At 39.7% G+C, this 52821-nt stretch carries 41 protein-coding genes and 1 tRNA gene (1 of these 42 only partly in view); 41 read left to right on the top strand and 1 reads right to left on the bottom strand.

Going from position 1 to position 52821, the window contains the following annotated elements; all coding sequences use genetic code 11:
* From T541_RS21570 to T541_RS21795, 36 genes are all read left to right on the top strand, one after another.
* Positions 1 to 186 (top strand): hypothetical protein (locus tag T541_RS21570; protein ID WP_026651315.1); only part of this gene is annotated, 186 nt, incomplete at its 5' end.
* 66 nt (positions 187 to 252) lie between these two features.
* Positions 253 to 621: a hypothetical protein gene (locus tag T541_RS0103115; RefSeq protein WP_026651314.1), complete on the top strand. Its 369-nt coding sequence runs from the start codon at positions 253 to 255 to the stop codon at positions 619 to 621.
* Between the two features lie 23 nt (positions 622 to 644).
* Complete coding sequence (locus T541_RS0103110) at positions 645 to 953, top strand: hypothetical protein (protein WP_026651313.1); 309 nt, start codon at positions 645 to 647, stop codon at positions 951 to 953.
* A gap of 38 nt (positions 954 to 991) precedes the next feature.
* The gene (locus T541_RS0103105; protein WP_026651312.1) at positions 992 to 6586 is read left to right on the top strand and encodes a DUF6531 domain-containing protein; all 5595 of its coding nucleotides are present in this window, start codon (positions 992 to 994) and stop codon (positions 6584 to 6586) included.
* A gap of 117 nt (positions 6587 to 6703) precedes the next feature.
* On the top strand, positions 6704 to 7741 hold the full coding sequence (locus tag T541_RS0103100; protein ID WP_026651311.1) for a hypothetical protein: 1038 nt from the start codon (positions 6704 to 6706) through the stop codon (positions 7739 to 7741).
* 82 nt (positions 7742 to 7823) lie between these two features.
* Positions 7824 to 8855, top strand: coding sequence for a hypothetical protein (locus tag T541_RS0103095; protein WP_026651310.1), 1032 nt, complete (start codon positions 7824 to 7826; stop codon positions 8853 to 8855).
* 331 nt (positions 8856 to 9186) lie between these two features.
* Positions 9187 to 9972: a hypothetical protein gene (locus tag T541_RS0103090; protein ID WP_026651309.1), complete on the top strand. Its 786-nt coding sequence runs from the start codon at positions 9187 to 9189 to the stop codon at positions 9970 to 9972.
* Positions 9973 to 11026: 1054 nt separating this feature from the next.
* On the top strand, positions 11027 to 12106 hold the full coding sequence (gene serC, locus T541_RS0103085; protein WP_026651308.1) for a 3-phosphoserine/phosphohydroxythreonine transaminase: 1080 nt from the start codon (positions 11027 to 11029) through the stop codon (positions 12104 to 12106).
* 103 nt (positions 12107 to 12209) lie between these two features.
* Positions 12210 to 13379, top strand: a complete 1170-nt coding sequence (locus T541_RS0103080; protein ID WP_026651307.1) for a phosphoglycerate dehydrogenase — start codon at positions 12210 to 12212, stop codon at positions 13377 to 13379.
* 82 nt (positions 13380 to 13461) lie between these two features.
* Positions 13462 to 14715, top strand: coding sequence for a DUF1015 domain-containing protein (locus tag T541_RS0103075; protein WP_026651306.1), 1254 nt, complete (start codon positions 13462 to 13464; stop codon positions 14713 to 14715).
* Between the two features lie 124 nt (positions 14716 to 14839).
* Entirely contained in the window at positions 14840 to 17368 is a 2529-nt protein-coding gene (gene glgB / locus T541_RS18645) for a 1,4-alpha-glucan branching protein GlgB (RefSeq protein ID WP_051538056.1), read from the top strand.
* Positions 17369 to 17471: 103 nt separating this feature from the next.
* A tRNA-Thr gene (locus T541_RS0103065) sits at positions 17472 to 17544 on the top strand.
* 119 nt (positions 17545 to 17663) lie between these two features.
* Positions 17664 to 18188 carry an adenine phosphoribosyltransferase gene (locus T541_RS21565; protein WP_026651305.1) on the top strand — a complete coding sequence of 175 codons (525 nt, stop codon included), beginning with the start codon at positions 17664 to 17666 and terminating at the stop codon, positions 18186 to 18188.
* 3 nt (positions 18189 to 18191) lie between these two features.
* Positions 18192 to 20474 carry a RelA/SpoT family protein gene (locus T541_RS0103055; RefSeq protein ID WP_026651304.1) on the top strand — a complete coding sequence of 761 codons (2283 nt, stop codon included), beginning with the start codon at positions 18192 to 18194 and terminating at the stop codon, positions 20472 to 20474.
* Complete coding sequence (locus tag T541_RS0103050; RefSeq protein ID WP_026651303.1) at positions 20474 to 21133, top strand: MBL fold metallo-hydrolase; 660 nt, start codon at positions 20474 to 20476, stop codon at positions 21131 to 21133. The genes T541_RS0103055 and T541_RS0103050 overlap by 1 nt, the downstream gene beginning before the upstream one ends.
* Positions 21134 to 21151: 18 nt before the next feature.
* A complete protein-coding gene (gene hemZ, locus T541_RS0103045) occupies positions 21152 to 22687 on the top strand; it encodes a coproporphyrinogen dehydrogenase HemZ (protein ID WP_026651302.1) in 1536 nt (511 codons plus the stop codon).
* A 167-nt stretch (positions 22688 to 22854) separates the two neighbouring features.
* Positions 22855 to 23979, top strand: coding sequence for a DUF5692 family protein (locus tag T541_RS0103040; protein ID WP_026651301.1), 1125 nt, complete (start codon positions 22855 to 22857; stop codon positions 23977 to 23979).
* A gap of 1 nt (position 23980) precedes the next feature.
* On the top strand, positions 23981 to 24649 hold the full coding sequence (gene hypB / locus T541_RS0103035; RefSeq protein WP_026651300.1) for a hydrogenase nickel incorporation protein HypB: 669 nt from the start codon (positions 23981 to 23983) through the stop codon (positions 24647 to 24649).
* A 124-nt stretch (positions 24650 to 24773) separates the two neighbouring features.
* Positions 24774 to 25118 (top strand): hydrogenase maturation nickel metallochaperone HypA, encoded by a 345-nt coding sequence (locus T541_RS0103030; protein WP_026651299.1) that lies wholly within the window; start codon positions 24774 to 24776, stop codon positions 25116 to 25118.
* A gap of 135 nt (positions 25119 to 25253) precedes the next feature.
* Positions 25254 to 28016, top strand: a complete 2763-nt coding sequence (locus T541_RS0103025; protein WP_242840745.1) for an FAD-dependent oxidoreductase — start codon at positions 25254 to 25256, stop codon at positions 28014 to 28016.
* 245 nt (positions 28017 to 28261) lie between these two features.
* Positions 28262 to 29413, top strand: coding sequence for a GGDEF domain-containing protein (locus T541_RS0103020; protein ID WP_026651297.1), 1152 nt, complete (start codon positions 28262 to 28264; stop codon positions 29411 to 29413).
* Positions 29414 to 29540: 127 nt separating this feature from the next.
* Positions 29541 to 31640, top strand: a complete 2100-nt coding sequence (gene topA, locus T541_RS0103015; RefSeq protein WP_026651296.1) for a type I DNA topoisomerase — start codon at positions 29541 to 29543, stop codon at positions 31638 to 31640.
* A gap of 201 nt (positions 31641 to 31841) precedes the next feature.
* A complete protein-coding gene (codY, locus tag T541_RS0103010) occupies positions 31842 to 32621 on the top strand; it encodes a GTP-sensing pleiotropic transcriptional regulator CodY (RefSeq protein ID WP_026651295.1) in 780 nt (259 codons plus the stop codon).
* 233 nt (positions 32622 to 32854) lie between these two features.
* Positions 32855 to 33247, top strand: a complete 393-nt coding sequence (flgB, locus tag T541_RS0103005; protein ID WP_026651294.1) for a flagellar basal body rod protein FlgB — start codon at positions 32855 to 32857, stop codon at positions 33245 to 33247.
* Positions 33248 to 33262: 15 nt separating this feature from the next.
* Positions 33263 to 33712: a flagellar basal body rod protein FlgC gene (gene flgC / locus T541_RS0103000; RefSeq protein WP_026651293.1), complete on the top strand. Its 450-nt coding sequence runs from the start codon at positions 33263 to 33265 to the stop codon at positions 33710 to 33712.
* A 27-nt stretch (positions 33713 to 33739) separates the two neighbouring features.
* Positions 33740 to 34084 (top strand): flagellar hook-basal body complex protein FliE, encoded by a 345-nt coding sequence (gene fliE / locus T541_RS0102995; protein ID WP_026651292.1) that lies wholly within the window; start codon positions 33740 to 33742, stop codon positions 34082 to 34084.
* A gap of 67 nt (positions 34085 to 34151) precedes the next feature.
* On the top strand, positions 34152 to 35774 hold the full coding sequence (fliF, locus tag T541_RS0102990) for a flagellar basal-body MS-ring/collar protein FliF (RefSeq protein WP_026651291.1): 1623 nt from the start codon (positions 34152 to 34154) through the stop codon (positions 35772 to 35774).
* A 42-nt stretch (positions 35775 to 35816) separates the two neighbouring features.
* Positions 35817 to 36851 carry a flagellar motor switch protein FliG gene (gene fliG, locus T541_RS0102985; protein WP_026651290.1) on the top strand — a complete coding sequence of 345 codons (1035 nt, stop codon included), beginning with the start codon at positions 35817 to 35819 and terminating at the stop codon, positions 36849 to 36851.
* Positions 36844 to 37722 (top strand): FliH/SctL family protein, encoded by an 879-nt coding sequence (locus tag T541_RS0102980; protein ID WP_026651289.1) that lies wholly within the window; start codon positions 36844 to 36846, stop codon positions 37720 to 37722. The genes fliG and T541_RS0102980 overlap by 8 nt, the downstream gene beginning before the upstream one ends.
* Positions 37723 to 37758: 36 nt before the next feature.
* Positions 37759 to 39096: a flagellar protein export ATPase FliI gene (fliI, locus tag T541_RS0102975; protein WP_334291892.1), complete on the top strand. Its 1338-nt coding sequence runs from the start codon at positions 37759 to 37761 to the stop codon at positions 39094 to 39096.
* 11 nt (positions 39097 to 39107) lie between these two features.
* Positions 39108 to 39575 (top strand): flagellar export protein FliJ, encoded by a 468-nt coding sequence (locus tag T541_RS0102970; RefSeq protein WP_026651287.1) that lies wholly within the window; start codon positions 39108 to 39110, stop codon positions 39573 to 39575.
* Positions 39576 to 39589: 14 nt separating this feature from the next.
* A complete protein-coding gene (locus T541_RS18640; protein WP_051538055.1) occupies positions 39590 to 40513 on the top strand; it encodes a hypothetical protein in 924 nt (307 codons plus the stop codon).
* A gap of 287 nt (positions 40514 to 40800) precedes the next feature.
* Positions 40801 to 42279, top strand: coding sequence for a flagellar hook-length control protein FliK (locus tag T541_RS0102960; protein WP_026651286.1), 1479 nt, complete (start codon positions 40801 to 40803; stop codon positions 42277 to 42279).
* 74 nt (positions 42280 to 42353) lie between these two features.
* Positions 42354 to 43052: a flagellar hook capping FlgD N-terminal domain-containing protein gene (locus T541_RS20500; protein WP_051538054.1), complete on the top strand. Its 699-nt coding sequence runs from the start codon at positions 42354 to 42356 to the stop codon at positions 43050 to 43052.
* 54 nt (positions 43053 to 43106) lie between these two features.
* Entirely contained in the window at positions 43107 to 43532 is a 426-nt protein-coding gene (locus T541_RS0102950; protein WP_026651285.1) for a TIGR02530 family flagellar biosynthesis protein, read from the top strand.
* Positions 43533 to 43714: 182 nt separating this feature from the next.
* Positions 43715 to 47221 (top strand): flagellar hook-basal body complex protein, encoded by a 3507-nt coding sequence (locus tag T541_RS21795; RefSeq protein WP_026651284.1) that lies wholly within the window; start codon positions 43715 to 43717, stop codon positions 47219 to 47221.
* A gap of 75 nt (positions 47222 to 47296) precedes the next feature.
* On the opposite strand, the gene T541_RS0102940 is transcribed toward T541_RS21795, so the two are convergent.
* On the bottom strand, positions 47297 to 48451 hold the full coding sequence (locus T541_RS0102940; RefSeq protein WP_026651283.1) for a glycosyl hydrolase family 8: 1155 nt from the start codon (positions 48449 to 48451) through the stop codon (positions 47297 to 47299).
* Positions 48452 to 49323: 872 nt separating this feature from the next.
* On the opposite strand from T541_RS0102940, the gene T541_RS21025 reads away from it, so the two are divergent.
* The 5 genes from T541_RS21025 to fliM all read left to right on the top strand — a co-directional run.
* On the top strand, positions 49324 to 49497 hold the full coding sequence (locus T541_RS21025) for a flagellar FlbD family protein (protein ID WP_081779830.1): 174 nt from the start codon (positions 49324 to 49326) through the stop codon (positions 49495 to 49497).
* Between the two features lie 161 nt (positions 49498 to 49658).
* Positions 49659 to 50462 carry a motility protein A gene (locus tag T541_RS0102930; protein WP_026651281.1) on the top strand — a complete coding sequence of 268 codons (804 nt, stop codon included), beginning with the start codon at positions 49659 to 49661 and terminating at the stop codon, positions 50460 to 50462.
* Entirely contained in the window at positions 50462 to 51295 is an 834-nt protein-coding gene (locus T541_RS0102925) for an OmpA/MotB family protein (protein WP_026651280.1), read from the top strand. The genes T541_RS0102930 and T541_RS0102925 overlap by 1 nt, the downstream gene beginning before the upstream one ends.
* A gap of 20 nt (positions 51296 to 51315) precedes the next feature.
* Positions 51316 to 51855, top strand: coding sequence for a flagellar basal body-associated FliL family protein (locus tag T541_RS0102920; RefSeq protein WP_026651279.1), 540 nt, complete (start codon positions 51316 to 51318; stop codon positions 51853 to 51855).
* A 51-nt stretch (positions 51856 to 51906) separates the two neighbouring features.
* Positions 51907 to 52821 carry the 5' portion of a flagellar motor switch protein FliM gene (fliM, locus tag T541_RS0102915; protein ID WP_026651278.1) on the top strand. Its footprint extends 72 nt past the window's final position, so the window shows 915 of its 987 coding nt (coding positions 1–915); the start codon lies at positions 51907 to 51909; its stop codon lies beyond the right edge, outside the window.

Raw genomic sequence — 52821 nt, 5'->3', positions numbered from 1 at the left:
GATGACATCTCAGCTATCACATACGGTACAGCATCTGAGACACTTACATCTACATACTATCAGCTTGATAACGATCTTAAGACATACGTTACAGAGCTTGAGACTCTTTCAAAGAACGTAATGACATCATCAAACAACTTGGAATCAATCGACGAAGCAGCAACTTCAGGACTTTCTTACAACTAAGTCGATCCTCTCATGGCCGTGTCACAGCGGCCTTGAGATTTATTAAAAATGTTGGGAGGCAAAATAATGGGGACTACGTATGATGAGTTAAGAGAACTCGAAGAACAAAGAAGAACACTAAGGAATAAAATCTCTAAGGTATCTGGACTAATTAGTGATTTACAGACAGAACAAAAGAAAATTGTAGATGCACATAATACAATGTTTGCTAACGAAATTAAGCCAATTTGTTATGATGGCTACGATTTGTCTGTTGATGGAAAGTGGAAAGGAAATAATTATTATTTGGCTACATTACAGTTAGAGGGTATTGCAAGCGATTTAAAAGATTATAGTTCCGATGTTTCAGATGTTGTTGGACAAATTCAAACGGCAATCGACTTGATGCAAGAAGTGCTGGATGATTTGAATGATCAATTAGCTGCGTTGGGATAATTGCATAAAAGCGAGGATTAGTTATGGGAAATAATATAAAAATGAATACTGATACATATACAACATATGTGTCAGAAATGAAAAATCAAAGTAAGTTAATGCTTGCTTCAAGTCAACAACCGGTTGTACCTGATGAGATTGTTTTGAAAAATATAGTTATTCCAGATTATGCTACAGCTAACGAAGAGGCTATTGATACAATCAAAAGATTACAAGCAGTTCTAGCTACTACTGGAAAACTAATGGATAACATTAAAGAAAACTATGACAAGCAGGTTGATGAAAACTTGTCTAATCAGATGAATGATGCTAATGGAACATCAGGGGGCTGATTATTAGCATAAAATAATACTTACTAAGAGGTGCAAAAGTGGGCAGAGAAGGTAAAGAATATAATTATAAAAAAGAAAGTATGTATACTTCGATTCCGGGTGCTGGTTATCAGTACACAGGTGGAGATCAGGTATGGAATTTGGCTGCAATAAAGAATTATTTCTATCAATGTGTCTATAAACTTAAGCCATTCAATGAACATTCATCTGAAGTGGTTAAAGCTATGTATAAGTTTATAAATGATGATGAGCATTCAGGTGAAGAAGCAAATGCTTCTAAACAGTTTTTGAATGAGAATTTATCACTTATAGTTATTGATACTGTTTTGGCGATTCAGAAACTTGAAGGTATGATGGTTGAACCAGGATTCCAGGGGAGTATTCCAATTGTCAGAGCATTTTTAGACGAACTTAATGAGGATGAAACTGCGCTTATAACAAAGTCTGCCTTGGATAAAATTATAATTGATTTTTCCAGATATCTTAGGGATTTCAAAGAGCAGTCTGAGATAATCAAAGAAGGAAGAGCAGAAGCAGAAGAAACATTAAAAGCATGTGAGGAGTTCATTAATGCTCCTTGCTTAACTTATTTAAGGCCATATCTTGTTGATATTTCAATGTCTGCTTTTGTTAATACAACAGGAACCGTTGGAACAATACCTTTATTTAGAAAGAATTTTTTGGCTTTTTTGGAAGAACATAATGATGATTTTAGTAAGAGTGAATATAAGACTCTTATTGATAGAATATGTTCAAATTTAAAGCGCATTGAAGTTGGACTTGGCGACGGCAGTTTTGATCCTCAGAGTTATAATGAAAATTTAAAGAATATAGTTTATGACGCTGGAGAATATAATGCCGAATATGAAGACTACATAGACTCTTATCAAAGATATATTATGGGTTATTATTCAAAAACAGCAGCATATGTTTATGACCCTATCAATATTAATAACGGTAATTTTGTCAGCAGAAAGGTTGATATTACTGTAGGAAAAAAGCATCCTATTTCTGTTGAAAGAAATTACAATGCCCAAATAGGAAAAGTGGGTGTATTTGGCAAAGGATGGACGTTTAATTATGAGCAACATCTAATCAGAAAAGATGATTCCTTTACATTATTCTGTGGCGATGGAAAAGAATGCGTATTTAATAAGGCTAATTTAAATGGCGAAGAGGTTTTTCTTGAGATTCATGGCGAGGAAGGCGTTCTTCGTGTAATGGATGATGGTTATAGAATCACTTATGATGACAATAGTTTTATTGATTTTGATAATGACGGTTATCTTGTTTACTTTGGTGATAATTATGGCCGACATACATCTGTTGAATACTACCTATTTGAGAAAAATGCCGATGATAAGATAGTTAAGATTGCTTTACCTAGAAAGGTTATTACAAAGGAAGGTAGCTATCTTTCTTTTGAATACAATGATTTGGGACTTATTACAAAAGCAAAAGATCATACAGGAAGAACTGTCACATATGCCTATGAGGATGTTAATGATCAGTATAGGCTTACAACTATTGTAGGAACAAATGGCAAAGCGCAGAGATTTAGATATACAGACAATGGATTGATTAAAGAAGCGGTTAGATCTGATGGCGTAGTAGGTGTAACAAATGAGTACGACTCTCGTAATAGAATTGTAAAACAAATACTTGCTAATGGTGGTGAATTTAAATTTGATTATGATGATGAGAAACATACAGTTACTGTAACTGAGGCGAATGGCTGCAAGGTTGAATATCTTAAAGATGAAATTGGCCGTCATATTGGAACTAGATATTTAGATTTAGGACTTGAGGATAAGTTTACTTATAATTCAAAAGGCCAGAAAGTATCTCAAACAGATAAGAGAGGCTTTACTACCAGATATTCATACGATAATAGGGGACATCTAACTAGTGTTATCGGCCCAGAAGGACTTCATGAATCTTTTACATATTATGTTGATGGAAAGATTTCTTCAAAAAAAGATTCTGAAGGAAATGTTACTAAGTACAAATATGATCTTAAGGGGAATCTATACAGTGTAACTAATGCCAATGGTGAAAAAACTAGATTTTATTACGATGAAGAAGGTAAGGTTATATCAGTAAGAAATGCCAATAATGAAAGATCTCAGATTGCATATGATGAGAAAGGCAATATTTCTGAGGTAACAGATGAGTGTGGTATCACAACTCAGTATGAATATGATCTTCTTGGTAGAGTTATTGCAACTGAAGATAATGCTGGAAACAGGACTGAATACTGTTATGATGCGAATGATAACCTTATAAGAGTTGTTGATCCTGAAGGAAATACTACTAGCTATGAATACAATTCTTTAGGAAAAGTTGCTTCTGTTACTAATCCTGATGGAACAAGAAAGAGCTGGGAATACAATGAAATTGGCAAGCCTGCTTCATTTACAGATGAGGATAACAGAACTACTCGAGTTTACTACAATATTTCTACTCAGGAAGAAAGAATAGTTCTTCCTAACAATGGATGTATCCAGTATGAGTATGATATTGTTGGAAGGCGTACTGGTGTCATCGATGCAGTAGGCAGAAAGACAATCTATGAATTTGATAAAGCTGGAAATAAACTTGCGTCATACAAGATTGATATTCAAAATGGAAAATCTGATGAAAAGAAGTTGGTTTCAAGCTTTGCTTATGATGGTCGTGGAAGAATGATTTCTGAGACTGATGGTGATGGCCATACCACGAAATATGTTTATGATAAAAATAGTAATCTTATTGAAAAGATTGATGCAACTGGAGGGAAGTATTTATACAAATATGATGCGCTAAAAAGAGTTGTAGAGACAACCGATCCAATCGGAAGAAAGACATTTATGTCTTATAATGCTACAGGAAAGCTTGCGAGTACAACAGATTATTCTGGTGTTGTTACTGTAAATGAGTATGAGAACGGCAGAATTAAGAAGGTAGTTAGAAAAGCTGGCAATGTAGAGCAGTTGGTTCGCGAATATGAATATGATTCATGCGGAAGAGTTATTAAGTCCACTGAGGCTGATGGATTAAGCTTTAAATATGTTTATGATAAAGCTGGAAGAAAAATTGCTGTTATTGGAAGCGATGGAAAAGAAATTAGATATTCTTATGACCCTTGTGGAAGAGTAACTGAAGTATCAAAATCTGGCGCGATTACTAAATATACATATACAAGAACTGGAAAGCTCAACAGCGTAACAGATCCTCTTGGCGGTGTAACTAAGTATACTTATGATGAACTTGATAATATATGTAAAACAGAAAGATTTGGCAATTCATCTGACGATGAGAAGGACCGCGTAACAATATTTGAACATAACCTTGCTGGAGAACTTATTTCCATTACTGATGCTTTGGGTCAGAAAGATCTCTATACCTATGATGTATTTGGCAATCTTAAGACACATATTGATAGAGATGGTAATGAGATTGCATACTCTAGAGATTCAAATGGTAATATAACAGGAATTAATTACTCTGATGGAAAGAGTGTTAAGCTTAAGTATAATGCCCTTAATGTTATTGAGGAGATTAGGGATCACCTTGGCACTACTAAGATTGAGTATGATGCTGTTGGTAGAATGACTAAGGTTACAGACTTTGAGGGTAGAACTGTGGGATATGAGTATGCTCCTACAGATGCCAAGACTCAGATTATTTATCCTGATGGAAGCATCGCTAAGTACTCATACAATGCTTTTGGTAAGTTGTCGACTCTTTCTAATTATAGCGATAATAATAGCGGAGAAAGTACCATTAGCTATGAATATAATGATGCTGGAAGATTGATGTCCAAAGTCCTTCCTAATGGTATTACAACATCGTATGACTACTATCAGGGTGGTTTGTTAAAAGATCTTACTATTCGTGATGAAGATGGTGTTCTCGATAAGTATGAGTATCACTACGACGTGAGAAATATCATGGATAGTGTTAAGAGAGTAAGACGAGACCTTGATGAGATCTCTGGTATATATGATTATGAGCATGATCTTCTTGGTAGACTAACCAAAACAAGTTTTAATGGAAATGTTAAAGCTATGTATGAATATGATGCCTTTGGTAATCGTATTAAGATGTCAGAAGGAAATAGCTCTACAGAATACCATTATGACGCTTTGGATAGACTTATGGATTCTGTTGCTTTAGCTGCTGGCAAAGAAACAAGATCAAGATATGGATATGATAAGCGCGGTAACCAGACAGCTCTTTATGTAAATGATGTACTACAGAGTAGCTATGAATATGATGCAACTAATATGATGGTGCGCGCATATGATAAGGAGATGGGTGAAGTATCCTACTCGTACAATGGCCTTGGCTACAGAGTTAGAAGTGAGCGTCCAGAAGAAGTTACTAAGTATCTTTGTGATCTTTCTATGGAGTACCATAACCTGCTTGAAAGAGAAGTGAATGGCCAGAAGCAGAGCTTTGTATATGATCACCAGGTTGCACTAATGAAGAATGACGGTGATAACTTCTATTATCTTAACGATGAACTTGGTTCAAGCATGTATCTTACAGGTACAGATGGATCTACTGTAGGCACATATTCCTACGATGACTTTGGGAGACGTGTTGATCCGTTTACAGGTAATGTTGTTGATAAGAAGAATCGTTCATATGTAAAAGATGGAAATGTATTACAGCCATTTGCTTTCACTGGGTATACTGAGGATGATGCTACTGGGTTATTTTATGCGCAGGCGAGATATTATGATGGCGAAACAGGAAGATTTGCTGGAGAAGACCAGGTAAGAGGATATTTGGAAAGTACACAGAGTATCAATCATTATATTTACTGTTTAAATAATCCTCAGAATCTAGTTGATAGAAATGGTAAAGATCCGGATGATTTTCATACCTATGATCCTACAGGCCAATCACAATATGACTTAAGCGAAGCAGAAAAATATGGTCTCATTGAAGCTGTGGCTATACATACTTATCAAGATCGAAAAGCTGTAAAAGAGTCTGGGACAAATACAACTCCTGGATGTTTGGTTGATGCTGTTGATTATTCAGATACTGGCGAGGGGCAATATGTAGGAGCAATATATCTTCTCGCCAGAGATGGTGCATTTCATCAAGGACATGCTGCTGTTATTCTTGTGAAAGATAATGGTGAAGCTGACTGTTTCAGTATAGGTGGTGCACCTAACGTACAAGAATTTAGGATAGATGGTTATTTTGGAACAAATTGTGGAAGCGGTACACAGGCTCCTATGGATTATAGTGAATTCTTGTTAACTGGAAATCTTCCTCATGATACCATATCGTCACAATGGGTAAATGGAACTGGAGATGATTTGTATACTAACTTTGCTTACTTCCCAATAACTGATGAGGAAGGAAAAGCGATGTATCAAAGAGCAATAGATAGACGTGCCGACTATATGGATGAAGACGGTGAAGCTTATGATGTTTTGAATAATAACTGCGGACAAAATGCTCAAACTGTTCTTGGACCATTTGCTTTTGCTCCTGATGAAATTGATTATAATTTATTTATGTCAAAACCTAATGTACAATATCTAACAATCGTTGACATGATAAATAATGGGGAAAGAACTGGTTATTATGGAACAATAGATGATCTACGCAATGCATACTGTAATCTGTAAAGGCAATATGGTGATTCTTTGATTCAGAGTCATATTATTAGGTATGGCAGGTATTAAAAGCAGATAAGCTTCTTTTAGTATCTGTCATTACTGTTATTGTTGGAGGTTTTCTATTTGATGGAATATCTTGGACTTTTGTTTTGCGTTATTGTTTCTTCAGCGCCTTTGTTATGCATTCTTTTTGTTACTAAGGGTAAGAAGATATGGCTGTTTAACTTGATTACGATATTGGCAACAGCAGCACTAATTACTTATGATTTTTTTGTGTCTTACAATGCTGAGGACTTTCATACTGCTGCCTTTATATTACAGCTCTTTTTACCGATTCAGGTTGTGTCAGCAATACTGGCTTTAATTGTTGGTAATATTATTCTGCTTAATAAGAAAGGCTATTTTACAAAGAAACGCCTTAAGAATATTAGTATTATGCTTTTGGCACTGGCTGTTTTTATTGGGTTTGGCTCTTTTGTTAGAAGATTCATTACTGTTACTAATTACAAAGAGCTTCCTGATATCACGTATACAGCAGTTAACTTACAATATCATGATGATGGCTACGGAGTAATCTATTGCGGAGCTGAGAACTCATATAAGGAAGTTCAACTAGATGACACTCTTGTGAGTCTTTTGCAGAAGAATGAATATGCCAGTGAGTATGAAGAATGCTTTGCTGGTACTCCATATGAAGAATATCATGTGAGAAGAGCACTGGTGGATGAGAACTCTAAGAAGGTGTACATGATCACAGGATCAAAAGGCGGAGATTCTTATTACAAACTTTTCTGCTATGACAAGGACAGCAATTCTCTTAATCTAATAGTTGATGGTGACAGCTGGATTTATGATTTTGATTTATCTGATGATGGAAGCTATCTTGTCTACGAGATCAGTGATAAGCTTATTAAAATTGATCTTTCATCCAATGAATCAACAGTAATCAAAGACAATATCAAGCAGAAGGACAAGACTGCTGCCGATGAAAAGCTTGTGAGGATTTCCAAGGATGGAAAGTATATAATGTACTATTATGGCAGCGATGCTCCAGTTCCATTTCAGAAATACATATACGTTTATAATGTCGAAAAAGATATGATTCAAAAAGTGGCAATAAAACTGACGCAGGGCTTCTATAACGCAAACTGGTATGAAGAATAAAGGGCTTTTAATGAAACGATTCTTTTGTTTTATGAAAAAAGAAATTCTTCATTGGGACTAAATATAAAGTCGTGGGGGTTCTATGCTGGATTTTATTGGGCTAATCTTATCGCTTTCATTTATGGCTATTCCTTTGGCGGCCATATTCTTTTTGGTTAAATTCAAGAAAAACTGGATATTCTCTTTGGCTACAGTGGTGATAACAGCTGCGGCTGCTGGAATTGAAATTCTGTTTGCTTCTATGGCTTCTGATTTCCATACCGCGGCTTTTATTTTGCAGCTCTTTATGCCAATCATGCTGTTTAATGCTATAGCTCTTTTTATCATTGGAAACGTTGTGCTTCTGGCCATGAAGGGATTATTTACCAAAAGAAATCTAGGCATAATTGGAGTGGTAGTGGCTTCCATAATTGTAGTTGGTTGTGTGATTTCTTTTACCAAGGTAGCCATGGATAAGGGCGACTACAAGAATCTGCCTGATATAGCGGCTTACCAGACCTCTTATGATAAAGAGCCTATGTATGTTATCTGGGATAGTGCCAGGGACAAGACGATGTTGGTCGAAAAGGACTCTAAGCTTGAGATGCTGTTTTCTGGCATAAATCCGGCAAGTTCACACATGGATTATCGAGAGGTTTTTGCGGCTAACGGCTACGATGGCTTATGGGATACCAAGGTGTATTCCACAAAAGATCTTACTAAGGAATTTATAAGTACTGGCGGACAGGGCGATAAGCCCTACGGGAAGATTTTCTGTTATGACTTTTCGAAAAAAGAGCTTGAGCTTATTGTGGATGAAGGGCGAATCTATGACTTTGATGTTTCCTTCGATGAAAGCTATCTTGTATATTCTACCAGTGACAAGCTTGTGAAGTATGATATCGCAAGTAAGACTTCAACTGTAATTGCAGAGAATTATGATTCTACAAAGAATGCGCCGTCCTATATTAGATTGTCTAAGGATGGGCGATACATCATTTATGGGTATGGATATTCTGGGCTATTTAAGCTGGGACCGCTTAAAGTCTATGTTTATGATACTGAGACGAATAAGGTTTTGATTATTCCTATCAAGAAGTTAAGGAGTATTCGCGACCTGGATTTCTATGAATGATTGGTGTCTGATGTTATAATACAGAGGTTTGGAAAAAGAAATAAATTGTTCAGGAGAGATGTGAAATGTCTTTGCTTGAATGAAGGCGTAAACTACGCAGATATGATGGGATGATAAACCTTAAGGATTTGATTTGAATGGCAGTATGAGTTATTCATGCGTCTAGCTATATGCTAGACGTTTTCTTTATGCAATATTTCTTATTCTTGACATACTAATAATTTCAAATATAATTATAGAGTCTTCTAAGTAGTTTCTTAGAGAAATGCGATTCCATTTCGGAGATTCAGATCGCATATTTCATTTTTCTATTATTATCGGAGGAAGTTTTGTGCTTTTAGATGAACTAACGAGAGAGCTTCAGGACTTGGAGTCTGTCCTTATGGAAGCTGATAAAAATATTAAGTTTGCTCCGGAAGGGAGGCTTAGAATTAGCCACTCTAGTAAATGGCCTATCTACTATTGCAGGAAAAAGGATGGTTCAGAGGAATATATTGGCAAAGATAATACGGTACTAGCCCAGAACATAGCACAGAGATGCTATGCTGAGAAAATGAAAAAGCTACTCGAACCTAGAAAAAAGCTTATTTGCAGTCTTATCAATGAATTAAATACTAAGGATAAATGTCGGGTTTATCAAGGCTATAATGAGGCGAGAAAAAAGCTGGTGAATCCTTACTATATTTCTGACGAGGTATATGCAAAGAATTGGATATCGGAGCCTTATGAACAAAGCAAGGATCATGAGGAAAACTTGATTTTTAAAACAGCAAACGGAGAGAAGGTAAGATCTAAGTCTGAGGTTATAATTGCTGATTTTCTCTTGCGAAAAGGGATTCCTTACAAATATGAGTATCCTTTGTATTATAATTCCCATGAATGTTTTCATCCTGATTTTACGGTTCTTAATGTGAGAAGACGTAAGCAGATTTATATTGAGCATTTTGGCTTGATGGATTCTGAAGGATACAGGGATAGCTTCTTTTGGAAGCTAAAAATCTTCAATAAGCTTGGCATTGAACAAGGCGATAATCTGATCATGCTATTTGAAGATAAGGTTCATCAGTTTGATATTGGTGATTATGAAGATATGCTTATTAATGTGCTTACGAAGTGAGTTTAATATTGAGTAAGTTGTATTAGCAAGTTATTTTGATAATCCTATATTGGAACATTTGTAAAACAGGATGTGTTAATTAGCTGTATATGTTAACTAACACATCCTGTTTTGCTGGAACTGTGAATATGAGATGTGTGGTTTAAGGGGATGTTATGTTTGAATGCATCTCTTTCGTTGATACTTGTTGATTTAGGATGCGTGATTTGACTAATAATGTTATAAGAGCTCATCCTGAAATGCTTCTCAAGAAGAAAAGGGATGCGTAAATTGAACCAATGTATTAGGATAAATGATCCTAACACAAGTTATGTGTAGAAACGGGATGCGTTGAACACGATATCTAAAAGAAATAACGCATCCCAAATCCGCTGAATATATAAAACAAGATGTGTGATCAGTGCTTGGACTAATAATATAGTCATCCTGATTTTGTATGATCACATAAAAGGGATGTGTGCCAGAAACACAGCTTGGTTATAAGAGGTCATAAGCTGGGTTATAAGAGGCCATAAGCTGGGTCATAAGAGGTCATGAACTAGTCATAAGTGTCCACAAGCTGATAGTTACTCATCCTAAATACAAAAAATACTCATATTAAGATGCATGATTTTCCTATTATTATCAAATGAATTGAATAGATAAAGCAATAAACGATATAAATATGCTAATCCGTCAATAATTTTGAGTAACAACATTATTTATGTCACCACAAATTGAATTTGGAAATCAATTTGTGCCCAAAATACAAATGAATAAATCAAAAAATACATCAAAAATAATTAAAAATTCTTGAATGATTACATCAACACTTTATTTGATTAAATCGCACAAAGACTAGCTATATTCTATATCTAAACAAAACCCCAAAGCACAAATCTTAATAAAATAACACTAATTATGGAATAACATAATTGACAAAATAAAAATTCCGTTTAGAATAATTTTTAAAGATGTATTTGCTGGTTTAAATCAGTAAAGTGTTTCTTCTTTTTTTCGACAAATAATCAAAAAATAATTTTTGCTACTATAGCAACAACAGGAGGAGAAAGAAGTGTCTAGAGTCTACAATTTTTCAGCAGGTCCAGCAGTTTTACCAGAGGAAGTACTTAAACAGGCAGCGGCAGAAATGCTTGATTACAACGGATGTGGTATGTCCATCAACGAGATGAGCCACAGAAGTAAAACATTTGATAGCGTTATCCAAACTGCAGAGCAGGATATCAGAGATCTTATGAATATTCCTGACAACTACAAGGTCCTTTTCTTACAGGGTGGCGCAAGTCAGCAGTTTGCAGCAGTTCCACTTAACCTTATGAAGAACGGCAAGGCTGCTTACATTATCACAGGTCAGTGGGCTAAGAAGGCTTATCAGGAAGCTCAGAAGTACGGTGAGGCAATCGAGGTTGCATCAAGTGCTGATAAGACTTTCTCATATATTCCAGATTGTTCAGACCTTGCAATCCCTGAGGATGCAGATTACGTATACATCTGCGAGAACAACACAATCTACGGAACTAAGTTCAAGACTCTTCCTAACACAAAGGGACACATTCTTGTATCTGACGTTTCTTCCTGTTTCTTATCAGAGCCAGTTGATGTTACCAAGTACGGCGTAATCTACGGTGGTGTTCAGAAGAACGTAGGACCAGCAGGTCTTGTTATCAGCATCATTAGAGAGGACCTCATTACAGATGACGTTCCTTCTTACACACCAACAATGCTTAAGTGGAAGACACAGGCAGACAATGGTTCTTTATACAACACTCCTAACTGCTGGAGTATCTACATGTGTGGCCTTGTATTTAAGTGGCTTAAGGCTCAGGGCGGTCTTGAAGAGATGAAAAAGAGAAACGAAGAGAAGGCAGCTATTCTCTATGATTACCTTGATAAGAGCAACATGTTCAAGGGTACTGTTCGCAAGGAAGACCGTTCACTTATGAATGTTCCTTTCGTAACTGACTCAGAAGAGTTAAATGCTAAGTTCATAGCTGAGGCTACAAAGGCAGGCTTCGTAAGTCTTAAGGGACACAGAACTGTAGGTGGAATGAGAGCAAGTATCTACAATGCGATGCCTAAGGAAGGTGTAGCTAAGCTTGTTCAGTTCATGGAAGATTTCGAGAAAAATAATTGATCTAGATTAGAGCTGAAGTACTACATGTATTTTTAGTTGTTATCAATGCAGATTCTAGAATTAACAAATAGCTGATTATTGATATATTGGGAAGGAGACCACAATGTACAAGTACAAGTGCATGAATCCAATCGCTAAGATCGGACTTAATAATTTCACTGATGAGTATCAGGCAGTAGACAACGTTGACGACGCTGAGGGCATTCTTGTAAGAAGTGCCAACATGCTGGAGATGGAGTTCTCTGACAACCTTCTTGCTATCGCAAGAGCAGGCGCAGGAGTTAACAATATTCCTCTGGACAGATGCGCTGAGCAGGGAATCGTTGTTTTCAATACTCCTGGTGCTAATGCTAACGGTGTAAAAGAGATGGTTCTTGCAGCAATGCTCATCGCTTCAAGAGATATCATTGGTGGAACAGAGTGGGTTAAGGCTAACGCAGGTGATCCTGAGATTGCCAAGCTCACAGAGAAATCCAAAAAGAAATTTGCCGGAACCGAGATCTTTGGTAAGAAGCTTGGTATCATCGGCCTTGGAGCTATCGGTGTAAGAGTTGCCAACGCTGCTCGTCAGCTTGGTATGGACGTTTACGGATATGACCCATATCTTTCAATCGACGCTGCATGGAGACTTTCTTCAGACGTTAAGCACGTAACCAACGTAGATGACATCTATTCAAAGTGCGACATCATCACAATTCATGTTCCAGCCCTTGATTCTACAAAGGGCATGATCGATGCTGAGGCCATCGCTAAGATGAAGAGAGGCGTTATCATCATCAACCTTGCAAGAGATATTCTTTGCAATGAGGCTGATGTTCTTGCAGGTATCAACTCAGGCAAGATCCGCAAATATGTAACTGACTTCCCAAATCCAGTTGTTGCAGGCCACGACGGATGTATCGTAATCCCTCACCTTGGTGCTTCAACAGAGGAATCAGAAGATAACTGCGCAGTTAAGGCTGTTCTTGAACTTAAGGACTTCCTTGAAAACGGAAACATCAATAATTCCGTTAACTTCCCTAACTGCGACATGGGCGTATGCATAAATCCTCGTATTGCCATCTATCACAAGAATGTTGCCAACATGATTTCTCAGTTTACTGCAGTGCTCGGCGAAGCTGGCATCAATATTTCTGATATGGCTAATAAGTCTCGCGGCGACTACGCATACACAATGATTGACGTTGAGGATAAGATCACAGACGCTTTGGTTAAGAAGCTTAACAAGATTGACGGCGTAATCAGAGTTCGTGTGGTAAAGAAAGAGTTATAATATAAGACAAACAAAACTGATGATTCATCTGGCTTTCCGGATGAATCATCTTGTTTAATTCTAGAACTACTTGGAGGCTACAATGGCAGAAATTAGGCCCTTTAGGGCATTTAGACCAACACCAGAGAAGGCATCAACTGTCGCATCCCTTCCCTATGACGTATTTAACAGAGCAGAAGCCTATGATAGAGTAAAAGAGAACCCAGAATCCTTCCTTGCTATAGACAGACCAGAGACCCAGTTCCCGGCTGACTTCGATATGTATTCTCAGGAAGCTTACGACAAGGCTCACGACATGCTCTGGGATCAAATTGAAAAGGGTGTTTTTATTCAGGACGAAAAGCCTTGCTTTTACATCTACGAGCAGACCATGAACGGCCGCGTCCAGACAGGCATCGTTGCCTGTGCTTCAATTGACGACTATCTTAACAACGTTATCAAAAAGCACGAGAACACAAGAGAAGACAAGGAACAGGATAGAATCAATCACGTTTACACCTGCCAGGCCCAGACTGGTCCTATTTTCCTTTGCTATAGAGAGAATCGCCTTCTTTCAGAGCTTGTAGATAGGGTAAAAGAGCTGGACCAGCCAGTGTACGACTTTACAGATGAGGAAGGCGTAAGATCCAGAGTCTTCGTTATTGAAGATCTTGAAGAGACTGAGACGATCAGCAGAATCTTCACATCTATCAAAGATATTTACATCGCTGACGGCCATCATAGATGCGCTTCAGCAGTTAAGGTGGGACTTAAGCTTCGTGAGGAGAACCAGGGCAAGGTCCGCGGCAAACTTAAGAGTGACTTCTTTTTGTCAGTTCTTTTCCCGGATTCTGAGCTCATGATCATGGACTATAACAGAGTGGTAAAAGATCTAAATGGTTTAACCACCGATGAATTCCTAGATAAACTCTCTGAAAAGTTTGATGTGAAAGATGAAGCAGATAAAGTAAAACCATCACAGAAGGGCGAATATGGCTTGTTCCTGGAAGATAAATGGTACAGACTGTCTGCAAAGCCTGAAATTCTTAAGGATGATGCAGTTGAAGGCCTTGATGTATCTATCCTGCAGAATGAAGTTCTTTCTCCAATCCTTGGAATCGGCGATCCAAGAACAGATAAGAGAATTGATTTTGTTGGCGGAATCAGAGGTCTTCAGGAGCTTGAGGACAGATGCCACAAGGATATGAAGCTGGCTTTTTCAATGTATCCAACTTCAATAGGCGAGCTCTTTAGAGTTGCGGATGAGGAGAAGCTCATGCCTCCTAAATCCACATGGTTTGAGCCTAAGCTTCTTAGCGGATTGTTCATTCACGATATTCGCGGAACGATTTCATGATAATAAATGGCGCAATGTATTAAGAATTATGGTAGAATAAGGTGTGGATTTGCGTAAACGACGTAGTTTTACAGCAATCACATTTCTATTTTTCCATAATTCTTTTTCTTTGGAGGGGAACAAAGTGAATAATAAGCTTTATAAGATGATGAACTGGCCTGAAATTGAAGAGATTATATATTCTGATGGCGATAATCCTCACAGAATTCTGGGGGCACATAAGGTGGGGAATAATTGTCTTATTCAGGCGTTTTATCCAGACGCAGAATCTGTAAAGGTTTTCGTTGATAATACTAAAAAAGAGTACGAGATGGAGCTTGCTGACGAGGCTGGATTCTACGCTATCATTGTTCCTTATCAGGAAAAACTCAAATACAAATTTATAATAAATGATGCAAAGGGACAGGAGACCACAGTTGAGGATCCTTATGCCTTTGGACCATTGATGGATAGAGAGGATTTCATTAAGTTTGGAAATGGAATCCATTATCACATTTATGAAAAGCTGGGCGCACACCCTATGACCCGCGACGGCGTTGAAGGTACTACCTTTGCTGTTTGGGCTCCAAGCGCTGCAAGAGTGAGCGTTATCGGAGACTTTAATAACTGGGATGGCAGGATCTGTCAGATGCACAGACTTGACCCTATCGGCGTTTTCGAGATCTTTGTTCCAGGTGCTAAGGAAAATGACGGCTACCAGTTTGAAATTAAGACCAGAAGCGGTATCGTCCTTAAAAGACCTGATCCATTTGCCGTAGAGTCAAAGGGTGAGAATGGCATTATTTCTGTTATCAAGAGCCCTAAGTCCATTAGATGGACAGATGATAAGTGGCTTAAAGACAGAAGAAAGTTTGACAAGGACGAAGCTCCTTTATCAATCTGCGAGATTTCTCTTGAGGCCTTTGCTGACAGACATGATAAGAAGAGCACGATTGAGGATGTGACAGAGGATATCCTTGAGTACGTTCACAATCATGGCTTTGATACAATTCAGCTCATGCCTATAATGAAACATCTTCCAGGACATTTTTATCATATTCTTGATTTCTTTGCCCTTGATGAATCCAATGGAACACCAGAGGATTTCATGAAGTTTGTTAATACAATGCATGACAACAATATCAGAGTAATCCTTGACTGGGTTCCAACGTTCTTCCCTAAGGCTTCCTGTGGTCTTAGCGACTTTGATGGACGCACTCTCTTTGAGTACGAGGATCCACGAATCGGAATCCATCCTAAGTCAGGAGATCTGATCTTTGATTATGGAAGAAAAGAGGTTACTAACTTCCTTATTTCTAATGCTCTATACTGGATTGAGACTTTCCATATCGATGGTCTTAGAACATCAGATATTTCAAGGATTCTTTACCTTGACTATGATAGAAAGCCTGGCGAGTGGATGCCTAACATCTATGGTGGAAATGAGAACCTGGAGGCTCTTGAGTTCCTTAAGCAGCTCACCAGTGTTATTCACAAGGACAATCCAGGTGTTATCCTCATCACTAAGGAAACAGCCTGCTGGCCAATGGTTACAGGCCCTGTAGATGATGGCGGCCTAGGATTTGACTATAAGTGGAACAACGGTTGGACCAGAGACTTCCTTTCATATATGCAGAATGACCCTCTGTTTAGATCCGGTCACCACGACGAGGTTACTTTTAGCATTATCTATAGCTACACAGAGCGCTTCATTCTTGGCTTTACACACGAAGAGCTTGAAAAGGGCCTTGAAGGACTATATTATCTGATGCCTGGTGATTCCTCCCAGAAGATGGGTAACCTTCGCCTTGCCATCTCTTATATGATGGTGCATCCAGGCCGCAAGCACCTTTACATGGAGCCTGACGCTCTAACAATTGACCAGTCAGTATTTGTTGAGAACATGCTCAAGACTCTCAACGATATTTATAATAATCATCCGGCACTTCATCAGCTTGACAGCGTAGATACCGGATTTGAGTGGATTAACGATCTTGCTTCCGACCAGTGCATGATCTCTTTTGCAAGAAAGAGTGAGAATAACGACGAAGTACTCCTTGTGGTTGCCAACATGGCAGGAGTAGAAAGAGAATATGAAATCGGCGTTCCTGCTGATGGCAGATATACAGAGATTTTTAACTCTGATGACTTAAGCTTTGGCGGATCTGGCGTCCTTAACGAAGGCAGAATGGAAGCTAAGAGAAAGCTTGTTGATGGAAGAGATTATTCTATCAGCATTAAGATTGCTCCTGTTTCCCTTGCTATCTTTAGCTACACTCCTTATTCTGAGCAGGAGAAAAAGATCCGTGCCATTAAGGAAGAGGAAGAGATAAGGAAGGAAAAGGAAAGGGAAGAAAAGCTTGCAGAGCTTCGTGAGAAGCAGAGCCGCGAGGAAGAGGAGCTGTTAAAAGAGCTAAAGCTTAAATATGAAAAAGAGCTTCAGGCGCAGGAGCAGGCTATCAACGAAAAGTATGAGAAGATCGAGGAAGACAGGATCTTTAACATAATTTCTTCTGAGGCAGTTAAGAGTATTAGCGGTAAGAAGTCATCTACAGCTAAGAAGACTACTACAACAAAGAAAGCGACCACTACCAAGAAGGCTTCAACTACAAAGAAGACTACTACAGCTAAGAAGACCTCTACAACCAAGAAGAGCAATTCTTCTAAGAAGTAAGTTCTTTTACCAGAGTATTATCAGACAGGGCACGCAAAATAAAGTGTGCCCTGTCTTTATTCCTCTTGATAAAAGCATTTTAGAATTGTATAATCAAATTCGTGCTGGAATGGCGCAGTTGGTAGCGCAACTGATTCGTAATCAGTAGGTCGTGGGTTCAAGTCCCATTTCCAGCTCTTTTTCTGAGAATTCCTTAACTGGAATTCTTTCTTTTTTGCTCTGTTCTACATTTTTTCACATTGTTGTGCTATAATTATATGTTGAAGTATTGTTTATTTTAAGAGAGGACAAATTAATGAAAGATCTCAAAGATTATGTAAGAACCATTCCTAATTTCCCAGAAGAAGGAATCATGTTTAGGGATATCACAACAGTACTGCAGGATCCAGAGGGATTCAAGCTTGCAATCGACAAGATGCAGGAACTTGTAGCTGATCTTGATTTTGATGTAGTGCTTGGTGCTGAGTCCAGAGGATTCATCTTCAGTGCACCTATTGCTTACAATAGAGGAAAGGGCCTTGTACCAGTTCGTAAGAAGGGTAAGCTTCCTTGCGAGACAGTTGAGGTTGAGTATGACCTTGAATATGGCAAGGCTGTTGTAGAACTTCACAAGGATTCAATTAAGCCTGGACAGAAGGTTCTTCTTGTAGATGACCTTATGGCTACAGGTGGAACAATTGAGGCTATGGTTAAGCTTGTAGAGATGCTTGGCGGAGAAGTAGCTGGTATCCTTGTACTTATGGAACTTAAGGGCCTTAACGGTCGTGAAAGACTTTCTAAGTATAGACTTGACGCAGCTATTAGCTATGAAGGGAAGTAATTAATGGCGCAGAATTTCGACGATGGAAAAATTGAAGCCATTGAGGAGTTTCAGTCGCCGGATAAGCTTTATGAGGGTCTTATTGAACGTGTGAGGAAGTATCACCCTTCTGATGATATATCCCTTATTGAAAAGGCTTATCAGGAAGCTTTTGAAGCTCACAAGGGGCAGTCTCGCAAATCAGGTGAACCGTATATCATTCACCCTCTTTGCGTGGCCATAATTCTTGCTGACTTGGAAATGGATAAAGAGACCATAGCAGCAGGGCTTCTTCATGATGTCGTTGAAGATACAATCCTTACCAAAGAAGAAATCGAGAATGATTTCGGAAGTGATGTAGCTCTTTTGGTAGATGGTGTTACCAAGTTGACAGCACTTCAGCTTTCTACTGATCAGACTAATAAGACACAGGAACAGATTGATATGCAGGCTCAGAACCTGCGTAAGATGTTCCTTGCCATGGCAAAGGATATCAGAGTTATCCTTATTAAATTGGCCGATAGACTTCATAATATGAGGACTTTGGGCCATATGCCTCCTGAGAAGCAATCAAGAATTGCCCAGGAGACTTTGGATATCTATTCTCCAATCGCTGGAAGATTAGGTATCAGCAGGATCAAGGTTGAACTTGATGACCTTTCACTTAAGTACCTTAAGCCTGATATTTACTATGATCTGGTTGATAAGGTTGCAGTTCGTAAGAGTGAAAGAGAGAAGTATGTAGAGGATATCTGTATCAAAGTGAGAGAAGCCATTGAAGCAGCTGGCATTGTAGGCGATGTCAATGGTCGTGTTAAGCACTTCTTCAGTATTTATAAGAAGATGCGCAACCAGAACAAGACTTTGGATCAGATCTATGATCTGTTCGCTATCAGAATCATAGTAGCAACTGTTAAGGATTGTTATGCGGCTCTTGGTGTAATCCACGAGATGTACAAGCCTATTCCAGGCAGATTCAAGGATTACATTGCGATGCCTAAGCCTAATATGTATCAGTCTCTTCACACAACACTGATCGGACAGACAGGCCAGCCTTTTGAGATTCAGATCAGAACCTATGACATGCATAGGGCTGCTGAATACGGTATCGCTGCCCATTGGAAGTACAAAGAAACCTCTGATGGCAAGAAGGCTGAACAGGGAGAGGAAGAGAAGCTTATCTGGCTTCGTCAGATTCTTGAATGGCAACAGGACATGTCAGATAACCAGGAGTTCATGAATCTTCTTAAGAGCGATCTTAATCTTTTCTCAGAAGATGTCTACTGCTTTACTCCAACCGGTGAAGTTAAGAACTTACCTGCAGGCTCAACACCTATCGACTTTGCTTACAGCGTTCATTCTGCTGTAGGTAACAAGATGATAGGAGCTAAGGTAAATGGTAAGCTCGTACCAATAGATTATAAGATTCAGAATGGTGACCGAATTGAGGTAATCACCAGCCAGAATTCAAGAGGTCCTAGTAGAGACTGGCTTGCAATTGCCAAGTCCACATCTACTAAGAACAAGATCAATCAGTGGTTCAGGAATGAGCTTAAGGAAGAGAATATCGCTAAAGGCCGCGAACTTCTTATAGAATACTGTAAGAGTAAGGGTATAGATCTTTTCTCAATTTCCAAGCCTGAATTCCAGAATATCGTAATCAAGAAATACGGATTCCACGATTGGAACGCTGTTCTTGCAGCTGTTGGTCATGGCGGACTTAAGGAAGGCCAGATCATCAACAAGATGCTTGAGCTTAATGACAAAGAGCATAAGCGCAACATCACTGATGAAGAGGTTCTTGCAGCTGTTGCTGAATCCAACATTACACCTCAGGTTTCAGGTTCTGATAACGCTATTATCGTTAAGGGCGTTCACGATGTGGCAGTTAGATTCTCTAAGTGCTGTAATCCTGTGCCAGGCGATGATATCTGTGGATTTGTTACTAGAGGACGTGGCGTTTCTATTCATAGAAGAGACTGTGTCAACGTTGTTAAGATGCAGGAAGAGGACAGAACAAGGCTTATTGAGGCCAGATGGCAGTCTGATTCACCTGCAAGTGGTGGTAAATACGCTGCTACAATTAAGATCTTCGCTAACAACAGAAGTGGACTTCTTGCTGATATTTCAAGAGCCCTTACTGAGAAGAACATCGATATCATCTCTATGAACACCAGAACAAGTAAGCAGGGCCTTGCTACCATGGAGACTTCGTTCCAGGTATCATCAAGGGATCAGCTTAGAGAGATTGTTGATAAGATTAGACAGATTGACAGCGTTATTGATATTGAAAGGACAACCGGTTAATGAGCGATAAGAGTGTTCAGGTCGGCGGAATGATTCTTGGAATGGTAGGAACTAACTGTTTCTACGTATTTGATGAGAATCGCGTTGATGAAGATGGCAAGGTTCATGTGATCTTTTTTGACCCGGCTGACAGAGGTAAGCTTATCTATGATAAATTAACTGAAAAGAATTTTGTGATTGATATAATCCTTTTAACCCATGGACATTTCGATCACATAGCGGGTGCCGAAGAGCTTAAAAAGCTTTCCGGCGCCAAATTGTATTGCCATGAAAAAGAGATGGCAATGCTAAGCGACCCTTATCTTAACCTAGGCGACTACTTTGGCTGCCGCGTTGGCAAGGTTAAGGCAGATGGCTATTATAGGGATGGTGACATTATTGAGGCTGCAGGCTTATCTTGTAAGCTGATTGCCACACCTGGCCACACATCTGGAGGATGTTGTTATTACTTTGAAGATGATGGTATTCTCATAAGCGGCGATACGCTTTTTGAGGAGTCAGTTGGAAGAACAGATTTTCCAACAAGCTCCACCAGCGAGCTTATGCGCTCTATCAAGGAGAGACTATTTGTTCTTCCTGATGATACAATTGTTTATCCGGGACATGGCGGAGTGACCACTATTGGTCACGAGAAGATTTATAACAGATATGTTATCTGATTTAGTAAAGGAAAAATAATGAGACAGATCTTTTTAAATGAAGACAGATATCAGTACGATATTCACTCGTTGTTCAAGGCCTTTTATCCTTCAGAGGATGTGAAGGTTACGATCACGGCTGATGGGGAGATCAGTACCGATCTAACTGACTACTACATTGTTAATTATAAATATCAGGATGATTCCAGATTGGAAGGCATCATCGAAATGAGTCTGATAAGGGGAGATGAGACAGCTCTTTTTCAGGCTCAATTTTGTGATAGCGAAGATGGCAAGAAGAATAGCGCTTCTACCAGTGGCGCTTCTGTGGACACCTGTAAGAATGCCCTTAAGAAGCTTATCTACCGCGCACTTTCCAAGGAAACAGGAAAAGACCTGCCTTGGGGCAATCTGACAGGTATTCGCCCTACAAGAATCGCCATGAATCTTGTTGATAAGGGCAAAAGCGATGAAGAAATATATGATTTCATGAAGAATACCTATTTTGTCAGCGATGAGAAGATTGATGTAAGTACCAGAATTGCAAGACATGAGAAGGAAATCCTTAAGAGCATAGACTATGAGAACGGCTATAGCTTATATCTTGGAATTCCTTTCTGTCCAACTACCTGTCTATATTGCTCTTTTACCTCTTATCCAATAGGAGCGTTCAAGAACATTGTAGATGACTACATTTCTTGTCTGGAAAAAGAGATTGATTATGTAGCCAGTGAATTTGCTGGAAAGACACTGGATACAGTCTATATTGGCGGCGGTACTCCTACAACTTTAGAGCCTCACCAGATGGAACGCCTTATTGGATATATGAATGAGAAGCTTGATATGTCTCATGTTAAGGAGTTTACTGTGGAGTCCGGAAGGCCAGATTCCATAACAAGGGATAAGCTTCGTACCATGAAGAAGATGGGTGTATCCAGAATCTCAGTTAACCCTCAGACCATGAAGGATGAGACCTTAAAGCTTATCGGAAGGCGCCATACAGTTGCGGAGTTCGTGGATTCTTATAAGATGGCCAGGGAAGAGGGCTTTGACAATATCAACATGGATATCATTCTTGGACTTCCTTTAGAGACCAGTAAGGACGTGGCTTATACTATGGAGCGGATTGCAGAGCTTGCTCCGGATGATCTGACAGTTCATTCCTTAGCAATTAAGCGTGGTTCAAGGCTTGCAGAGATCCTTCATGAAAAAGAGCTAAAGGGTGAGATCAGCTTAAAGGGAGCTGATGTTATAAATAATACTGAAGAAATGATGAGAATTGCCTCGGAAGGCGCTAAAAATATGGGTTTGGTGCCATATTATCTTTACAGGCAGAAAAACATCAGTGGAAACTTTGAGAACACCGGATATGCAAAACCTGATAAAGCAGGAATTTATAATATTTTAATCAATGAAGAAGTTCAGTCCATTATTGCCCTTGGAGCAGGTACTGTAACTAAGCGTGTATATGGCTACGATGGCCGTATAGAGCGTTGTGACAACGTTAAGGATGTCAAACTTTACATGGATCAGATTGACGAGATGATAGATAGAAAAAGACGCCTTTTCGAATAAAACTAAATCCCTGCGAAACCAGATGGAAACTGGTTTCCAAGACTTCCGTGCCCCACATTTACCAATAATTCTTGGGATATTTGTGTGAATTTGTGCAATATGCTATAATACATACAAAATATAAGGGATAACTATGCCTAGAGCATAGTTACAAAAGGAGGTTCTTTATGCTATTCCAACTTTATAGTGAACATGCTTCTATGCAGCTAATTGGTTGGGTTCTGGTATTCTGCGGTCTTATTCTTATGAACGAGATCGGTCGTAGGACTAAATGGGGTGGAATTCTTGTATTCGTTCTCATTCCTACAGCATTAACAGTTTATTTCATTCTTGCACATTTCCATGTATTTGATTTTGGTGGCAATCCTAATCCTACTGTGGCTTACATGGATGGATGGTTCCATTACTTTAAGCTTTATGCTGCTGATATCGGCTGCGTAGGCTTCATGATGATCAAGTACAAATGGGGCATTGGTAAAGAAAAATGGTTTAAGTGGTTCCCATGGGCTATCGTAGCAGCTAACATTGTTATTGCTATGGTATCTGATCTTGAGTCAGCTTGGGCTGCTTATTCAATCACAGGCAACCTTAAGGGTGCTTGGTGGGCATCTAACGAAGGTGTATTCCTTTATGGTGGATGGTGGAATGTTGTTAACGCCCTTGCAGGTCTCGTTAACATCTTCTGTATGACAGGATGTATCAATCTTTATTCTTCAAAGGACAAGAACCATGCTGATATGCTTTGGCCAGACATGACAGTTTGGTTCATTCTTGCATATGATGTTTGGAATTTTGAGTACACATACTTGAATCTTCCTACTCATTCATGGTATTGTGGTGTAGCACTTCTTCTTGCTCCTACATTTGCTAACGCATTTTGGAACAAGGGTGCATGGATTCAGAACCGTGCTAATACACTTGCAATCTGGTGTATGTTCGCACAGGTTGTTCCAGGATTCCAGCTTACAAGTAAGTTTGCAGCAGCTCTTCCTTCAGTTTATGGCGGAGCTACAGAGGGCGGCGTTACTACAGCTATGCTTTATGAGAAGGCTATCGCACTCTATAGTAACAGCCAAGGTAAGACAGCAGCTGCTAATGAAGCAATCGCTTCTCTTGGCATAACAGCTGATCCTAGAATGCAGGGATTTGTTGCTATTATGTCAATTGCAATCAACGTTATTTGTATAGCTGAGATCATCAAGAGAGCAGTTAAACTTGGAAAGAGTCCTTATTCTAACGATGTATTCGCAGATACTAAGGACCACAAATTAGCTATGGAGCGTGCAGAGTAAAATGGATAATGTAAGAGTAATTGAGGTTAAAAGAAGCATTTTTGAAAGTAATGATCAGGATGCTGACAAGTTAAGGAAGGAACTTAAGGACAGTAAGACGTTTTTACTTAATCTGATGTCATCTCCGGGATCAGGCAAGACAACCACACTTACTCGTACAATAGAACTTCTTAAAGATAAATATAGAATCGGAGTCATGGAAGCAGACATTGACTCTGATGTAGATGCTAAGACAATTGCAGCTACTGGCGTTAAATCAATTCAGCTTCATACAGGTGGTATGTGCCATCTTGATGCTGATATGACCAGACAGGGTATTAAAGAGCTTGATGTTTCTGATGTGGACTTCGCAGTCCTTGAGAATGTCGGCAATCTTGTTTGCCCAGCGGAATTTGATACTGGTAGTACCAAGAATGCAATGATTCTTTCAGTACCTGAGGGACATGATAAGCCTCTTAAGTACCCACTTATGTTCTCAATCTGCGATGTTGTTCTGATCAATAAGATGGACGTTGCGCCATACTTTGATTTTGATCTTGAAAAGTGTAAGGAATATATCCTTATGCGTAATCCAAAGGCCAAGATCATTCCTATCTGTGCTAAGACAGGTGAGGGAATGCAGGAATGGGCTGATTGGTTATCAGAACAAATTGAAGAGAGCATCAAGTAAATTGACTTAAAGTTTAAGGCCAGGCGATTATATGTAGTTTTTAACCGTCCTGGCCTTATTGTGACCTTATAGGGAACTATAATTTGTTTATTAGTTTTTAATAATATCAAGAAGGTTTTAATATATGCATGAATTAGGCGTAGTATTTCGCATCATTGACGATCTTACAGAAGTTGGCAAGGAAAATGAAATAGAAAAAATCCATTCTGTAACAATACAGCTTGGAGAAGTGTCTGGAGTTGTTCCTCATCTTTTAACAGATGCCTGGAAATGGGCTGCTGCCAGAACTGAGCTTATGAAAGACTCAGAACTGATAATAGAGACACTTCCAGCAGTATCTTACTGCGAAGACTGTAAATGCGAATACGAAACTGTAGCACATGGTAAGACCTGCCCTAATTGTGGCAGCGTACATACATATCTCTTAAAAGGCAACGAGTTTTTAATTAAAGAGATAGCGGCAACGTAAACATTTTAAAAGAAAGATGGTAGAGAGATGGATAAGAATCAATTTGATATGCACGATTTGAATACTCCGTATTCACTGGACCCAAATCGTAACAAACAGGATCCTAGAGCGGGTATCATACCGGACAGCGTGGATATGAATGCTCCTTTCCGTGAGCCACTGGCAAGATTTTCTAAGGCTGTAACGGATAGGAAGAACATCAAGCTTGGCATTGAAAAGATCACTAAGGAAAGCCCAGAGTACTGGGGCCTTTATAATCTTATCACTGATGAGCAGTGTGAGATTGCCCTTAAGCTTGAGAAACGTAAACCTAAGACATTTGAGCAGATTGCAGCTCTTTGTCCTGAGTATACTAAGGAAGAGCTTCAGAAACAGCTTGATGAGATGTCTTACAACGGCGTAATCGAGTGGAACTATGAGAATGAGAAGCATGAGAAGCAGTATGTGCTTCCTATGTACGTTCCTGGTTCAGCTGAGTTTGGTAACATGAACCACAAGGTTTTAGAGGAGCATCCAGAGGCAGGTGCATTCTTTGAGAGAATGAGCCGTATTCCTCTTGAAGGTCTTACACACATGGTTCCTATGGGCGGTGCAGGTGTTGGTATGCACGTTATTCCTGTAGAGAAGGCCATTGATATGAAGGGTGAGGCCATTAACCTTGAGAAGATTTCTTATTGGCTTGACTATTATGAAGGCAAATATGCAGCATCTCCATGTTCATGTCGTAGATCAAGAAAGACATTTGAACAGGGCTGTGCTGATGATCCAGAGGGCTGGTGTATCGCTATTGGTGATATGGCTGACTACGTTGTTGAGACACAGAAGGATGGTCGTTATATCACTAAGGAAGAGGCTCTTGAGATCTTTAAGCAGGCTGAAGATAACGGATTTGTACACCAGATCACTAACATTGATGGTGAGCACAAGATCTTCGCTATCTGTAACTGTAATGTAAATGTATGTTACGCACTTCGTACTTCACAGCTTTTCAATACTCCTAACATGTCACGTTCTGCATATGTTGCTCACGTTGATAAGGATAACTGTGTAGCTTGTGGACGATGCGTTGAGGTTTGTCCTTCAGGTGCTGCAACTCTTGGACAGAAGCTTTGTAAGAAGGATGGAAGTGAGGTTCTTTATCCTAAGATGCCTCTTCCTACTGAGAAGGCTTGGTCACAGGATATGTGGACTGAGGACTACCGTGATATTAACCGTATCAATACTCATAAGACTGGTACAGCTCCTTGTAAGACTGCCTGCCCAGCTCATATTCCTGTTCAGGGATATCTTAAGATGGCAGCTCAGGGCAGATATGAGGAAGCTCTTGCACTTATTAAGAAGTACAATCCACTTCCAGCTGTCTGCGGTTATGTATGTAACAGACGTTGTGAGGATGCATGTACAAGAGGAACAATCGATCAGGCTCTTGCTATCGATGAGGTTAAGAAGTTCGTAGCAGTTCGTGACCTTAAGGCAGAGACAAGATATATTCCTGAGAAGGTTATTCCTAAGATCGGTGGCGGCTTTGATGAGAAGGTTGCTATTATCGGTGCTGGCCCAGCTGGTATTTCTTGTGCTTATTACCTTGCTCTTAAGGGATATAAGCCTACATTGTTCGATAAGAACAAGAAACCAGGCGGAATGGTTACTTATGGTATTCCATCCTTTGTAATGGAAAAAGATGTAGTTGAAGCTGAGGTTGATGTTCTTAGAGAGCTTGGTGTAGATATTCGTCTTGGTGTAGAGGTTGGTAAGGATATTACCCTTAAACAGCTTCGTGAACAGGGATATAAGGCATTTTATATCGCTATTGGCTGTCAGGGTGGTCGTGGCGTAAATGTTCCTGGTGAGGACGCTGAAGGCGTTATCAAGGGCGTTGATATTCTTCATGCTGTAATTGATGATGAGAGCTACAAGCTTAACGGCGATACAGTTGTTATCGGTGGTGGTAACGTTGCTATCGACGTAAGCCGTACAGCTATTCGTTGCGGATCTCCTAAGGTTACACAGGTTTCTCTTGAGACTCGTGACATTATGCCAGCTCTTCCAGAAGAGATTGAGATTGCTGAATCTGAGGGTATTGAACTCAGAGGCGGCTGGGGCCCTAAGGAAATCCTTACAGAGAATGGTAAGGTTAAGGGAATTATCTTCAAGAAGTGTACTCAGGTTAAGGATGCTGATGGACGTTTCAATCCTCAGTATGATGAGAATGAGACCATGGAGATTGCTTGCTCTAATGTAATCCTTTCTGTTGGTCAGGCAACTATCTGGGGCGACCTTCTTAAGGATGATGCTGTTGAGTTTAAGGGACCAGCACCTGTAGCTGATAAGGTAACTTTCCAGACTACAGTACCTGATATCTTTGTTGGTGGAGATATGTTCTATGGCCCTAGATTTGCTATTGACGCTATTGCATGTGGTAGAGAAGGAGCAGAGTCTATTCACAGATTCGTACAGCCTCATTCTTCACTTACAATTGGCCGTGATCCTAACTTCTTCATCGAGCTTGATAAGGATGATATCCTTGTTAGAGATTATGATCATGTAGGTCGTCAGCAGCCTGGATTTAAGAATACTGACGGTAAGCTTACATTCCGTGATACTAAGCTTGTATTCACTGAGGAACAGGTTAAGAAGGAGACTTCACGTTGTCTTTCATGTGGTGCTTCAATCGTTGATCCTAATAAGTGCGTAGGATGTGGACTTTGCACAACACGTTGCGAATTCGACGCTATTAAGCTTACAAGGGATAACCCAGATGCTTCTACAATGAGAACAGCAGAAGAGAAGCTTAAATACATCCTTCCTAACGGTGCTAAGCAGTTCTTTAGCAGACCATTCGTTAAGAAGACTCCAAAGGAGACAGCTTGGCTTCCTAAGGAAGATGATAAGAAGTAATATTTACTTCATATTATTTCTTAATATAAACTAAGATTAATTAACGATAAATGCTAATTTAGTTTATACAAATTTTATAAATAAACCATAAAGTGGTCGAAAGGTTGATACCTTCTGGCCACTTTATTTTGTTAAAGCAAAACGACATATTGATATATTTTTTCGGATGTAGTAAAAATATTCCAAGGCATTTTTAATTGTTTGGGTAGGTTGATTTTTTACTAAAGATATGAAGGGGTGAGCGAATGGGGTTAATGTCAAATGGCGGACTGGTTCTGGATATCTACACATTTTTCTTGGCAATTTTGCTTCTGCTATTTCAAGAAAATGACAAAAAATCACAATCAAATATTGCATTCATAAAGCTGGTAACTTTGGTTGCTTTTCTGGTTGGAAGTTCTGCTCTTGGTGAACTGGGAAAGAGCCTTGGAGACAGTGGATTATGGCTGGCTAAATTTAGCTCATTTGTGGTTTTTGCCTTTGATCCATTTGGCTTTTTATTTACAATTAAATACATTGATTGCTATACAAATCAGATTGATAAACAAAAAAGAAGCTTATTTATGATTCCAATAACGATCTATGCGGGATTAAATCTTGCACTTGTAGCTATTTCATCAATTTTCGGGCTTAAATGGTTCTTTTACTACGAAGGCACAAGTTATTACAGAGGAAGCTTATACTTGCTCAGAGGCCTTTTACATGTGGCTATTTGCGTTCTTGTAATGCTTTATGTATTTCTTTTCAGAAGCCATATTATCAGCAGCTACAGACTTCCTATCATGATGTTCCCTTTTATCGTTGGTGTGGGCGGACTTTTACAGGTAACAGTATTTAATATCAATCTTGAATACGCAGCTACTGTATTTGCTTGCATGGTTCTTCTTATCTATGTGCAGAGAAGAGATATCAATATTGATTACCTTACTGGCATCACAAACAGGCGCGGAATTGATCTTGCTATGAAGAATGCCATCCATGATAGCAAGGACAAGGCCTTCTCAGCTGTAATGATCGACGTTGATTACTTTAAGTCCATCAATGATAAGTTCGGACACAAGGCAGGAGATGAGGTTCTTGAGTGTATCGCAGACGTACTTATCAATTCCTTTGATAAGGGCGATATCATTGGACGATTCGGAGGAGATGAATTCTGTATTATAACCAATATCAACGATAACAAAGAGCTTTCAAGAAGACTTGGGAATATCAAGGATTCCGTAGCTGGTATCGATTGGAGCAATAAGGGGAAAATGGATCTTTCCATCAGTACTGGCTTTGCTGTTTATGACAATAACAGTGGCATGAAGGTTAAGGATTTCCAGGAATATATCGATAAGCTCATGTATGAGGAAAAACTCAGACACCATTTGGAGGATAGGCGTCATATGGCTTGACAACTTAATCGTATAAGTATGTTAAAGCTAAATAGTCTGTATTTTAAGGGGTTGACGAAAACTTTAAAAATGTATATTAATAAGAAAGTGATGTTTAGAATAATTAAAATGAGGGGTTTGTTTGTAAATGGCAACAAGTAAAACTAAGAGTTCCAATTCACTTCTTATAGTGGAGTCACCTACTAAGGTCAAGGCTATTAAGAAATTCTTGGGTTCTGGCTACGAAGTAGCGGCTTCAAATGGTCATGTAAGAGACCTTCCACGCAGTAGCATGGGAGTTGATATCGAGCATGATTTCGAACCTAAGTACATAACAATTAGAGGAAAGGGAGATATTCTTGCACAGCTTCGTAAACAGGTTAAGAAGGCTGACAAAGTGTATCTCGCAACCGACCCGGATCGTGAGGGTGAGGCTATCAGCTGGCATCTTGTATCAGCACTTAAGCTTAACGAGGCTGATGCCAAAGTTCAGAGAGTTACATTTAATGAGATTACCAAGAACGCCGTAAAAGAGGCTATGAAGCATCCTAGAGATATCGATATGAATCTTGTTGATGCTCAGCAGGCTAGACGTGTTCTTGACAGAATGGTTGGTTACAGCATTTCTCCACTTCTCTGGAATAAGATCAAAAGAGGTCTCTCAGCTGGTCGAGTTCAGTCTGTAGCGCTTCGTATCATTGCAGACAGAGAGGAAGAGATCGATTCATTCATTCCAACAGAGTACTGGAGTCTTGATGTTAAGCTCCTTCCAGAAGGCGAGAAGAAGCCTCTTATCGCTCATTACTATGGTGTTGGTAATGATAAAAAAGAAATATCTTCTAAAGAAGAACTTGATAAGATCTGCGCTTCCCTTAAGGGTAAGAATTTCGTAGTATCTGATGTTAAGAAGGGCGAGAGAACCAAGAAGGCTCCACTTCCTTTCACAACATCAACACTTCAGCAGGAAGCTTCCAAGGCTCTTAACTTCTCAACACAGAAGACAATGAGAGTTGCTCAGCAGCTTTACGAAGGAATCGAGCTTGGTAAGCAGGGTACAGTTGGTCTTATTACATACCTTCGTACCGATTCTACAAGAGTATCAGATGAGGCTGTTGCTTCAGCTAACGAATATATTAAGAACAACTTTGGTGACAAGTATCTTGCAGAGGGCGCTAGCACTAAGAAGTCTGAGGGCAAGATTCAGGATGCTCACGAAGCTATCAGACCAACAGTTGTAGACAACACTCCTGTAGCTGTTAAAGAGTATCTTTCAAGAGATCAGTTTAGACTCTATCAGCTCATTTGGAGAAGATTCATGGCAAGCAGAATGGCTGCTGCCAAGTACGAGACAACATCAGTTAAGATCGATGCTGGTGAACACCGCTTTACAGTAGCTGCATCCAAGACAGTATTTGACGGTTTCCTTAATGTCTATACTGATGAAGATGACAAGGTTGAGAAGAATGAAATAACCAAGAAGCTTGATACAAATACTAAGCTTTCCTTTGACAGCTTTGATTTTGCACAGCACTTCACACAGCCAGCACCTCACTATACTGAGGCATCTTTGGTTCATGATCTTGAAGCATTGGGAATTGGCAGACCAAGTACATATGCGCCTACAATTTCTACAATCATGGCAAGACATTACATTACCAAAGAGAACAAATCTCTTTTTATAACAGAGCTTGGCCAGGCTGTTAACAAGATGATGAATGATGCATTCCCTCAGATTGTTGATGTTAACTTTACATCCAACATGGAAGCACTTCTCGATGGAATTGCTGAGGGTACAGTTAAATGGAAGACAGTAATTGAGAACTTCTATCCAGATCTTGATAAGGCAGTTAAGGATGCTGAGAAAGAGATGGAGAAGATTCAGGTTCAGGATGAAGTTACTGATGAGATCTGCGATGTTTGCGGAAGAAATATGGTAATTAAGTATGGTCCTCACGGTAAGTTCCTTGCTTGTCCTGGTTTCCCTGAGTGTAAGAACACTAAGCCTTACTTTGAGAAGATCGGTGTTTCCTGTCCTAAGTGTGGTAAGGATATCGTAATGAAGCGCACAAGAAAGGGTAGAATCTACTACGGATGTATCGGTAATCCAGAGTGTGACTTCATGACATGGCAGAAGCCTGTGGACAAGAAGTGTCCTAAGTGCGGAAGCATCATGTTATCTAAGAGTAACAAGCTTGCCTGCAGCAACCAGGAGTGCGGATTTGTCTGCGGCAAAGATGAACTCAAATAACTGAATAATTCAAAAATCAGAAGTTTGTTTTATATCATACAAATTTTCAGAATACTTTAGCTTTTTTTAATCATTGTAGGCGCTTTAAGGTTTGAAGCGCCTATTTTTTTATGATATGATACAAATAGCGTAGTGGAAATATAAACGCAAAAACGTTAATATTTTAGCTAATTGGGAAATAACATTTAAAGGAGATGAGCGATGAGTAGTGTTCAACTACTAGATAAAACCCGTAAGATTGGTAAATTGCTCCACACCAGTAATTCCGGCAAGGTTGTTTTTAATGATATTTGCCGAGTTTTATGTGATATCTTATCTTCAAATATGTTTGTTATCAGTAAGAAGGGAAAAGTCCTTGGCATTGGAGAAAGCCCTAATGTAGACTCTCTTAGCAGTCTCCTTGTTGATAATGTAGGCTCTTTTATCGACCCATTGCTTAATGAAAGACTACTTACAATTCTCTCAACAAAAGAGAATGTTAACCTTGCAACTCTTGGATTTGAGAGTATTGATACAAGCAAGTTCCAATGCATCATAACACCTATTGATATTGCTGGAGAGAGACTTGGTACTTTATTCATTTACAAGACAGATCAGCCTTACGATATTGATGACATTATCCTTTGCGAATATGGAACCACTGTTGTAGGACTTGAAATGCTAAGAGCTGTAACCGAAGAGAATGCCGAGGAGAGCAGAAAGCTTGCGGTTGTTAAATCAGCAATCGGAACCTTAAGCTTCTCAGAGATGCAGGCTATCATCCACATCTTCGATGAGCTGGATGGAATGGAAGGGGTTCTGGTGGCAAGTAAGATTGCCGACAGGGTTGGTATCACAAGAAGTGTTATCGTAAATGCCCTTCGTAAATTTGAAAGCGCAGGAGTAATCGAATCAAGATCTTCAGGAATGAAGGGAACATACATAAAAGTTACAAATGATGTTGTCTTTAGCGAAATCAAGAAGCTAAAGCAGGAAATCTAATCAGCCGATACTATATTAAACAAATTATTGTTAAACCGATATAGCATGGATGGACATTAGATAAGGGATTTATCTTAAATGATAAATCCCTTTTTGTGTAGATATTGTATTTTAAAAGCCTAGCTAACACAATATCAAGTATATTTCTCTTGTATTTTGCACAAAAAAATTTTATTATTAATAATAATAGCATTAATGTGTCCATCGTTTGTCCTTGATTTTAGGAGGTTCTGATGATAAATAGTAATGCCTTTGACTACATAAACGTACTAGATAAGGCCGCTGATGCATCCTGGATCCGCAACGAAGTTATCGCTAACAATATTGCCAATGTGGACACTCCTGGATATAAGAGACAGGATGTTAACTTTGAAGACGAGCTTGAAAGAGCCCTGGGTAATTCAAGATATAAATCTATGGATGCCAAGGTTGGATCTTTGAAGTACAAGAATTTAAAGCCCAGAGTCATCAATGATTATTCTAATTTTTCTTATAGAACAGATAAGAATAATGTTGATATAGACACAGAGAACGTTACACTTGCAGCTAACCAGCTCAAGTATCAGGGACTTATGGCTTCCATGAGAACAGAGTTTTCTAATCTGCAATCAGTTATGAAGTCCTGATGATGGAGGTTTTCTATGAGCATATTTGATTCTTTTAACATTAACTCTTCAGGAATGACAGCTCAGAGATTCAGAATGGATATTATCTCTGAGAATATTGCTAATACTAATACCACAAGAACGGCCGATGGAACACCTTATGTTCGTAAGGTTGTTACATTTACTGAGAAGGGGACTCAGACACCGTTTTCAAGGATACTTAATGAACGTCTTGATCATTATTCAGGACGAGGGGTGAAAGTTTCATCTGTAAGGGATGATACCTGGACACAGATGAACATCGTTTATGATCCTTCACATCCAGATGCGGATGCTAATGGATATGTAACCTATCCAAACGTCAATACAGTCACTGAGATGACCAACCTTATTGACGCCAGTAGGTCATATGAAGCTAATGCAACGGCTTTTAATGCCAGCAAGAACATTGCTACAAAGGGGCTTGAGCTAGGTAGCGGTGGCTGATGATTAGTTTAGTATGGAGGGTGATAAATGGCTTCTCTTGATATTTCACAATTACGATTAGTTTCATCAGGGGTTATAAAAGAGGCAGAGCGTAAGAATAGCACTGTCTTTAACGTGCTTGGAGACCAGTCTCCTGGCAATGACGAATCCTTCAAGATGATCTTTGGAAAAGCAGTAGAGAATATTAACACTACAAACGCATATCTGTCAGATGCAGAAAATGAAGAGATCAAATGGGCCTTGGGAGAGACCGATAACACTCATGATCTTTCTGTAGCACTTCAAAAGGCACAGACAGCTCTTCAGTATACAGTTGCAGTAAGAGATAGGGCTCTTGCAGCATATAGGGAAATTATACAGATGCAGATCTGATAAGTGTGTTTTTAAATAGTTCTTTTCACAAGATTAGGGATTTTCTTATTATGGGGAGGGAGAATATATGCCTGAGAAATTAAGAGCTTTGTGGCAGAAAGTTCTCGACTGGTGGAATCAGTTCACAGCTAAGCAGAAGACTTTGATAGTCGGTGCTTTTGGTGTGGTTCTAATTACCATCATCATTTTGGTTACAGTTTTGAACCAGCCTCAGTATATTCTATTGGCTAACGCCAATTCTACTAAGGAAGCTTCAGAGATCAAGGAGCTTCTTGATTCTAGTTCCATAAATTACAAAATGTCTGATGACGGATTGGAATTTAAGGTCCTTAAAAAGGACCAGGCAAATGCCAATCTGCTTCTTGGTGCCAACGACATTCAGTCCTATGCCTACAGTATTGATAATGTCACAGATGGCAGCTTTTCAACAACAGAATCGGATAAGCAAAAGAAATACGTCCTATATCTGGAGAGTCGGCTAGAGCAGGATTTCCTTGGCATGTTTGATGATATCAAGAGTGCCAGGGTTGAGCTTCATATTCCTGATAATGACGGAACTCTTATTGGCAATAAGGAATCAGCCAAGGCAAGTATCGTACTTCAGCTGGCTGAGGGAGCTACCTTTAATGAAGATAATGCAGCTTTCCTTGCTAAGGCTGTTGCAGTAGCTATCGGTAATGAGAATACCGATAATATCGTAATTCTTGATAATAAGGGAAATCTTCTTTTCTCAGGAAGCGAAGAGACCACCACATCAGGAATAGCTGGTACTCAGCTTACAGTTAAGGCTAAGGCTGAGCAGCTGGTAAAGAGTGAGGTAAAAAAGGTCCTTCTTGGAACCAAGCTCTACGATGATATTGAGGTTGCTAGTAATCTTGTTCTTGATTTCTCCAACAAGGAGACAGTTAAGCACAATTACACACCTGCTGAAGATCAGACCCAGGGTGTTCTAAGTCATGAAGATGTCTACAATGCAGAGAATACAAACGGTATCAGCGGAATACCTGGAACAGATACAAACGCTGATGACGAGACTACATATGTAACACAGGATACACAGAATTCCTCATCTACGATTACTGAGGAATCAAGAGATTATCTTCCTAACGAGGAGATCACAACAGAGACCAATCAGCCTGGCAGAATCAAATACGATGAGTCCTCCATATCAGTTACAGCTATCAATTACATTGTAATGAGGGAAGAGGATTACAAGCCTGCTGATAATGAGAATAAGACATGGGATGAATACAAAGCAGCAAATACTGATCCAGTTAAGCTTGATGTTCCTGAGGAAGTTATAAATGTAGTATCTAAGGCTACAGGTATCAATCAGGAAAATGTAGCAGTGGCTGCCTATTCCGAATATATCTTTTTTGACAAAACAGGATCCAATATCACACTTACTGATATCTTACAGATACTTCTTATCCTTGTAATTCTTGGACTTCTTGCATTCATCATCGTTAGAAGCATGTGGACCAAGAAGAAGGTTGAGGAAGAAGAGGTTGAGGCAGAGCCACTTTCTGTTGAGTCTCTTCTTGAATCCCAGCCTGAAGAGGTTGTTCTTGAAGATATTGAGATGGATACCGGATCTGAAACTAAGAGGCTTATTGAGAAGTTCGTTGATGAGAATCCGGAAGCAGCTGCAACGCTTCTTAGAAACTGGCTCAATGAAGACTACGGTTAATACTATTTAGATAAGACAAGATTTTTTGCGGGGGAAAAAGATATGGATGTTGAAACAACTGCCGAAAATTCCTTAACCGCGGGATTTACAGGTACACAAAAGGCCGCAATCCTTCTGATTGCATTGGGCCCAGAAAAATCATCAGCTATATTCAAACATCTTAAGGATGAAGAAATAGAGGAGCTTACCTTGGAGATTGCTAACACCAGAAGTGTTACCTCTCAGATCAAGGAAGCTGTTCTAGAGGAGTTCTATGGCGTTCTTCTTGCTCAGCAGTACATCGCAGAAGGTGGTATCAACTACGCTAAAGAGCTTCTTGAAAAAGCCCTTGGTGAAGATAAAGCTCTTGATGTTATCAGTAAGCTTACTGCATCCTTGCAGGTTAAGCCCTTTGAGTTTATCCGTAAGACTGAGCCTTCTCAGATCCTTACCTTCATTCAGGACGAGCATCCACAGACTATCGCACTTATTTTGTCCTATATGTCACCGTCACAAAGTGCCCTTATTCTTTCAGCAATTCCACCAGACAGACAGGCGGATGTTGCTAAGCGTATCGCAGCCATGGACCGTACAAGTCCTGACACCATAAAGGAAGTAGAAAAAGTGTTAGAATCAAAGCTTTCATCTCTTGTAAACCAGGATTATACAATCGTTGGTGGTGTAGATGCAGTTGTAGAAATCCTCAATACAGTAGATCGTGCAACAGAGAAGCACATCATGGAGACTCTGGAAATCGAAGAGCCAGAGCTTGCCGACGAGATCAGAAAGAAGATGTTCGTATTCGAGGACGTTCTTCTACTGGACGACCGTTCTATCCAGAGAGTGCTGCGTGAGGTTGAGAACTCTGACCTTGCTCTTGCATGTAAGGGAGCTACCGAAAACGTTGTTAATGCTATCTTTAACAACCTGTCAAAGCGTCTGGCTGCCATGATCAAGGAAGATATGGACTTCATGGGACCTGTACGTATGAAGGATGTTGAGGAAGCTCAGCAGAAGATTGTAAATGTAATCCGTAAGCTTGAAGATTCTGGTGAAATTGTAATCTCCAGAGGTGGAGGTGATGAGCTAGTTGTCTAATCTTTTCAAAGCAGGATTCGTAAGCTTCGATGATACAGATGCTCGAATCATAGATAATAACGAATTATCTGAAAAAAAAATAGAAGCTTTTCAGGAACTTGAAATGAAGCGAATGAGAGCACAGGCTCCTTCTGAAGAGGGCGACATGGAAGGCGGTAACCTGGATGATGAGTTCGTTCCGGGCATCGACATGGAACAGTTGTCGCAGCTTACTGAGGATCAGAGTATGCTGGGCTCTTTTCCTGACCCTCAATTTGACATGGAAGCTATGCAGGCTGAAATGGATCTTAAGCTTCAGCAGGCTCAGGAACAGGCTGACATGATCATTCAGCAGGCCCAGGAAGAAGCTGACAGAGTAAGAGCTGAAGCCATGGAACAGGGCCGTAATGAAGGCTATGATGCGGGCTATCAGGAAGGCGTTCAGGCTGCTGAGGCCTTAAAGGCCGATTTTGAATCTCAAAAAGAGGACCTGGAAAAGCAGTATCAGCAGATTGTTGATGAGCTTGAACCAGAGATGGTTGATGTGCTTACCCAGATCTATGAGCATGTATTTAATATTGATCTCAGGGAAGATAAGGGAATCATTCTTCATCTTCTTAAGAGTACCTTATCAAGGATAGAGCCAGGAAATGACCTGATTGTTCATGTTTCATCTGATGACTACGACGAAGTAATTGAGGCAAAGGATTCACTAGATGCCTGCATTACATCACCAAATACCACGATGGAGATCATTGAGGATCCTCTGTTAAAAGAGAATGAGTGCATGATCGAATCAGATTCAGGCGTATTTGACTGTAGCCTTGGTGTTGAATTATCAGAGATTTCAAGAAAGCTTAAGCTTTTATCCTTCGATAGAAAAAAGAGATAATCAGGCGGTATTTGTATGCTTACATATTCTATTGATATGCAAAAATACAAAAAGATGCAAAGTGCACCATTTTACCGGACAAGAGGTAAGGTGGTGAACGTAATTGGGCTTACCATCGAGTCTGCAGGACCAGATGCTAAGCTTGGCGACATATGTCTGATTTATCCTAAGAAAAAAGATAACGAGGTTGAAACCTCAAAGGTAGTTAGACCAGCCATGGCAGAGGTTGTAGGCTTTAAAGATAATCACGTACAGCTGATGCCCTATGAAAATACCAGTGGAATAGGAAATGGAAGCATTGTTGAAAACACCGATTCACCTCTTCGCGTAAATGTAGGCGAGGGACTTCTTGGTAAAACCTTAGATGGCCTTGGAAGAATCGATGGTACAAGCTTTGGTAAGGGCTTTGTTCTTGAAGGCGGCGTTGCCTACTCAGTAGAGAATCAGCCACCGGATCCTATGACAAGAGATCCTATTTCAGATGTTCTTTCCCTTGGCGTAAAGGCTGTTGATGGTCTCCTTACAGTTGGTAAGGGCCAGAGAATTGGCATATTTGCCGGTTCCGGTGTTGGTAAGTCCACCCTCCTTGGTATGTTCGCAAGGAACACCCAAGCGGATATAAATGTAATTGCTCTTATTGGAGAGCGTGGAAGGGAAGTACGAGAGTTCATAGAACGTGACCTTGGTGAAGAGGGTATGAAAAGATCTATCGTGGTCTGCGCAACCTCTGATAAACCGGCACTTGAAAGACTTAAAGCTGCCAAGACCGCCACATCTATTGCTGAGTATTTTAGAGATAAGGGAAAAGACGTACTTCTTATGATGGACTCCCTTACCCGTTTCTCTATGGCACAAAGAGAAATCGGACTTGCCAGTGGCGAGCCTCCTGTATCTCGAGGGTATCCTCCATCAGTTTACGCAGAGATGCCTAAGCTCCTTGAAAGAGCTGGAAGATCCAAGAAAGGCTCCATCACAGGTCTTTATACAGTCCTTGTTGATGGTGATGATATGAATGAGCCCATTACCGATACCGCCAGAGGTATCCTGGATGGACATATAGTACTTAACAGAAAGCTTGCGCAAAAGAACCATTATCCTGCCATCGATGTTCTTGCCAGCATTTCAAGATGTATGTCAGCAATCGCAGATCCAGAGCATAAAAGAGCTGCAGGAAAGCTTAAAAATGTTCTTGCAACCTATAATGATGCAGAGGATCTGATCAACATCGGTGCCTATAGAATGGGCGCCAACAAAAATATTGACTATGCCGTATCCAAGATAGAAGCTGTAAACGAGTTTCTGACTCAGGAGACAGACGAGAAGTTTACCTTTGAAGAAATCAGAGACCAGCTCCTTTCAATGTTTAGTGATTAGTATGGTGTTGTATGGCAAGATTTGTCTATAGGATGCAAAATATCCTGAATCTTAAGCAGAAGACTGAAGGCCAGATCAAAATGGAATTTGCTGCAGCTTCATCGGAGCTTAACAAACAGCTGGATATTTTGGAGGATTATTTTAATAGAAAAGATCAGTACCTGCTTGAGGCAGAGGAACTTAGAAATGAGTCCAAGCTTAAAGTTCAGGACATTCTTGATAATCAGTATGCCACAGCCCAGATAGACGTTATGATCAAGAACCAGGCTATGGTTGTTAAAAAGTGCGAATCTGATCTTGAAAAGGTCAGAGTCAGACTTACAAAAGCTATTCAGGAACGCAAGATGCAGGAAACACTGCGGGATCGGGCTTATGCCGAGTACTTGGAAGAGGAAAAGCAGGAAGAAGCAAAGGAAAACGATCAGCGAACCAGCTTTACTTACGGGCAAAGGCAACGCGAAGAAGAAAATGCTAAATAAAACCGGAGGATGCAATGGCTGATACTAACAATACTTCAATTGAAGATCCTAAAGCTGCCAAGGCCAAATTAAAGGCCGACAAAAAGGAATTTCAAAAGAAATTAAAGGAGCAGCGTAAAGAGCAGAAGGAAAAAGCTCAGGAATTTGCCGACAGAAATGCCGAGATTAATGGCGACAATGCTGGCGGTATGGCTACTATTGTCATTACCCTGTTGATTATTCTTATCTGGCTTGCTATCATGGCTCTTTTGGTTAAACTGGATGTTGGAGGCTTTGGCTCTGATATTCTGGCGCCACTTCTTAGGGATATTCCTTATGTGAGCTTTATTCTTCCTGAGGGAAACAGATCCACTGTGGATGTGGCTGTAGATTATAGCTCGGCAGATGGGTCTGGTATAACAACCCTCGAAGATGCTACTGCTTATATTAAACAGTTAGAGCAGGAACTGGCAGATGAAAAGACTTTAAACAGTACTTACGCGGCCACCATAGATAAGCTGGAGCAAGAGGTTGCAAGACTTGAGCCTTTTGAACAGGAACAGAAGCAGTTCTACGAAGATAAGGCTAAGTTCTATGAAGAGATTGTTTATGGAAATAATGCTCCAGATGCTTCAGAATATGCAGCATATTACGAGATGATCGATCCTGATGCTGCAGCAGAGCTTTATAAGCAGGTAATTGCGGATCAGTATGATGACGCTGCCATCAAGGCTTTTGCTGCTACCTATTCAGGTATGAAGGCTAAGAAGGCTGCAGCTATCTTTGATGAGATGGTTAACGAGAATCAGATAAGCCTTGTAGCAAGGATTCTTGCTCAGATGTCCATCGAAAACCGCGCAGATATCCTGGCGGTAATGACAGAGGCTAACGCAGCTAAGCTTACTCAGCTCCTTGAACCTGATGCTTTGGAAAAAGAGTCCACACAGGTAACAGGATAACGTAACCAAACACTGTTAAATATAAAAAGAAAAAGTGCGACGACCTTGGAGTGCATATGAAATGTGCTTTGGGGTCGTCTTTTATTGCCCGTAATATCAAATTTAATAAAAGATTTAGAAAATAATTTCCCCATCCACTAAATCTATTTCCCCCGTCCACCGATATAGTAACTGAAGTAGTATAGGTATGTTTATGTTCATATGCTGGATGAACCCAAACACCTGTCTACATCACCCAAACAACTAAATATAGCTTACAAACTTTCAATATCGGAAGGAGGAATTTGATGAGCAGTGCAACAAATGTTGTAGGGATACTTCCTTACATGACACAGAGCGCTGCAGCCACAAATGTTTCCTCTACTACTGGGCAGAACAACAAGAATCAGGCTCAGGTTAGTTTCGACAACGTTCTTATCAAGGTAACTGATACCGTTGTTAAGACAACCAAAACTGAAGTGAAGATCACTACAAATAAAGCCCAGGTTAGTTCTAAGGATGATACTAAAGCGGATGATGTAAATGCTAAGGCTACAACAAAAGCCGATGTAAATGCAAATACAAAGGCTGATAACAAAGTATCTGATAATAATCAGCAGGCTAAGCCAACAGACAAAGAATCCGCAGTAGAGACAAAAGAAACAACCGGCATGGAAGCTAATGACAAGCTGCAGGAATCCATTACAGAGGATGCTAAGACGCTGGTAAATGAGCTTATAGAAATGCTTGATATTGATGAGGAAGATCTACTTGATGCTATGGAAATCCTTGGACTTTCAATCATAGATCTTTTAAACACAGATAACATTCAGCAGATCGTAGCTCTTACATCAGGTCAGGAAAAGGCGCTTGATCTTATAACAGACTCAGAACTTTATACTTCATTGCAGGACCTCTTAGAGGGTGCAGATAGTATGAGAAGTCAACTTATGAATGAGTATGACTTATCTGAGGAAGACCTGGATCAGGTAATAACCCAGGAATCTAAGAACTTTTCTGAATTATTAAATGGAGAAAACACAGAGGATATTGAAACTCCTATTGTAACTCCAAAGGCTGCAGAGGAGCAGGTGAAGGTGGAAGAGCCCAAGGTGGTTATTGAAACTGAGGAACCTACCGAAGCAGTAACGATCAAAGCACCCGAGCATTCAAACAACGAACACAAACAGAATAACACAAACAAAGATACTTCAAATGGAAGTGATCCAAGCCAGGCTCTGTTTAATCAGATAGTTGATAACATTGCAGAAGCTACCCAGGCAGTCACAAGATCTGACTCCTTTAGCTACACTGACAGAGCACAGATGGAGAATATCATCAGGCAGATCACAGAGAAGATCACAATTCTCAATACCGAAACCCAGACATCCATGGAGCTTCAGCTTCATCCCGCAAGTCTTGGTAACGTAAATGTTCTTCTCACTTCATCCAAGGACGGCATCGTTGCTAAGTTTACAGCTCAGAACGAGATCGTAAAAGAAGCAGTAGAAAGCCAGATGGTACAGCTTCAGCAGAAGTTTAGCGAACAGGGCATTAAGGTAACCTCCATTGAAGTAACAATTGCATCCCACGCATTTGAGCAGAACCTACAGCAGGATGATCCAAATCAGAAGGCACAGGAACAGATGGGAAGACAAAAGAAATCCATCAGAAGGATCAACCTCTCTGAACTGGAAGAAATTCCAGAAGAAGAGCTTGAAGATGAAGACAGACTGGCAGCTCAGATGATGGCAATGAACGGAAACACAGTAGATTACAGTGCTTAACTTCTCCTTATAAGTTTTATTTATTCCTGGTGCTTATGGAGAACATAGGCACCAGGGAAAGAAAGAGGTCAATTATGGCAGATGTTAGTTCAGTAAATGCAATCATTAAAAACGGCGAAGTCGTTAACAGTAAATCCAAAGAGACTCAGGAACTTGAAAAGACCAAGCAGGCCACACCTACTGGTTATGACAAGGATTCGTTTCTTCAGATTTTGGTTGCTCAGATGAAATATCAGGATCCATTGGAGCCAACATCTAACACAGAGTACATCTCACAGTACGCTACCTTCACTCAGGTTGAGCAGCTCAATAACATGGCTAATTCAATGGCTCTTTCAAGAGCATCTGAGATGGTTGGTAAGACAGTTACCATCACCCAGACCAATGCTGAGAACGGCACAACTTCTCAGGTTCAGGGCGTTGTAGATTTCGTAACCTACAGCGGCAACAAGGCATACCTTAATATCAACGGCACTAACTACAGTATCGATGATGTTACTGAGGTTCTTGATACTAATTACACAAGCGCTCTTGAAGTTGTAAACGACTTCCAGAAGGCTATTGATAAGCTTCCTAACCTTGAGGCTATTTCAGATGAAGAGCACGGCAGCCAGATCGACACTATGTACACTTACTACATGACTCTCATGGATGACAAGGCTAAGAACCTCATGGATAAGGATTATGTAACATCACTTCTTCAGTACGTTAACAGAATCGATGCCATCAGAGGTGATGAGTTCAGAACACTTAAATCAGACGACGAGCTCTGATAACTGTTAAAAGAGCTATCTCATAAAAATACTAGGGAAAGGAGGTAAGCCAATATGACTTTTGATGATCGTCAGTTCTTTTCCATTGGACAGGTTCAGGATCAGTATCTAAATCCTAATGTGCAAAAGCCAGGAAAAAAGCCGCAGTCTATTCCGACTGGGGAGAATTCTTTTGCCCAGATACTAAATAAAGTTAAAGAAACTGTCGATAATAATAGTAGTACAGAGAACTTAAAGTTTTCTAAGCATGCTGTAAACAGACTTAATGACAGGAATATCGCACTTACAGCTGACCAGATGGACAGACTTAGTAAGGGCACAGCAGAAGCTCAGGAAAAGGGAATAAAGGATTCACTTATTCTCATTGACCAGCTTGCATTTATCGTAAATATTCCTAACAACACAGTAGTTACAGCCATGGATCAGACAGAAAACAAGAGTAATGTATTTACAAACATAGACGGTGCAGTGATAGCATGATTGGACCGAAGTGGCCAGATGGCCATCAGGAGATCTTAATTACCCGACCGACTGAGGGTAATTCGTAAAGCTTCCCACTTGCATTCGTCCAAAATCTATAGTTTGTTTTTGTGATATGAGGAATACCAGCAGTTCTGATTATGCAAAAGCATTGTTTTTCGTAGGATGGAGGACTTTGCCCTATGATGAGATCACTTTATTCTGGTGTTGCTGGTCTTAAGACTCACCAGACAAAGATGGACGTTATTGGTAACAATATTGCCAACGTTAATACAACTTCTTTTAAATCACAGTCAATTACTTTCTCAGATCTTATGTATCAGACCACACAGACAGCATCTGGTGCCACAGAGACCCGTGGTGGTGTAAATGCTCGTCAGATCGGTCTTGGTGCTAAGTCAGGCGCTATCAATACAGCAATCGAAGGCCAGGGCGCAACTCAGACAACAAATAACCCATTTGATATCATGATCACTGGTAAGTCATTCTTCGTTGTTAACAGTGGTGCAGAACAGCTCTATACAAGAGATGGTTCTTTCTACGTTGACGGCGCAGGAAACCTTGCAATGCAGTCAAATGGTTACTTCGTAATGGGCTGGGTAGCTCAGGAAGATAGAGAAACTGGTGAGATCACAATTAACAAAGGTGAGCTTTCACAGCTACAGATCATGAGCGCAGCTAACAGCACATATTCACCTGCTTCTACAACAGCAGCTCTTTTTAGCGGAAATATCGATGATAATGATTCAAACGTACAGTCTGACGATGGTAAGACAATAACTCTTGAGTTCTATGACAACAAGGGATACTTATATACAGGAAAATTCGTACTTAAGGATACTGGAACAGATCATCTTTTCTCACTTTCACTTACAGATATCATCGACTCTAAGGGTAATTCACTTGGAGAAGAGATGCTTAAGAGTGTTAGATTTGGAACAACAGAAGAGGCCATAACAACCAAGACTTACTCAAAAGCAGGAAATTATGAGTTTGAGGCTAATTCAACAGGCGATCTTATTTCCATCAATGCTCCTGCTGGAGATACCAAGTATTCAGGAATAAAGAATAATGCTAGTGCAAAAAGCAACCCTCTCTCAGACTTAATGAGTACAAGTTCATCAAAATCTGCTGGTGTTCTAAATAATGTATACATGGTGGATAAGGAAGCAGAGGCTGATTACGGAAAGAATGCGTATTATACAATAAATGCTACTGGAGATGCTACCACAAACCCTAATTATGGTGAAATCACAATTACACATCAGGTTAAGGATGTTGAAAATGCTTCTTATGCAACTGATAAGATTTCATCATTTGCAGCTAGAGGAAAGACAAATTACTTTGTAAATGAGAAAACTCTTGAAGCATATAGGATTCCAGCTGGTTCTGATTCATGTGATAAGCTTACGGCTGATTATCTTTCAACAGTATTTGGAATTTCAGATTCAAAGTATTTATCATCTGATTATAAGTACTATTACAGCAAAGGAGATTCAGAAAACAGTCCTTCACTTACAATCAAGAAAAATATCGCAATGTCAGGCACTACTGCTGTAACTAACTACTACAATTCATCTACCAGTACATATTCTGCTTTGCAAAGTTACCTTAATGATTTTGTAGATAATAATGAGCAGACATTAGGATTAGCAATTAATGAATGGCTTGAGGTAGCTGATAAAGGCCATGATGAGGCTCACATTTTCTATGAGTATAACGAGTCCAGTAAAGTGGTAAAAATTTATACGCAAGAACTTGAGAGTAAATCTCTGCAATTAGGTGTAGAGATAGATAATGAAACTAAAGCAGTAAGATCAGCCCTTATTGAAAGATTTGAAACAAAATTTCCTGATCGCTCTAATGCATTAACATCTTCAGACTTGACAAGCGTTAGAAACGATTTAGAAATTGAGCAAACTAGAGCCCAAAATGCAGTAGATGCTTTTGATGCTATTGTAGAAGATGAAAGATTACAGGGATTACTAAATACATTAAAAGATGAAATTGCAGCATCCATAAGCGCTGGAAGTGCATCAACTAATTTTGTACAGGCCTTAAATAATATAAATAGTGCTGGATATACTGATATATATAACGCAATAATTGCTCTAGCAACAGATGCTACAGATCCTACAACTGTTAATTTTACTGATACTACAACACTTTCAGGAATTGTTACTGATATAGAAATAGAAATAACAGAATTAGATGATGATATAGATCAGCAAGAGACTATAACAAGTGGATATTCAGATAAAGCTACTGCCCAGATGATGTATAACACAGCGACTAAAGAAATTGCAGCAGTAGATAAATTGAAGGTATTGTTTGATGATAAAGTAACAGAAATTGAAGCTCTTGATAATTTTGATCCTGATTCTACTGAAGCTATAACATTCTCAATTTATAATATAACTGGATCAGATGGTATGACTATAACTTATCCAGGAATGGATTATGGAGAGAAAACTCTTTGGGACAAAACATATAGTCTTAAAACTGAAGTAAAAGGCAATCTTAATTCTAATTATGAGATTCCTTCATCTCAGCCATCATATATTTTTAGCACAAGAGTTAACGGAAGTGCTCACGATTACAACAAGGCATATGCATTAAATTCCCTTAAAGGTTCGTGGGATACAGAAGATGACAATCCATATTTAAGTCTCCTTAGAGATGCCTATTTCTATTCAGAATCTGGTGTTGAAGAAGCTTTAAATAAGATTGATTCTAATGTTGTTGAAACCGTTAATTTTGAATTTACTAAGGATGGTAAGTTATCAATATCTCACGACGAAACAGACGATCCAATCGCAATGAGTAGCGAATATGGTATGGTTGTAGGAAGCGATGGAACAATTAGTTATACAACAAAGAGAGTTTATAACGATGTTTCTAGCACCGGTAATATTGATGACCTTAAAGAGACATCCAAGTCTGATACAGCAGGTCTTCTTAAAAAGATCTATGGTATTACAGACGAAGAAGCAGATGCTTTTGGTACAGATGGAACCTACAAACTTGAATCAAATGGAACATTAAGCCTTATTCTTGGCGAGCGTTCAATTCAGCTTAAATTTAAGCCTGAAAATGGTGCTCTTGAATTAGCTGATGGTGATTCAACTGGCAAGGTTACAATGAAGTTCAATCAGAATACTGAAGGCTTTGAAGCATTCGGTTTCCAGGCATCCTCAGCTAATCCTGATGAAGCTGATAAGGCAGGAGATGTTTACTTCGACTTCTCAACAATTACTAACTACAACACAAACGGTTCTTCAACAATTAAGGCTAACAAGGGTGATATCCAGTCTCTTAACACAGGACGTGCAGTTGGTGAGATGAACGGTGTTTCCATCAGTACAGATGGACAGATCTATGCAACATATTCTAATGGTCAGACTAAGCTTCTTGGTCAGATCGCTACAGCAGAATTTGCTAATGCATCAGGTCTTTCAAAGGAAGGAGATAACCTCTACTCACAGACTCTTAACTCTGGAGAAGCAACAATTCAGGCTATCGATACAGATGGTGGCTACATGAACACTGGTGTACTTGAAATGTCTAACGTAGATCTTTCATCACAGTTCACAGAAATGATCACAACACAGCGTGGTTTCCAGGCTAACAGCCGTATCATCACAGTATCTGATACACTTCTTGAAGAACTTACAAACCTTAAGAGATAATTAAACTTATAGAGCCCCGTTCACTTAGATGTGAGCGGGGCTTTTTTCATGCATTCTTTTTATGTGGCTGAATTATCAGTAAATCCTATAATTTCCAGAAAGAGCAAGAACTGCAAATACATAGAGGCAATTGTCATAGTAACGACGAACACCTTTGCGGAGTGGCTGATTCCAGAACCAATTAAGCCATTTCTTAGCCTCAGCAAAATCACTGTTTTCGTCATCGCTATAAGGGATAGCGAGGGTGCTCTGGGCGATTGTGGCTAATAGGCCAACCGGGTGAAGTACACAGCGCTCATTTGGAGTACCATCTACCTGGTACTCACAACGGGCAGCCTCAAGATCTGTTCCAAAGAACTTCATAATCTTAAGTGGGGCAGAGAAGTGGCCTGCATCTACTCCGAACCACTCAGCATCAAGGCCGATATTGGCAGCTGTTCTATAGGCGTCACTAAAGAAATTACCAAAATATCCCCATGGAAGTTCCTTGTCTAAAGGAGTTCCGTCGAAGTTAGCATACTCAGAACAAAGCCCAGTATTAGGATGGCAAGCTTTTGCAAGATATTCACGGCTTACTTTAGCAGCCTCTTTAAAAAATTCTCTATCTTCCTCATAAGCCCAGAGAGCAAATAGCTCATAGAAGTGTGGGAGATGATAGGAAGGATCAGTAAATAGACTTCCTGGAACGAACAGAATCTGGTGGTTATCTCTATTAAACATAGGATCACCAGCCCTTCCGTTTTCACCTTTATGTATCATGGAATGAAGTAGCTCTTTTGCATGAAGGCTGTACTCAAATATGCCTAAACCGTCGCCCCATCTGTGAGAAGCAAAGAAGAGAGCCATCGCAAAGAACTCCTCTCCATCTGGAGCAGGGCCGTAGGCGTTCTTGGTTCCATCAGTCTGACAGGACCAGGCAAAATAGCCCTCATTCTCACCATCGTTCATGTACATGTTGGTCATGGCCCATTTCCAGATACGGTCAAATTCTTCCTGCATGTCCATCTGAACACACATCATCATGCCGTAGCTCATACCTTCGGTTCTGGCGTCGTTATTACCTGTATCTGTAAGATATCCCATGCCATCTGGTGTGGCAGTGTAGATCTTTTCCTCCTCATCATAGAAGAAAGTATCTATAGTAGTCTTTATTTTATTCTGGATTTCTTCATCAGTTTTACCGATTTCCTTAAACACGTTTCTGTAGGTCTTTGTCTCAAATGCACTCATGTGTTTTCTCCTTACGGTTATATTCTTTTGATATCATCTCAGAAAACATATTTTTGTATCTCCTTTATTCTTGCTATCTACTTATGGATTTATGCTATTTATATTTATGTGATAAAGATAAAGAAATATGATTAACACATCCTGAATTAGTATTGATAACAAATTGGGATATGTGGTTTCGTTTTATAGAACTGATCATTACAAAATTGCGATAAAAAACACATCCTGATTTTATGTATTTATTGATAAAGGATGTGTTTAACTATGTAAAGAACATTTAAATACTAATTTTCAAACATTTATACATCCTAAACAAGCGGATTTAATCATTCAGGATGTGTTTGGAGCAAAATAAGATAATAATAACAGTAGTCGACTCAGAATCGACTCAAAATCGTCTTCAGTAATCACACTTAGAAAAACATAAACAAAAATCCCAACATTCAAGCTAAATTCTAGCATCAGACTATCACAATACCGTATATCCACAAGCGTTTAACCACATCTCCAACCATAAACTCTTATGGTTACAGACTTTTTAGAAAAAAATAATGGAAAATGTACGAAAAAGTGATACAATAAATTATATACCACAATATGTTGTGCTTATTTACGGGCATAACAACTACAAAAATCAGCAAGTCTTCATGGATGAAGGGGCGGGGGATCTATTGATAATTAATTCCAGAAAATCCCATATATACTGAAATATAAGTTCATTTGTGTATAATTTGTGAACGGATTATGGAGCTTTTTCTATCAAAAAGTGGTAAAATAGTGATATACAGAAATAAAGTTTCAAAAATGTACGTAATTTAATGAAATTCTCAATTTTACGTTTCTCTATTATCGGTAGCGAGGGGGCTATTTGTATGGCGAAGCAGCTTGTAGAATTTACTAAGCTAGATACAAAGAAGATACTGATAAATCCTAACCTGATTGAGACTGTGGAGGCTACTCCTGACACAGTCATTATCCTGAACACAGGCCGCAAACTCCTTGTTAAAGAAAGCATTTCCGAGATACTGGACAAGATCAGTGATTGATAGTAACAGCAAAGAAATGCAAAAGAGCATTAAGTATTAACCAATTTCATAGTTAGTAATGTTTATCAAACATTATATATATAGACACGATGATCACTACTAGATAACTAATATTCATACCATAAACAACAATAAATCTTTCATATGAAGGGGGAAATGTTGTGGATATTGCGTCATTACTTGGTGTATTGTTATGTTTCGTATTCATGATCCTGAGTATCGTATTCGGTGCTGGTATCACGGGTGTTAAATACTTCGTGGATGCGCCTTCAGCGATGATCACTTTCGGTGGAGCGTTCATGGCGGTTTTGGCTTCAAGAAGTATGCCCAGCTTCATCAGCGGACTTAAGTCCTATACGCTGATCTTCAAGATGCCTGCGGACGATACTAAAGGAACCATAAAAAAGATAATTGACCTTTCCAATACAGCGCGTAAGGAAGGTCTTCTTGCATTGGAAGAGGCGGCAGGAAGCCTTGAAGATGCATTTATGAAAAAGGGCGTTATGCTTATCGTCGATGGTACTGAGCCAGAACTTGTTAAAAGTATCCTGGAGGCCGAGATCGATGCCATGGCAGAGCGCCACAAAGACAACTACTCATTCTTCGGTGATGTAGCCGGAATGGGACCTTCCTGGGGTATGATCGGTACCCTTCTTGGTCTGGTACTTATGCTTCAGAACATGTCAGACCCATCTTCAATCGGACCATCCATGGCCGTTGCCCTCATTACAACATTCTATGGATCAGTTCTTGCTAACTGGTTCTGTTATCCCGCTGAAAACAAATTAAAAGCAAGAAGTAATGCTGAATATATGTCAAAAAGTATTGTTATTGAAGGTCTGCTTTCTATACAGGCCGGAGAGAACCCAAGGGTTACAGAAGAAAAGCTGAAGTCATTCCTGTCACCAGCTGACAGATCTGCATATGAAGCAGAGAATGGCACAGGCGATGGAGGCGGAGAATAATGGCAAAGAAACCAGAAGAGATAAAACCTGGCCTACCTGCCTGGCAGGGTACATTCGGAGACCTGATGAATCTGCTTCTTTGCTTCTTCGTTTTGCTTTTCTCAATGGCTACCATGGACGCAGCCAAGTTCGAGGAGGTTGCAGCATCCTTTAGTTCAGCCTTTGGTATTTTCTCAGGTGGTGAGATGGCTATCGGTCAGGGAGCTCTCATAGGAGATGGTGTATCTCAATTGTCAGAGCTTTCCAGCTACGTTACATCAATGGGTCTTGCCCAGACCGGCGCCGATTCTGATACAGATCAGACGGAAGTTGGAGATATGGAACAGCAGGAACTGATGGAAGCCGCGGAGGAGGAACAGCTAGAAGCCTCAGCAGAGCTTGCAGAAGCCATAGAACAAGCCCTGGAAGAAAACGAGATTGATCAGGAAGTAGATGTTAACTACACAAGTCAATATGTACAGCTTACTATTCAGGGTTCCATCCTTTTTGATTCCGGTAAGGTTGATCTTAAAGAGGATGCACTTCCTGTAATAGATAAAGTAGGACAGATCCTTGAAACCTACGCTGGTGGCACCATAGAAATTGAAGGACATACCGATAACATTCCTATGGGTGGCAACGGCAAGTATTCCAACAACGATGAGCTTAGCTCAGGAAGAGCTTTATCAGTATTTTATTATTTGATAGAAAATACTACACTTGATCCTTCCAATTTGATACATACAGGTAGAGGAGAATATGCTCCAATAGCTGATAATTCGACGGATGAAGGAAGAGCAAGAAACAGACGTGTAGAAATTAAGATCTACAATCCACTTAGTGGCAACTATTAAATAGGAGGAGACCACCAACTATGAAAAAGAATCTATTGTCGATTATCATCTTAGCTCTTTTGATCGTAAATCTGGTAATGACCGGATTCATGATGATGAGCGTAATGACGACTAATTCTCAGACAGCCAAGATCATAGCAGATATAGCCGCAGCCCTTGAGCTTGAAGCCAATGGCGGACAGACTGGAGGCTTTAACGGATCATCAGGAGGCAATGTTGGTGTAGCTAATATTGCAACCTTCGGCTTTACAGGAGATGAGAAGCTTACAATCACCACAAAGCCTGGTAACGATAACAAATCACACTACATGGTTGTAGAAGTAGTATTCTCTATGAACACAGCCAGTGGTGATTATGCAACCTATGGAACAAGTGAATCTCTTGAATCCATGAAGGATCTTATTAAGTCCAAGATAAACGACGTACTTTCATCCTACTCAATGGAAGAGCTTCAGGCTGATTCTTCAACAGCAAAAGAGGCAATTCTTGAAGCAGTTCAGGAACTGTACGGATCCAACTTTATCTACGACGTAACCTTCAGTAGTATGTTGTTCCAGTAATACCAATGATTTTTGCAGATCAGATTACACCTTTAAGAGAGGAGATCCATTTTGAGTGAAGTACTATCCCAAAGCGAAATAGATAGTCTGCTCTCGGCCCTTAGTACTGGTGAGTTAGATGTAAATGAAATGCAAGCCGCGGACGAAAAGAAGGTCAAAGATTACGACTTTAAACGTCCGGCCAAGTTCTCCAAAGAGCATCTTCGTACACTGGAGATGATCTATGAGCACTATGGAAGACTTCTTTCAACTACCTTGCCACTTTATCTAAGAAAGAATGTAACGGTTTCGGTTGCTAACTCTGAGACAGTTACATATTCCGAGTTTAGTAATGCTCTGTCGAACCCTGTTATTCTGGGAGTTATCAATTTTCTTCCACTTCAGGGAACGATTATTTTGGAGCTGCAGGCAAATATTGGTTTCTCCTTTATTGACAGAATGCTTGGAGGTGAGGGAGAGACCTTAGATAAACCAAGGCCTTTCACAGATATCGAGATGCCGCTTATTGAAAAGCTTGTAACTATATGTATGCAGCTTATGGTTGAGCCCTGGCAGAACGTTGTAGCCATCAATCCTGTTATGGAAAGAATCGAGACAAACCCACAGTTTGCTCAGGTTATTTCTCCAACAGATATGATTGCCATTGTTACACTTAACATCAAGATAGGCGAGACAGAAGGTCTTATGAACGTGTGTCTTCCATATTTCACCTTAGAGAGTGTTATGGATAAGCTGAACACCAAGTTCTGGTTCTCCACAATGCAGAAGAACAACGAGGAAGACTACGAAGACACTCTGGAAACAATGGTTAAGCATGTAGATGTTCCTGTTAAGGCTATCCTTGGCAAATGTAATGTTTCGGTTCTTGATTTCGTTCATTTGCAGGCTGGAGACATCATAAGACTAGATAACCGGGTAAATACAGACATGCAGGTGTATGTAGGTAACCTAAAGAAGTTTACAGCA

It is taken from the genome of Butyrivibrio proteoclasticus P6B7 (assembly GCF_000622085.1).
GTDB classification, from domain to species: domain Bacteria; phylum Bacillota; class Clostridia; order Lachnospirales; family Lachnospiraceae; genus Butyrivibrio; species Butyrivibrio proteoclasticus_A.
Note: the sequence above shows the minus strand (reverse complement) of the source record. Positions and strands in the feature narration are given on the sequence as shown.

Bases quoted from the DNA above. Each gene is read 5' to 3' on its own strand.
- codY (WP_026651295.1), top strand. From the start codon at position 31,842: ATGAGTAGTGTTCAACTACTAGATAAAACCCGTAAGATTGGTAAATTG.
- T541_RS0102940 (WP_026651283.1), bottom strand. From the start codon at position 48,451: ATGAGTGCATTTGAGACAAAGACCTACAGAAACGTGTTTAAGGAAATC.
- T541_RS0102920 (WP_026651279.1), top strand. From the start codon at position 51,316: ATGAAAAAGAATCTATTGTCGATTATCATCTTAGCTCTTTTGATCGTA.
- T541_RS0102925 (WP_026651280.1), top strand. From the start codon at position 50,462: ATGGCAAAGAAACCAGAAGAGATAAAACCTGGCCTACCTGCCTGGCAG.
- T541_RS0102960 (WP_026651286.1), top strand. From the start codon at position 40,801: ATGAGCAGTGCAACAAATGTTGTAGGGATACTTCCTTACATGACACAG.
- hypB (WP_026651300.1), top strand. From the start codon at position 23,981: ATGGATAATGTAAGAGTAATTGAGGTTAAAAGAAGCATTTTTGAAAGT.
- T541_RS0103030 (WP_026651299.1), top strand. From the start codon at position 24,774: ATGCATGAATTAGGCGTAGTATTTCGCATCATTGACGATCTTACAGAA.
- T541_RS0103025 (WP_242840745.1), top strand. From the start codon at position 25,254: ATGAATGCTCCTTTCCGTGAGCCACTGGCAAGATTTTCTAAGGCTGTA.
- T541_RS0102950 (WP_026651285.1), top strand. From the start codon at position 43,107: ATGACTTTTGATGATCGTCAGTTCTTTTCCATTGGACAGGTTCAGGAT.
- T541_RS0103040 (WP_026651301.1), top strand. From the start codon at position 22,855: ATGCTATTCCAACTTTATAGTGAACATGCTTCTATGCAGCTAATTGGT.
- T541_RS20500 (WP_051538054.1), top strand. From the start codon at position 42,354: ATGGCAGATGTTAGTTCAGTAAATGCAATCATTAAAAACGGCGAAGTC.
- T541_RS0103020 (WP_026651297.1), top strand. From the start codon at position 28,262: ATGGGGTTAATGTCAAATGGCGGACTGGTTCTGGATATCTACACATTT.
- T541_RS0103075 (WP_026651306.1), top strand. From the start codon at position 13,462: ATGGCAGAAATTAGGCCCTTTAGGGCATTTAGACCAACACCAGAGAAG.
- T541_RS0103055 (WP_026651304.1), top strand. From the start codon at position 18,192: ATGGCGCAGAATTTCGACGATGGAAAAATTGAAGCCATTGAGGAGTTT.
- topA (WP_026651296.1), top strand. From the start codon at position 29,541: ATGGCAACAAGTAAAACTAAGAGTTCCAATTCACTTCTTATAGTGGAG.
- flgC (WP_026651293.1), top strand. From the start codon at position 33,263: ATGAGCATATTTGATTCTTTTAACATTAACTCTTCAGGAATGACAGCT.
- fliE (WP_026651292.1), top strand. From the start codon at position 33,740: ATGGCTTCTCTTGATATTTCACAATTACGATTAGTTTCATCAGGGGTT.
- T541_RS18640 (WP_051538055.1), top strand. From the start codon at position 39,590: ATGGCTGATACTAACAATACTTCAATTGAAGATCCTAAAGCTGCCAAG.
- fliF (WP_026651291.1), top strand. From the start codon at position 34,152: ATGCCTGAGAAATTAAGAGCTTTGTGGCAGAAAGTTCTCGACTGGTGG.
- hemZ (WP_026651302.1), top strand. From the start codon at position 21,152: ATGAGACAGATCTTTTTAAATGAAGACAGATATCAGTACGATATTCAC.
- T541_RS0103080 (WP_026651307.1), top strand. From the start codon at position 12,210: ATGTACAAGTACAAGTGCATGAATCCAATCGCTAAGATCGGACTTAAT.
- T541_RS0103100 (WP_026651311.1), top strand. From the start codon at position 6,704: ATGGAATATCTTGGACTTTTGTTTTGCGTTATTGTTTCTTCAGCGCCT.
- fliI (WP_334291892.1), top strand. From the start codon at position 37,759: ATGCAAAAATACAAAAAGATGCAAAGTGCACCATTTTACCGGACAAGA.
- T541_RS0102970 (WP_026651287.1), top strand. From the start codon at position 39,108: ATGGCAAGATTTGTCTATAGGATGCAAAATATCCTGAATCTTAAGCAG.
- T541_RS21795 (WP_026651284.1), top strand. From the start codon at position 43,715: ATGATGAGATCACTTTATTCTGGTGTTGCTGGTCTTAAGACTCACCAG.
- T541_RS21025 (WP_081779830.1), top strand. From the start codon at position 49,324: ATGGCGAAGCAGCTTGTAGAATTTACTAAGCTAGATACAAAGAAGATA.
- T541_RS0103110 (WP_026651313.1), top strand. From the start codon at position 645: ATGGGAAATAATATAAAAATGAATACTGATACATATACAACATATGTG.
- flgB (WP_026651294.1), top strand. From the start codon at position 32,855: ATGATAAATAGTAATGCCTTTGACTACATAAACGTACTAGATAAGGCC.
- T541_RS0103050 (WP_026651303.1), top strand. From the start codon at position 20,474: ATGAGCGATAAGAGTGTTCAGGTCGGCGGAATGATTCTTGGAATGGTA.
- fliG (WP_026651290.1), top strand. From the start codon at position 35,817: ATGGATGTTGAAACAACTGCCGAAAATTCCTTAACCGCGGGATTTACA.
- T541_RS0103115 (WP_026651314.1), top strand. From the start codon at position 253: ATGGGGACTACGTATGATGAGTTAAGAGAACTCGAAGAACAAAGAAGA.
- T541_RS21565 (WP_026651305.1), top strand. From the start codon at position 17,664: ATGAAAGATCTCAAAGATTATGTAAGAACCATTCCTAATTTCCCAGAA.
- T541_RS0103095 (WP_026651310.1), top strand. From the start codon at position 7,824: ATGCTGGATTTTATTGGGCTAATCTTATCGCTTTCATTTATGGCTATT.